30 protein-coding genes (1 of these 30 running past the window's edge) are annotated in these 57,671 nt (G+C 49.5%); 11 read left to right on the top strand and 19 right to left on the bottom strand.

Going from position 1 to position 57,671, the window contains the following annotated elements; translation table 11 throughout:
• The 6 genes from RYZ26_RS13285 to RYZ26_RS13260 all read right to left on the bottom strand — a co-directional run.
• Positions 1-156: the start of a glutaminase gene (locus RYZ26_RS13285; protein WP_317683710.1), read on the bottom strand. 759 nt of this gene lie to the left of the window's left edge; only the first 156 of its 915 coding nucleotides appear in the window; it begins with the start codon at positions 154-156; its stop codon lies off the left edge, out of view.
• A 110-nt stretch (positions 157-266) separates the two neighbouring features.
• On the bottom strand, positions 267-935 hold the full coding sequence (locus RYZ26_RS13280) for a c-type cytochrome (protein ID WP_317683709.1): 669 nt from the start codon (positions 933-935) through the stop codon (positions 267-269).
• Positions 936-995: 60 nt separating this feature from the next.
• Complete coding sequence (locus RYZ26_RS13275) at positions 996-3,614, bottom strand: bacteriohemerythrin (protein WP_317683708.1); 2,619 nt, start codon at positions 3,612-3,614, stop codon at positions 996-998.
• A gap of 62 nt (positions 3,615-3,676) precedes the next feature.
• On the bottom strand, positions 3,677-4,156 hold the full coding sequence (locus tag RYZ26_RS13270) for a YchJ family protein (protein ID WP_317683707.1): 480 nt from the start codon (positions 4,154-4,156) through the stop codon (positions 3,677-3,679).
• 126 nt (positions 4,157-4,282) lie between these two features.
• Positions 4,283-9,652, bottom strand: a complete 5,370-nt coding sequence (locus RYZ26_RS13265; RefSeq protein ID WP_465245936.1) for a cadherin-like domain-containing protein — start codon at positions 9,650-9,652, stop codon at positions 4,283-4,285.
• 360 nt (positions 9,653-10,012) lie between these two features.
• Entirely contained in the window at positions 10,013-16,354 is a 6,342-nt protein-coding gene (locus RYZ26_RS13260; protein ID WP_317683705.1) for a cadherin-like domain-containing protein, read from the bottom strand.
• Positions 16,355-16,751: 397 nt separating this feature from the next.
• On the opposite strand from RYZ26_RS13260, the gene RYZ26_RS13255 reads away from it, so the two are divergent.
• From RYZ26_RS13255 to RYZ26_RS13235, 5 genes are read left to right on the top strand one after another with little or no spacing between them, the layout of a single operon-like run.
• The gene (locus tag RYZ26_RS13255; RefSeq protein WP_317683704.1) at positions 16,752-18,500 is read left to right on the top strand and encodes a peptidase domain-containing ABC transporter; all 1,749 of its coding nucleotides are present in this window, start codon (positions 16,752-16,754) and stop codon (positions 18,498-18,500) included.
• Positions 18,497-20,683, top strand: coding sequence for a peptidase domain-containing ABC transporter (locus RYZ26_RS13250; protein ID WP_317683703.1), 2,187 nt, complete (start codon positions 18,497-18,499; stop codon positions 20,681-20,683). The genes RYZ26_RS13255 and RYZ26_RS13250 overlap by 4 nt, the downstream gene beginning before the upstream one ends.
• Complete coding sequence (locus tag RYZ26_RS13245) at positions 20,683-22,044, top strand: HlyD family type I secretion periplasmic adaptor subunit (protein ID WP_317683702.1); 1,362 nt, start codon at positions 20,683-20,685, stop codon at positions 22,042-22,044. Before RYZ26_RS13250 ends, RYZ26_RS13245 begins: the two co-directional genes overlap by 1 nt.
• A gap of 46 nt (positions 22,045-22,090) precedes the next feature.
• Positions 22,091-23,368: a DUF2336 domain-containing protein gene (locus RYZ26_RS13240; RefSeq protein WP_317683701.1), complete on the top strand. Its 1,278-nt coding sequence runs from the start codon at positions 22,091-22,093 to the stop codon at positions 23,366-23,368.
• 16 nt (positions 23,369-23,384) lie between these two features.
• Positions 23,385-23,723, top strand: coding sequence for a winged helix-turn-helix domain-containing protein (locus tag RYZ26_RS13235; protein WP_317683700.1), 339 nt, complete (start codon positions 23,385-23,387; stop codon positions 23,721-23,723).
• An 87-nt stretch (positions 23,724-23,810) separates the two neighbouring features.
• Here RYZ26_RS13235 and RYZ26_RS13230 read toward each other — a convergent pair whose 3' ends face one another.
• On the bottom strand, positions 23,811-24,629 hold the full coding sequence (locus tag RYZ26_RS13230; RefSeq protein ID WP_317683699.1) for an ABC transporter substrate-binding protein: 819 nt from the start codon (positions 24,627-24,629) through the stop codon (positions 23,811-23,813).
• A gap of 168 nt (positions 24,630-24,797) precedes the next feature.
• Between RYZ26_RS13230 and rnd the strand changes: the two genes are divergently transcribed.
• Positions 24,798-25,955, top strand: a complete 1,158-nt coding sequence (gene rnd / locus RYZ26_RS13225) for a ribonuclease D (RefSeq protein WP_317683698.1) — start codon at positions 24,798-24,800, stop codon at positions 25,953-25,955.
• Positions 25,956-26,082: 127 nt separating this feature from the next.
• Here the strand turns inward: rnd and RYZ26_RS13220 are convergent, their stop codons facing one another.
• Together RYZ26_RS13220 and RYZ26_RS13215 are read right to left on the bottom strand one after the other, a co-directional pair.
• Positions 26,083-27,576: a Ppx/GppA phosphatase family protein gene (locus RYZ26_RS13220; RefSeq protein WP_317683697.1), complete on the bottom strand. Its 1,494-nt coding sequence runs from the start codon at positions 27,574-27,576 to the stop codon at positions 26,083-26,085.
• 4 nt (positions 27,577-27,580) lie between these two features.
• Positions 27,581-29,734: an RNA degradosome polyphosphate kinase gene (locus RYZ26_RS13215; protein WP_317683696.1), complete on the bottom strand. Its 2,154-nt coding sequence runs from the start codon at positions 29,732-29,734 to the stop codon at positions 27,581-27,583.
• 160 nt (positions 29,735-29,894) lie between these two features.
• On the opposite strand from RYZ26_RS13215, the gene RYZ26_RS13210 reads away from it, so the two are divergent.
• A complete protein-coding gene (locus RYZ26_RS13210; protein WP_317683695.1) occupies positions 29,895-30,407 on the top strand; it encodes a SixA phosphatase family protein in 513 nt (170 codons plus the stop codon).
• Between the two features lie 21 nt (positions 30,408-30,428).
• Here the strand turns inward: RYZ26_RS13210 and RYZ26_RS13205 are convergent, their stop codons facing one another.
• The gene (locus RYZ26_RS13205) at positions 30,429-30,791 is read right to left on the bottom strand and encodes a hypothetical protein (protein ID WP_317683694.1); all 363 of its coding nucleotides are present in this window, start codon (positions 30,789-30,791) and stop codon (positions 30,429-30,431) included.
• A gap of 99 nt (positions 30,792-30,890) precedes the next feature.
• Between RYZ26_RS13205 and pyk the strand changes: the two genes are divergently transcribed.
• Together pyk and RYZ26_RS13195 are read left to right on the top strand one after the other, a co-directional pair.
• Entirely contained in the window at positions 30,891-32,306 is a 1,416-nt protein-coding gene (pyk, locus tag RYZ26_RS13200) for a pyruvate kinase (RefSeq protein WP_317683693.1), read from the top strand.
• Positions 32,307-32,310: 4 nt separating this feature from the next.
• Positions 32,311-33,186, top strand: coding sequence for an AEC family transporter (locus RYZ26_RS13195; protein ID WP_317683692.1), 876 nt, complete (start codon positions 32,311-32,313; stop codon positions 33,184-33,186).
• 9 nt (positions 33,187-33,195) lie between these two features.
• On the opposite strand, the gene RYZ26_RS13190 is transcribed toward RYZ26_RS13195, so the two are convergent.
• From RYZ26_RS13190 to RYZ26_RS13180, 3 genes are all read right to left on the bottom strand, one after another.
• Positions 33,196-36,666, bottom strand: coding sequence for an indolepyruvate ferredoxin oxidoreductase family protein (locus RYZ26_RS13190; protein WP_317683691.1), 3,471 nt, complete (start codon positions 36,664-36,666; stop codon positions 33,196-33,198).
• A gap of 268 nt (positions 36,667-36,934) precedes the next feature.
• Entirely contained in the window at positions 36,935-38,047 is a 1,113-nt protein-coding gene (locus RYZ26_RS13185; protein WP_317683690.1) for an HD-GYP domain-containing protein, read from the bottom strand.
• 118 nt (positions 38,048-38,165) lie between these two features.
• The gene (locus tag RYZ26_RS13180; RefSeq protein ID WP_317683689.1) at positions 38,166-39,938 is read right to left on the bottom strand and encodes an AMP-dependent synthetase/ligase; all 1,773 of its coding nucleotides are present in this window, start codon (positions 39,936-39,938) and stop codon (positions 38,166-38,168) included.
• An 89-nt stretch (positions 39,939-40,027) separates the two neighbouring features.
• Here RYZ26_RS13180 and RYZ26_RS13175 point away from each other — a divergent pair, with 89 nt between their 5' ends.
• The gene (locus tag RYZ26_RS13175; protein WP_317683688.1) at positions 40,028-41,803 is read left to right on the top strand and encodes a M3 family oligoendopeptidase; all 1,776 of its coding nucleotides are present in this window, start codon (positions 40,028-40,030) and stop codon (positions 41,801-41,803) included.
• On the opposite strand, the gene RYZ26_RS13170 is transcribed toward RYZ26_RS13175, so the two are convergent.
• Together RYZ26_RS13170 and RYZ26_RS13165 are read right to left on the bottom strand one after the other, a co-directional pair.
• Positions 41,800-43,713, bottom strand: a complete 1,914-nt coding sequence (locus RYZ26_RS13170; protein ID WP_317683687.1) for a sensor histidine kinase — start codon at positions 43,711-43,713, stop codon at positions 41,800-41,802. The two genes, RYZ26_RS13175 and RYZ26_RS13170, sit on opposite strands and share 4 nt — an antisense overlap.
• 6 nt (positions 43,714-43,719) lie before the next feature.
• Complete coding sequence (locus RYZ26_RS13165) at positions 43,720-44,607, bottom strand: substrate-binding domain-containing protein (protein ID WP_317683686.1); 888 nt, start codon at positions 44,605-44,607, stop codon at positions 43,720-43,722.
• A gap of 348 nt (positions 44,608-44,955) precedes the next feature.
• Here RYZ26_RS13165 and RYZ26_RS13160 point away from each other — a divergent pair, with 348 nt between their 5' ends.
• A complete protein-coding gene (locus RYZ26_RS13160; protein ID WP_317683685.1) occupies positions 44,956-47,175 on the top strand; it encodes a sensor domain-containing protein in 2,220 nt (739 codons plus the stop codon).
• Positions 47,176-47,186: 11 nt separating this feature from the next.
• Here RYZ26_RS13160 and RYZ26_RS13155 read toward each other — a convergent pair whose 3' ends face one another.
• The 4 genes from RYZ26_RS13155 to RYZ26_RS13140 all read right to left on the bottom strand — a co-directional run bounded on the left by RYZ26_RS13155 (position 47,187) and on the right by RYZ26_RS13140 (position 57,355).
• Positions 47,187-47,465, bottom strand: coding sequence for a DUF3572 domain-containing protein (locus RYZ26_RS13155; RefSeq protein ID WP_317683684.1), 279 nt, complete (start codon positions 47,463-47,465; stop codon positions 47,187-47,189).
• A 5-nt stretch (positions 47,466-47,470) separates the two neighbouring features.
• Positions 47,471-48,556 carry an HD domain-containing phosphohydrolase gene (locus tag RYZ26_RS13150; RefSeq protein WP_317683683.1) on the bottom strand — a complete coding sequence of 362 codons (1,086 nt, stop codon included), beginning with the start codon at positions 48,554-48,556 and terminating at the stop codon, positions 47,471-47,473.
• Positions 48,557-48,673: 117 nt separating this feature from the next.
• Positions 48,674-50,557: a PAS-domain containing protein gene (locus tag RYZ26_RS13145; protein ID WP_317683682.1), complete on the bottom strand. Its 1,884-nt coding sequence runs from the start codon at positions 50,555-50,557 to the stop codon at positions 48,674-48,676.
• A gap of 111 nt (positions 50,558-50,668) precedes the next feature.
• Positions 50,669-57,355: a cadherin-like domain-containing protein gene (locus RYZ26_RS13140; RefSeq protein ID WP_317683681.1), complete on the bottom strand. Its 6,687-nt coding sequence runs from the start codon at positions 57,353-57,355 to the stop codon at positions 50,669-50,671.
• Between the last annotated feature and the right edge of the window lie 316 nt (positions 57,356-57,671).

Here is a 57,671-nt window from a genome sequence, read left to right as displayed (position 1 = left end):
GACCTGAAATTCTTCGCCCTCTGCGGTGCGCACGACCATGGCAAAGCTGTCGCCCGGCACCTTGGCCAGGGCAGGGATGTAGTCAGCAACTTTGCCCTGTCCAAAAAGAGGGCGCACGTCCTGTTCAATCTGTTCGAGGATTTCTTGAAAATTCATGGTCTCTCAGGTCTTTTTATAATTGGTATGACCTCTTTAACAAGAGACTGTTCTATTTGCAATGTCAAAAGAAAAGGCCCCGATTTTCTTTTAAATCAGGGCCGATGTTTCTATTTCAGTGTTGCGAGGTAGGCGGCAACATCTTTTCGTGATTGTTCATCTTTTAATTTGTAGGTCATCTTGCTTTTGGCACTTGGATCACCTGTTTTCTCTTTCAAAAATGCAGATGGATTTGCGATATATTCAGCAATCAAGTCTTCAGTCCAGACGGTGGCGTAGGCCTGCATGGATTTGGAATATTTGTTAAAGCCCTCTGTCTGACCTGCTGTGCGGCCAATCACACCAAACAGGTTGGGGCCAACTTTATGTTTGGTGCCTGCTTTGACACTGTGGCAGGTGCGGCATTTCTTAAAGACTTTTTCGCCTTTAACCACATCGCCGCCAGCCATTGCTGTCTTGACCATATCGACAGCTTTTGTCATTTCCGCCATGGCTGGTTCTGCTGCTTTTTTGACGTCTTCAACAGCTGTTTCTGTTGCCTTTTGGGCTTCTTCTACAACAGGCTCAGAAGCTTTTGCTACTTCCTCAACAATCGGGGCGGCTTGTGATTTTACCGCTTTGGCCATGTCCTTGGCTTTATCAGTCAGCGATGTGGCGGCAGGTTCCGTTTTTTCAACGGCTTTAGGGGCCGGGGCTTCTGCTTTCTTTTCTTCTTCACCACAGGCTGCAAGTCCGATCAAAGCAGCACTTGCAACACAAATCGTCAGGATTTTTTTCATGTCGATAGAATTTCCATTTTAATGGTTTGATATGGTTGATTAACAACCATGTAGGGGGGATTATTTATCAGATTGGGTAATGTAGGATGCATATTTGCGATCTTCCAGCAGGATATGCAGCAAAATCCATCGTTTCAGGAAACGGATGATTTCATTGGCTTCTGCCTTGGAAAGCGGTTTGGCGCACTTTTCCTGCAGTTTTTCTACCTGTGCCACAAGCTGAGCATGTTTTTGCTTATGAGTATCTGATTCAGAATAATTAGCATTAGTGAAGATTTTTTCTTCTTTCTTGAAGTGAAAATGGGTGTAATCCGACAGGGACTGTGCCAGCGGGACCATTTCTTCTGCTGATTTTTGCTGATCGAGAGCATTGATCAGATCTGCCGTCTGAACCAACAGTTTTTTATGATCTTCATCAATGGTGTTTAACCCAACGCTATATTCTCTGCGCCAGGTAAGTAATGAATGATCCCAGTCATCTGAATTGGCAAGGGCGCGCATTTGGCGTGCAACATTTTCCAGCAATTTCCACTGCACAACCGGGACTTCCTTGATCGTGGCAATGGGAATTAACGCGATGGCGCAATGTTCGCTGAATGCCAGATTAAAGATACTTTCCATACCATAGACCGCATGATCTTCAAACAGGCTATCACCCGCTTCCAGCACCTGAAAAACTTCATCGCCCAGCTTTAAGGTGACAGTCCCCTGTTTGATCAGGCCGACATAGTCGCGCGTGGTTTCATAGTCGTGCAGAAGTTCTGTCTTAGTGGTGACATGCATACTGGCGGCAATGGCATTTTTGCGCCCATCAGAAATTGATCCGCCAAAAAGCCAGGATTTCTGCAGCAATTCGCGTTTTTCCGCCAACATGGAAATGGCCTGGAAACTGTCATTGCGTTTGACGAATTCTTTATACATCGCCATGGGCAGTTTTAGGGCTTTGACAAAGCTGACGGCGCGATAGGTTTCTGTTGACGCCATATCGCACAGCCCCTGCATATCGCCAACAAAACAGCCTGCTGACATGCGGTGCAGTGTGCTTGTCTTGGTATCCAGCATTTCTGCCGACCCGGTCAGCAGGAAGTAGGTATAATCAATCGGATCGCCATCTTTTAAGATGATTTCTTCCGGATTAAATTTTACCACCTCATGGTTCAGCAACAGGCGGAACTGATCCTGTGGTAAGTCCGGGAAGAAAGAGCGCATAAAGCTGAAGGCGCGGGCAAACAGATAATCATGATTACTGGGGATCAGTACATCTTCGGTCCCAAAGGGGGCGCCGCTGCCGATCTGTCGTTCCTGTTCATTTAATTGGCGTGATGTGTGTGCAAAGATGATTTTCCTGGATTTATCCTCAAAGAAATCTTTGGCCATGCCGTGGATCAACCCGCCGCCGTTATCGACTTTCTTGATATCGACTTCTTCCAGATAGGCTTCTTTGACCGCGTTACAATATTCGCGGCTGATGCCAGGGGACTGGTCATCATCGGTGACCATTCCTTCCATCACATCAAAAGCTGCAATATCGGCCAGATGGGCATAGGTCTTATATCCACCGCCCCATTGTGTGCGGAAAAACAGGATGGTGGTTTCCATGGGGTGGGGGGAAATCACCGGTTTGACTTCCAGGCCTTCCACATTGTTCCAGACATTGTCATCAAGGTTATGGACGTCGAAGAAATGGTTGAAACGGCTTTCATCCAGTGCCATCAGGGCACACAGCTTTTTAACCGTCGCCTGACGCACCAGCGGGGTGGCGTAAAATTTAATGCGATGATCAGATCGGATGAGGGAGGGAAGCCCGGCAAAATGGTCATCATGACAATGGGTCATGAAGATGCCGTCGATCTCGCTGATATCAATCCCCAGGGCATGAAGTGTGGTTTCAATATTGGGACCTACATCAATCAGATAGATATTTCCCTGAAAGGTAATGATACTGGCCATGCTGGGTCGTTCAATATCCCATCCATCGCCTTCACCGCTATGAACGATGGAGAAATATTCCCGTCCCACTTGATAACGTCCCAGGTGATAAGACGGCGTATATTGTTCGTTCAGACCCAGGTTCAGATCAACCGTGACCTGTTCCCCCATATAGTCGAATTCGAAGATATTGGTGGCGATACGTTTGACACTGACCCCGTTGCGGATCGGGGTGGCATCGCTGTCAATCACCAGACTGTCCAGCAACTCTTCTGAATTTGCGATTTTCCCGAAAGCAAATTTCAGCTTCAGGCGCATCAGTTCTTTGGCCTGTTCGGGACTTGCACCGGCTTCTATGATCTCTTCTTCATTTAAAAGACCATAATTACCACGATGGATATACTGTATTTGGGCAGCCAGTTGGTCCGGATGCCCCATCAGCAGGGGTTTTACGCCTGTATTGCCCGGATGTTCCGGCAGGATCATGCCCTGACGATAGAGCATCTGCAGGACCGGGAATTCACCCAGATTGGCGAAGCTTCCTTTTTGAACCGTCAGATCGGACAGAAGAATTGCGTTGGGGCCTGATTCATGAAAAACGGGGCTTGCTTCATTGGCAATAATGACCCCCCGTTTCATCATATGTTTGACCGCATCGGCCGGACAGCCACAAAGGATACGTAAATCAGCATCGGGGAATTCAAGCCAAAAGACGCCGTTAGCCAATTTTGACTTTTTAATCCGGCTCATGGTTCGTATCCCCTTTGCTCTTATATCTTTGTAGTTGCTACATAAGTATATAGTGACTTAGGCTATGCGCCACAGCATTTTTTGAATTTTTTGCCTGATCCGCAAGGACAGGGATCATTTCGTCCCGCCTTGAGGGTGACGACGCGCTGTTCCTGTTTCGGGTTCATGTCCCCATCCACATAATACCAGCGGCCATCTGTCTTTACAAAGCGACTGAGCTCATGGTGGATCTGGTGCTGACCATCCATTTTGAAATAGGCACGAAATTCAACAACACCTGTGTCGTCATTTTCCTGGCCTTTTTCTGTTTTGCCGATTTCCAGCTTTTTCCAGATGGCTGATTTGGCCCATTTTTCAGTCTCTGCGGCATCAAAGCCCTGGCGGCTTTCTGGTGTCAGTGTTTCTTCCAGATAGGCCATCTCGCCTTTTTCAAACGCGCTATAGCGGGAACGCATCAGTTTTTCGGCTGTCGGGGCAGCTTCCCCACGGTGAAACGGCTCACAACAAACGGTATATATTCCTGGCGGGAGCCACAGGGGCAAAGTGACATGTCTTCTTCCTTAAAATCTATAATAATTCTGACGGGTTGATCCCATTTGTCCGCTTTTATGTCAACAGACAAAAAAAGAGGGCGGATCAATCAGTGATCCGCCCGCAAGGCTTAGGGGTTACCATTCAAATCTGTCGATACTGTCGAAGTCGAGCTCACTGCCATCAGAGAAAGTGATCGTTCCTTCGGCATCTTCGGACAGTTCGATATATCCATCGGCCTGTTCTTCGATGGTGCCGCTTTCAAGTTCGATGGTCCAGTCATCTTCGTTGACGGCAGAACCGTCTTCGTTTTGCAGATAGACCGTATCCATCCAGCCTGCGCCATCGCCGCCGTCGACCACGTCATCACCGGACCCTTCACCGAAGTAGAACAGGTCATCACCAGCCCCGCCGTCCATGGTGTCGTTGCCTTCGCCACCGAAGAAGGTGTCATCGCCGTCGCCGCCTGTCAGGGTGTCATTGCCCCAACCGTCGCCGCCTCTAAGGACATCGTTGCCGTCGCCGCCTTCAAGCGTATCGTTGCCTGTGCCGCCATCAAGCGTGTCATCACCGGCACCACCCATCAGCACGTCGTTGTTACCGCCGCCATCCAGGTTATCGTTGCCTGTTCCGCCGTCCAGCGTATCGTTATTGACACCGCCATCCAGCGTATCGTTACCAGACCCGCCGTAAAGTTCGTCATTGCCGCTGTCACCTGTCAGGGTATCGTGACCGGAACCACCATGCAGTTCGTCATTGTTCACGCCACCATCCATGGTGTCATTGCCGGACCCGCCAACAAGGAAGTCATTGCCGGACCCGCCATCAATAACGTCATCACCGCCTTCGCCGTAAATCTCGTCATTGCCGGACCCGCCATCCAATGTGTCGTTTCCATCACCAGTGGCTGCATCGGTGCTGGCATCCAGATTGTCTCCACTGTCACCATACATGACGTCATTGCCGGACCCGCCATAGACGATGTCATCGTCTTCGCCGCCCAACATAAGGTCATCACCGTAGTTGTTGCCGCTATCGCCTAGAACATCGTTGCCGTCTTTACCGTTGTAGAGTTCATCGCCGCCAGTTTTGTAAGCTTTGCTGGCACCGTCGATGTCATCATTTTTGCTGCTGCCGGATGCTTTGGTGAAGGCCTTGCTGCCGCCCATATCGTCTTCGGCATCGGCTGCAATCCGGTAATCGTCGTTGTTGACACCTTCTTTTTCGGCATCATCAATTTCGACAACCTTGCCACCGGAACTATCGTCTCCTTTGCCTTTGCCACCGGAGCTATCGCCTTTTCCTTTGCCGCCAGAGCTATCGCCTTTTCCTTTGCCGCCAGAGCTGTCGCCTTTGCCCTTGCCACCGGAGCTATCGCCTTTTCCTTTACCACCAGAGCTGTCACCTTTGCCCTTGCCACCGGAGCTGTCACTCTTACCACCTGAGCTATCGCCAGAGCCTTCGGAAACAGCAGTTTCAACGACATTGTCAACGGTAATTGTGCCAGATGCTTCTGTTGTGGTTGTCCCGTCAGACACATCATAGGACAGATCAATGTCACCATAGAAATCCACATCTGGTGTGAAGGACCAGGTGCCGTCGCCATTATCCGTCAGTGTTCCACCTTCTGCTTCCAGATTTTCAACAGACAGGCTGTCCCCATCTGCATCACTGGCATTTTCAAGCAGTTGTGCTTCGGTTATGGTGATGGTTGTATCTTCATCCATCTCAAAGCTGGTGTCTTCGCTGACTGTCGCTGCTGCATTTTCTTCTTCAGGCATTGAAATTGAAACGGTAGCATTTGTTGTTTCACTTGTTCCATTTTCAGTCGATGTGATGGACGCATCAAGGTCAAAGTCCGCTGTGCCTTCTGGTACACGCAGAACAACATCACTCAAATCGCCTGTGGAAATATCAGCAGACCCATCAGTAACGGTGACTGCCTGGCCATCGACCAGCAGAATTGCGCCGTCTGGAATTTCCGACAGCGTGACATCAGAAAGCGTTTCAGAATTATCGCTGTCACCCTGTGAAGCACTCAGGTTGATTGGGAAGTCCTGATAGGTGGTGCCTTCACCCGCCTGTGTATATTCAATTTCCTCAATCATAAAGGTGCCGCTATCGCCATCTATGACGATCTGGTCAAAGCCCTGACCATTGCCGTCAATCTCAACGGTTTGACGGGCACTGGAACTGCTGCCACTGCCACTCAGGCTGCCGGAACCAACTTCCTGACCGTCTTTGTATAGGGTGTAATTCCCTGAATCACCCGACTGGAAGCTACCGAATGTGATGCTGCCGGAAGACATGTCATCATCAAAGGTGATGGTCAGCTGTTCATTGTTGTCAATCCCATAGCTGCCTCGGCTGCCTTCAACACCCAGACCGCCTCGAATTTCAGTCACATTGTTGGCGTTTTCAGAGCCATTGTCTGTACCTGTAATCGTTACGCCGTCGGTGTTATCGTAATTATTGACCGTAATGGTGCCGCTCTCGCCATCATCACCCGCAACTGTATAGCTGGTTGGCGTGCCAACGCTCAGGCTCAATGTCGCTTCATCCGCAACGCCGTCAACGGTGACCGAACCGCCAGCCTCTGTGGTGGTTGTGCCGTCTGAGACATCATAAGACAGATCAATACTGCCACTAAAATCGTCAGCCGGTTCAAACGTCCACGTGCCGTTGCCATTGTCAGTGAGAGTGCCGCCATCGGCCGACAGGTTCTGAACGGACAGGTCATCACCATCGACGTCAGAAGAGTTGGCTAAGAGCTGTTCTTCTGTGATTGTGATGGTGCCGTCTTCGTTCATGGAGAAGCTTGTATCACCGGATACTTCAGGACCGTCGTTCACGGCTGCAACAGTCACCGTGCCGCCAGCTTCCGTGGTGGTTGTGCCATCAGACACATCATAGGACAGATCAATGTCACCGTTGAAATCATCCGCAGGTTCAAACGTCCATGTGCCGTTGCCATTGTCTGTGAGGGTGCCGCCATCGGCCGACAGGATCTGCACAGACAGGTCATCGCCATCGACGTCAGAAGAGTTGGCTAAGAGCTGCTCTTCTGTGATTGTGATGGTGCCGTCTTCGTTCATAGAGAAGCTTGTGTCACCGGATACTTCAGGACCGTCGTTCACGGCTGCAACAGTCACCGTGCCGCCAGCTTCCGTGGTGGTTGTGCCGTCAGACACGTCATAGGACAGATCAATGTCACCGTTGAAATCATCCGCAGGTTCAAACGTCCATGTGCCGTTGCCATTGTCTGTGAGGGTGCCGCCATCGGCCGACAGGTTCTGCACAGACAGGTCATCGCCATCGACGTCAGAAGAGTTGGCTAAGAGNNNNGACAGATCAATGTCACCGTTGAAATCATCCGCAGGTTCAAACGTCCATGTGCCGTTGCCATTGTCTGTGAGGGTGCCGCCATCGGCCGACAGGTTCTGCACAGACAGGTCATCGCCATCGACGTCAGAAGAGTTGGCTAAGAGTTGCTCTTCTGTAATGGTGATGGTGCCGTCTTCATTCATGGTGAAGCTTGTGTCACCGGAGACTTCAGGACCATCATTGATTGCATTCACAGTAACTGTGCCGCCAGCCTCTGTGGTGGTTGTGCCATCAGAAACGTCATAGGACAGATCAATGTCACCGTTGAAGTCATCAGCAGGTTCGAACGTCCAGGTGCCGTTGCCATTGTCAGTGAGGGTACCACCGTCTGCAGACAGGTTCTGAACGGACAGATCGTCGCCATCTACATCAGATGCGTTCGCCAGAAGCTGTTCTTCTGTAATGGTGATGGTGCCGTCTTCGTTCATGGAGAAGCTTGTGTCACCGGAGACTTCAGGACCGTCGTTGACTGCATTCACAGTAACGGTACCGCCTGCTTCAGTGGTGGTTGTGCCATCAGACACATCATAGGACAGATCAATGTCACCGTTGAAGTCATCGGCAGGTTCGAACGTCCAAGTGCCGTTGCCGTTATCAGTGAGGGTTCCGCCATCGGCCGACAGGTTCTGAACGGACAGGTCATCACCATCGACGTCAGAAGAGTTGGCTAAGAGCTGCTCTTCTGTGATTGTGATGGTGCCGTCTTCGTTCATGGAGAAGCTTGTATCACCGGAGACGTTGGCTGCATCGTTCACAGCGGCGACATCAATGGTGCCAGCGGCGTCTGTTTCCACCGTGCCATCAGAGACATCGTAAGAAAGGTTGACTTCACCGTTGAAGTTTTCGTCTGGGGTGAAGGTCCATGTGCCGTTGCCATTGTCGGTCAGGGTGCCATCATCGACGGACAGATTGGCAATGGACAGGTTGTCGCCATCGACGTCACTGGCGTTGGCCAGCAGGTCTGCTTCGGAGAACGTAATGGTGCCGTCTTCGCTGACGTCAAATTCAACTTCGCCGTCAACAACAGCGGCATCGTTGACTTCTTCAACTTCAATTGTACCTGTGGCTGCGGTTGTCGTTGTGCCGTCTGAGACATCATAGGTCAGATTGACATCGCCGTTGAAGTTCTCATCCGGTGTGAAAGTCCAGGTGCCATCGCCATTGTCCGTGAGGCTACCGGAATCTGCAGCAAGGTTTTGAACGGACAGATCATCGCCTTCAACATCGCTTGCATTGGCCAGAAGGTCTTCTTGGGTGAGGACGATGGAATTGTCTTCGGTTCCGTCAAAAGAAGTTGGACCGGATACTTCAGCTGCATCATTTACGGCTTCTACTGTGATGGTGCCGCCTGTTGAAACCGTTGCGGTACCGTCAGATACGTCATAGGACAGATCAATATCACCGTTGAAGTTTTCATCCGGTTCGAACGTCCATGTTCCATCATTATTATCTGTGAGGGTACCACCGTTGACAGTGAGGTTGCTGACCGACAGTTCATCACCATCCGCATCAGAGGAATTGGCCAGCAGCTGTTCTTCAGTGATAGTGATCGTGCCATCTTCATTCAAGCTGAAGTCGGTTTCTTCACTGACGATGGGGGCGGCATTGGCAGCTGTGTCGCCATCATCTTCGCTTACTTCTTCGTCAAGTGTCGCGGTTTGAGTGGTTTCGTCTGACTGGGTTTCAATCGTTTCCGGTGTCTCAATAACAGGAACAATATCGATTTGAATTTGGAAAGACGTGATTTCGGTGGGATCAATGGCAATGATCACTTCTTCCGGGTTTTCAGTTGGGAAAGAACGCGATCCTTCTGGCAGGTTAGGGATGGTGGGTTCTGTGCCATCCTGTACAAAGTCGGCAAGGTTAACACGCAAAAGGGCGATCTGCCCGTTGTCCGCAGCTGTTTGTAAATCTTCGTCGGATACAGTCAGTTGCAGACGGCTGAGTTCAACAGTTTCATCATTGAACTGAACACCTTGACCAAGTGCAGCACCTTCAGCTTGTGCGGCTTTGTTCTTGTCACTGGCAATATGGGTGGACTGAAGCGTGAGGTCACTTTCCTGTTCAATGTCAAAATCATTGATCACAAAGATCTGATCGGAAAGTCCTTCTTCGTTGCCCATATTATCGAGATCGAACATCTCAATACTGCTTTTGGTGCCTTGTTCATTTGCCATGTTAATATCCACCGTATAAATCTACGACTTTGTCGCCCTGCCACAGGAAGTCGAAACTGATTAAAATTTGTCCTAATTTAGCACGATTGAAGGCGTTAAACCGCAGATTTCAAAAGGGTTTGCAAATAGGATTATTTAATATTTTCTATTTTCATTAAAATAAGAAAAGTATTACGGATATATACGTAATTGAGGTGGTTTGTGCATGAGAGATGTCTAAGGCAAAAACGAATCGGATTAGATGCGAAAAACGGCGCAAATACAGAACTCTACGCCGTTTTTCACAAGTTGACTAATGCTATCGTATTACCATTCGAATCGTTCTACACCGTCGAAGGTCAGTTCGCTGCCGTCGGCAAATGTGATGGTGCCTTCTGCATCGTTGGATAATTCCATGTAACCTTCGGCCTGTTCTTCGATAGAACCGGATGATAATTCGATCGTCCAGTCGTCTTCGCTTACTGCTGTACCATCTTCGTTGATCAGTTCAACTGTATCCATCCAGCCTTCACCGCCATCAACAATGTCATTGCCGGACCCTTCACCGAAGTGGAAGATATCATTGCCTTCGCCGCCATCCAGTCGATCGTTGCCTGCCCCACCGATGATGAGGTCATCACCGTCGGTCCCGGTGATCCGGTCATTGCCCGCGCCGCCGTCAATTGCTGCGACATCGGTGAGGGTGGTTTCAGAGAAATCCATGATCTGGCTGGAAGCATCACCAGAGACGTTGCCGCCGTTGGCATCAATTTCTTCAATGGAGTTTGAAGTGCGGAAATGGCCGTCGATATTAACGCCGGAGCCATCTTCGGAAATAACCTTGTCCGTGCCTTCGCCACCAAAGAAATCGTCAACACCGTCTCCTTCATTTACAAGGAAGGTGTCATTGCCTGCCCCACCATAAAGGTCGTCATTGCCTGTGCCGCCGACAATGGTGTCATCCCCGTCGGTACCTGTGATGCGGTCATTGCCTGCGCCACCATCGATAGATGTCACATCGGTGAGGGTGGTTTCAGAAAAGTCCAGGATTTGACTGGAAGCATCGCCGCTGACGGAATTGCCGCCCGCGTCAATTTCTTCTATGGAATTGGTGGTTCTGAAATGACCATCGATATTGATGCTGGAGCCATCGGTGGAAACGACTTTATCTGTTCCGTCACCGCCGAAGAAGTCATCGACACCGTCGCCGTCTTTCACCAGGAAGGTGTCGTTGCCGTCCCCGCCATAAAGATCATCATTGCCTGTGCCGCCGATGATGGTATCATCAGATGCAGAGCCGTAAATGCGATCGTTGCCTGCCCCGCCATCAATAGAGTCAACGTCTGTCAGGGTTGTATTGGTGAAGTCCATAATCTGGCTGGACGCATCACCGCTGATGCCCCCGCCGTTGGCATCAATTTCTTCAATGGAGTTCTGTTCGCGGATATGCCCGTCGATTGTGACGCCGGACCCGTCAGTGGAGACAACTTTATCAACGCCTTCGCCACCGAAGAAATCATCAGCGCCATCCCCTTCTTTAACCAGGAAGGTGTCGTTGCCTGCATTGCCATAAAGATCATCGTTACCTGTTCCGCCGACAATGGTGTCATCAGCCGTTGAGCCTGTGATGCGGTCATTGCCTGCGCCACCGTCAATGGATGTCACATCTGTCAAAGTGGTTTCAGAGAAATCCATAACCTGACTTGAGGCATCCCCGCGAACGGAATTACCGCCTGCGTCAATTTCTTCGATAGAGTTTGTGGCCTGGAAGTGACCATCAATATCAACGCCATGACCGTCTTCGGAGATGACTTTATCAGTGCCTTCGCCACCGAAGAAGTCATTGACGCCGTCGCCTTCGTTGATCAGGAAGGTGTCGTCACCGCCACCGCCATAAAGGTCGTCGTTGCCAGTGCCACCAACGATGATGTCATCGCCGTCTGAGCCATAAATTCGGTCATTACCTGCGCCACCATCAATAGAGTCGACATCTGTCAGGGTGGTGTTGGTGAAGTCCATAATCTGGCTAGAGGCATCACCACGAACCGCCCCGCCATTGGCATCGATTTCTTCAATTGAATTTTGTTCACGGATATGGCCGTCGATTGTGACGCCGGATCCATCGGTGGAAACTACTTTGTCAGTGCCGTCGCCACCGAAGAAGTCATCTGCACCATCACCTTCTTTTACCAGGAAGGTGTCGTTACCTGCATTACCATAAAGGTCATCATTGCCTGTGCCACCGACGATGGTATCATCGCTGGCTGCACCGTAAATGCGATCGTTACCCGCACCACCATCGATGGAATCGACATCCGTCAAGGTGGTGTTGGTGAAATCAAGGATTTGACTGGAAGCATCGCCATTGATCGCGCCGCCATTGGCGTCCATTTCTTCAATGGAATTCTGTTCGCGCATATGGCCATCGATGGTGATGCCGGAGCCGTCTTCGGAGACAACTTTATCTGTGCCTTCGCCGCCAAAGAAATCATCTGCGCCGTCACCGTCATTCACCACAAAGGTATCATCGCCAGCCCCGCCGAACAGATCGTCATTCCCGGTGCCGCCTGCGATGGTGTCATCTGCTGCTGAACCTGTGATGCGGTCATTACCCGCACCGCCGTCGATGGAGTCGACATCTGTCAGAGTTGTTTCAGAGAAATCCAGTACCTGACTGGACGCATCCCCGCGCACAGAGCCGCCATTGGCGTCAATTTCTTCAATAGAATTTGATGTCTGGAAGTGCGCATCAATGGTCACGCCAGAGCCATCTTCAGAGATAACTTTGTCAGTACCTTCGCCGCCATAGAAATCATCTGCGCCGTCGCCTTCATTGACCAGGAAGGTATCATCACCCGCATCGCCATAAAGGTTATCGTTACCTGTGCCACCGATGATGGTGTCAGCACCATCACCACCACGTACATTGTCGTTGCCTTCGTTGGCGATGATCATGTCGTCATCGGCCGTGCCGCGCAAAGTTTCACTGCGTGATGTGCCTGTGATGGTGTTGATCTGTTCCGGTTCAACGTTGATCACGCCACTTGCCGCCACAGTTTCTGTGCCATCGCTGACGTCATAGGAAATATTGACATTGCCTTCATAGCCATCCACCGGATCATAGGTCCATGTGCCATCGCCATTGTCAGTCAGGGTACCGCCGTCTGCCGACAGGTTGGAAATGGTCAGGGTATCGCCATCCACGTCAGATGCATTTTCAAGAAGCTGTGCTTCTGTGATCACGATGGTCTGGTCATTGTTCACGCTAAAGCTTGTCGCTTCGGAAACAACGGGGCCTTCGTTGGTACCGTTGACGGTGATGTTGATCTTTTCAGTACCAGTCACACCGGATTGATTTTCAACCACATTGATGTTGAAGGTTTCAATCGCGCTGTCACCTTCGCCAAGGGCGAGAACGTCAGGATCACTTTCGTTCAAGTCATATGTATAGCTGCCATCGGGTTGGATGGTCAGGGTACCGTAGTCGCCTTCAATCACCGTAGTGCCGTCAACTTCAGCCCCGCTTTGCTGGGGAAATTGTGGGTTGCCATGACCAACTGTTGCATCATTGCCATTGCCGGATTTATCAGTCAGCGGCGCGTTGCCTTCAAAATCATAATGGGCAACCAGACCGTCGGTGACTACTTCGCCGTTGTTGACCGCTGCGACCTCATCCGCGCTTAAAGCATGATCATGCAATTGGACGTTATCCATTTCCCCGCTGAATTCATAGCCATTACCACGGCCCCAGCCGCCAAGGTTGAATTCTTCGGTAATGTCAGCCCGGCTGTTGTTGGGGGAATTGCGAACCTGACTCAGGTCCTGTTCAACCCCATCAATATAAAGCTTGTTGGAATGAACATCGCCATCGGTGAAGACGGCTGTGATTGTATGCCAACCATCGGACAGATCTGAGGTATCTGAGATACCAAAGATATCGCCGTTACCTGTGTTAAAGCCGAAGTTGCCATTGTAGAACCAAAGGTCGTAGGTATCAAAGCCACCCGGCATAACCGAGTTCGTTCCATCCCAGTTGATGTCAAAGGACACAGTGACCTGATCACCAGTTGAGGCGCTATCAACAATAGACGTGGTGGTGACTTGTGAAGAACCATCCATATCAAGTGTTTTTTCCATGCCTGCACCGATGATCGTAAAGCTGCTGCCGTCGTCTACGTCGCTGTCATTGGCAAGGACGTTGCCCGAGAGGATAGTGCCGTCATTATCGGCATCAATGGTATGGCTTTCATCAACCAGAACCGGGGCGTCGTCGGTGCCTGTTACGGTAATTGTTGCCGTTGCTGTGCTTTCTGCCCCTTCGTCATCGGTGATGGTGTAGGTGAAGGAAACTTCCTGTGTTTCCCCACGTGCCAGGCTATCCATACTGTCAGATGGGTTATAGGTGATGGTGCCATTTTCGCTTAGGGAAACGGTACCAAGGTCCGCATCATCAATGACAATATCCGTCAGGGTGAAGCTGTCGCCTTCGATGTCGCTGTCATTTGCCAAGAGCGCAGACTGGTCAAAGGAAATGCCGCCATCAGCTGATGTTGTGGTGATTTCACGGCTGACTTCAACCGTTTGTACACTACCGCGCACAACGGACAGGTCATTGCCGTTGCCGGATTGGTCGGTAACGGCGCTGTCACCTTCAAAGTCGTAATGGGCGACAAGGCCGTTTTCGACCACGCCACCAGTAGCCACTTCACTGACTTCATCTGTTGTCAGGCCGTGGTCGTGCAGTTGGACATTATCGATCTCGCCTTTAAATTCATAACCATTGCCACGACCCCAGCCACCGATGTTGAATTCTTCAGAAATATCCGCACGACCATTGTTGGGGGAATTGCGAACCTGTGACAGGTCCTGTTCCACGCCATCAATATAAAGCTTGTTGGAATGGACATCACCGTCGGTAAAGACAGCCGTAATGGTGTGCCATTCACCCGAAAGATCAGATGTATCTGCAATCCCGAAGATGTCACCATTCCCGGTGTTGAATCCGAATTTGCCGTCATAGAACCAAAGGTCATAGGTATCAAAGCCGCCTGGCATAACCGAATTGCTGCCATCCCATTTCATATCGAAAGAAACGGTGACCTGATCCCCTGTGGACGGATCATCAACAATGGATGTCGCATTCAGTTTCGTTGCCCCATTCATGGAAAGGGCGGTGGAAGTCACTTCCTGAATTTGGTCATCCACGGCTGTTGGACCATCATTGACAGCCGCCACATTGATGGAACCAGATGTTGCAATTGTGTCGGTGCCGTCAGACACATTATAGGAAAGATCAATGGTGCCGCTAAATTCTTCAGTTGGTTCAAACGTCCAGGTGCCATCATTGTTATCAGTCAGCGTGCCGCCATTTGCGGTGAGGCCAGAAACGGACAGATCATCACCATCTACATCTGTTGTATTGGCGAGCAGCTGTTCTTCGGTGATGGTCAACGTGCCATCTTCATTCATATTAAAGCTGGTGGAACCGGAAACTTCCAGTGTGTCATTGACCGCATCGACGGTGATAGTACCGCCTGCGGATGTTGTGGCTGTGCCATCCGAGATATCGTAAGTCAGATCAATGCTGCCGTTAAAGTCGGCTGCAGGTTCATACGTCCAGGTCCCATTTTCATTTTCTGTGATGGTGCCGCCATTGGCCGCGACATTGGAAACAGTAAGGTCGTCGCCTTCAACATCAGATGCATTTGCCAGCAGTTGTTCAGGCGTCAGCGTAATGGTGCCGTCTTCATCCATGGTGAAGTTTGTGTCACCGGATACTTCGGCAGCGTCATTTACGGCTGCGACTTCGATATTGGCTTTGGCTTCAACGGTGTCAAAACCGTCGCTGACAGTGTAAGTAAGTTCTACATCGCCATTGAAGTTTTCATCCGGTGTGAAGGTCCATGTGCCATCGTTATTGTCAACAAGGACCCCGTCATTCACGACAAGGTCTGACACTGCCAGAGCATGACCATCTGCATCAGAGGCATTTGCCAGTAGATCGTCTTCTGTGATGGTGAAGGTACCGTCTTCGTTCATGCTGAAAGCGAGTTCGCCATCAATTTCAGGGCCAGTGTTCTGGAAGACTTCTTCGATGACCTCTTCGCTGGTGACTTCAACGGTTTCTTCTTCGGCTTCTTCTTCCTGCACGGGTGCTTCAGCAGGAACCACATCTACAAAAATCTGGAAATCAACGATTTGGGTTGGGTCTACAAGGATGACCAGTTGCTCAGCTTCTTCAGGTGAGACGATAACCGTGCCATCATCCTGAATTTTACCATGTGAGATTTTGGTGCCGTCAGGAAGATCGCGCAAAACGAGTTTGTCTTGGCCTTGCGTTGCGGCAACTCCCAGATCGAAGGAAATTGCAGCGAGTTTATCCGAGTCGGCAGCATCAGCAAGGGCATCTTCGTCAACACTGACACTGTAACGTTGAAAGTCGTCAATGTTCTTCTCTTCCGTCAGACCGCCGGATCGCACGTACTGTGTCTCACGACTGTGACGCACATCTTCACTACCCATATGGGCGTTTTGAAGTGCCATATCGGTTTCATTTTCAACATCGACTTTGTTGATGACAACTGTTTGTTCAGAAAGGGTTTGCTCCCCACTTTCTGAATGAAGGTCAAACATTTCAATGCTGCTTTTTGTGCCTTGTCCGGTCGCCATGGCTAACTCCAACCTTGGGTTTTTTAACGTTACTTCAGTTTATATTTATGGGAATTACGTAATGTTTCGTAGTTCTCTCGGTCTTTTTTTCTCACAACAATTTTACTTGAGATGAGCTGTTCAATTACTTAGAAAATAGCATGAATTTATAGGGGGTGAGGAAGCAGAAAGACGGCTGTTGGTGAATAGGATTAATTCAAAAATCTTATTTTCAGTTTCGCATGAAAAGTATTAGGGGAATGTACGTAATTACTAGGGGATACCCCGTATTCAAACACCTGAATCTGTTACCAAATTTTTAACCAAATTCACCTAGAGTCAGGATGCTGAAGTACTGCGCGTGTATGTTCGGATTCTGTGATTCGAGCTGTTTTTGAGAGAAGAAAAGATCGTCGATATGGCCAGTGATAATAAGCCGATCAAGTTTATCCGACCGATTAGTCGAGTCGTTTTTAGCCGCATGGATGTGGTTCTTGCCTCCTTTGCGCTGAACGTTCTGACATTGGCGTTGCCGTTGGTGGTTTTGCAGGTTTATGACCGGATTATTCCTAGCCAATCGACCGATACATTTACCTTTATGGTCTTGGGCCTTGTAACCGTTGTGTTGTTGGATGGCGGTTTGCGATATTTACGCACCTATGTGACGACTTGGGCTGGGACGCGTTTCGAACATGCGGCATCCGTTCGTGCCTGTGATGCTTTTTTGGGTGCAGAAGTTCAGGACTTTGAAACAACACCGCCGGGTGTGCAGATGGAACGTTATTCCGCCATCGAAGCCTTACGTGAACATCAGTCCGGCCAGGGACTGGTCAGCTATACCGAACTTCCTTTTGCCTTCTTGTTTGTCGGTTTGATTTTTGTAATCGGTGGTCCGTTGGTTTATGCGCCAATAGCAGTTTGTGTCATCGCTGCCTTGTTTGCGATCTGGCTGGGGATCAGCCTGGATCGTATTATCCGCGAGAGAAACGAACTTGATGACAACCGATATAATTTTATCTTTCAGGTCCTGAATGGCATTCACTCTGTTAAAGGATTGGGTATGGAAGCCCTGATGTGCCGTCACTATCAGCATCTGCACGCGCCTGTTTCCCATGTGATGGAACGTCTGGTTTTTTATTCATCCCTCGGTCAATCGGTCGGGGCGATCTTAAGTAACTTCGCCATGATTTCCGTTGCTCTGATGGGCAGTATCTTCGTGATCAATGGGGATTTGACAGGTGGTTCCCTGATGGCTTGTACGCTTTTGGGTGGGCGAGCCATTCAGCCGCTGATCCGTATGATCGGGGTCTGGGTGCAATATCGTTCCTTGAAACTGTCAAACGAACGTCTGAATGCGCTGGGCGGTATCCGTCAGGAAAATAACTCACCTGAGAATATAGAAAAAACACCGGAGATCACGGGTGATATCCGGTTCGAACAGGCAACCATTTATCAAAGCAATACGGGCTTTCCAATCTTTAAAGATCTGGACCTGCATATTAAATCGGGCGAAATCATTGCCATTCTGGGGCAGGTCGGCGGCGGTAAGTCTGCCCTGCTTGAAACCATTGCAGGCTTTATTCCGGTGACCGAAGGGTCCATGAAATTTGATGGCGTGGATTCAAACGATATCAGTTATCGAAAACTGCGTCGCCAAATGGGTTATGTGCGTCAGAATGCGCCGCTGTTTCGTGGAACCTTGCGCGAAAACCTGACCAAGTTCAGGAACCGTGACCATCTGCCTGCTGCCCTTGAAGTAGCTGATAGACTGGGTTTGAGCGAAATTATCGCAGCTATGCCAAAGGGGCTGGAAACGGCCGTAGGGGAATCAGCTTCGGAAGGTCTTTCCGGTTCGGTTCAGCAGATGGTGAGCTTGACACTGACCTTTGCCGATAAGCCAAAAATTCTGTTGTTGGATGAAGCCAATACCGCCCTTGACGGTGATGCGGACAGACGTCTGCGGGAATATCTGGAAACCCTGAAAGGGGAGGCCACTGTGCTGATGATTACGGAACGTCCGTCGCTGATCAATATCGCTGATCGGGTTCTGGACGCATCCCACGGGGTTGTTAAACAAATTGAATGGGAAGGTTTTGGTCCTGCAAAACCCAAAGCACCGGAACCAGACGCAAAAAAAGATAATACCGAGGGGGCAAAAGCTTCATGAATGACGTCGTTCTCCATCAGCCGCCACCCAAAAACCTGGCCCGACTGTGGCGCAAAGCTGCCTTTAACAGGACGGGAGCTGAAGAACTGGACCCGATTTTGTCAGCCTTGCTGACACTGCTGGAACAAATGGGCTGGAAGGGGTCTGCCCACCGTATTATCGATGCGATCCCTTACGAAGCAGAAGACCTGACTATCCATGATTTCCGCGATATCATGTCACGTCTTGGTTTTAGAACGGTACGGGTGAATACACCGAAGAACAAACTGTCACCGCGTCTGTGCCCTTGTATTTTTCAGACACGGGGCAAAAAGGTTTACATCGCGGTTGAACAGGACGGCGAGATCATGGCGATTGATCCGGTTTCTGGTGGAACCATGCCGATGGAGAGCATTCGTGCACGTGGTACCTTCTTTGTGATCGAACGGATTGACCGTGATGCCAACGAAGAAGGTGACCGATCCGCCATGTGGTTTCGGAACCTGTTCCTACAGTTCAAACCGTTGATCATGAAGTCCTTTGCCATCAGCTTTTTTATTAACTTGATGGCTCTTACGATTCCGCTTGCGATCATGATGATTTATGATCAGGTGATTGCGAAAGAATCAAAAGAAACACTCTATTATGTAGCAAGTGGTGTTGCGATTGCGCTGGCCTTTGAATTGATCCTCAGGATCGTGAGGTCAAAGGAGCAAGCTTATATCGGGGCCAGGTTTGACTATCTTGTCGGTACCAAAGTGTTTGAACAGATTTTGCATCTGTCCCCCATCTTTACGGAACGCGCGCCCGTAGGTGGGCAGGTGTCGCGTATCCGTAGCTTTGAATCATTGCGCGAAATTTTTTCCGGCACGCTGGCGAATACCATCCTTGATCTGCCGTTTGTACTGCTGTTTATCGCGGTGATTGGGTTTATCGCTGGGCCTATGGTGGTTGTACCTTTGGTACTGGCTGCGATCTATGCCATTTTGGGTGCGGTGATCATGCCGGAAATCCGCGCACGTTCGCAGGCCGCAGGTGAGGTGCGCACCAAACGTTATGGCTTTTTGGTGGAAATGCTCTGGCAATTGCGTCAGGTGAAACAGCGCTGTTCTGAAGAACGATGGAAAGAACGTTTCCGCGCTTTGTCCGGTGATGCGGCCTGGGAAAACCTGCAAGTCTCGCGCCTTCAGGGGAATGTTCAGAATATCGCCCAGACCTTGATGATGGCTGCAGGTGTTGCGACCTTGGTCTTTGGTGTTTATGGCGTGATGAATGGAACGATCAGTCTGGGGGCCTTGGTTGCCACCATGATGTTGGTCTGGCGCATTTTGTCGCCGTTACAGGCCCTGTTTAACGTCTCCAACCGCATTGAGCAGATGCAGAATGGCATCCGCCAGTTAAAAAGCATCCTGCGTTTCGCGCCGGAACAGGATCCGGGCGATGCCCCGCAGACAGTTGTGGATTACAAAGGCGCCATTGAATTTAACCGGGTCAGTATGCGTTATAAGGCGGACGCCAACCCGGCCATGCTGGGGGTGAGCTTTAAGGTGAAGCCCGGTGAAATGCTGGCAATTACGGGAAATTCCGGTTCGGGTAAAACCACGCTAGCAAAACTGATCCTGGGGCTTTATCGCCCACAGGCGGGTGCGGTAACACTGGATCACATTGATATCCGCCAGTTACGCCCGATCACATTGCGCCAAACCCTTGCTTATGTGCCGCAAAGTAACCATGTATTTCCTGGAACCCTTTATGAAAACCTGACCCTGGCTGACCCGACCGCGTCTTTTGCGCAGGTCCGTAAAGCATGCCGTCAGGCAGGTATTCTGGAAACGATTGAGGCTTTGCCAGACGGGTTTGAAACCGAATTTAAAGAAGGTCTGCAAACTCAGGTTCCGCAAAGTTTCCTGCGTAAAATCGCGCTGGGTCGTGCGTTCCTGCGCAAAGCCCCTGTGATGATTTTGGATGAACCGGCCGGTTCCATGGATGAAAAAGATGAAGCCACCTTTATCGAGGCGCTGGAACGTGCGCGTGGCACGCAAACGATTATTATGATTACCCAACGCCCCAGCCATATGCGGCTGTGTGATCGCCTGATGGTGTTGAAAGAAGGGCAGATCGATATGTTGGGCAAACCGAATGAGGTATTGGACAAAATGTTCGCAAAACCCAAGCCGAAACCAAAACCTGAGGGGACAAGCTGATGAGCACGTCAGACGATATCGAAAACGAAGTTCTGTCACGCAAGCGGACCATGCCGCGTGAACAGCTGAAACTTTTGTCCCACGAAGCCATGTTGGAAGAAGCAGGGCCATCGCGTGCAGCCTCCAGTCTGATTATTCTGATCATGGGCTTGTTGGTCGCAGCCGTTGTCTGGTCGCATTTCGTTGAAATCAAAACCTCTGCCACCACCGAAGGCACGGTTATCCCATCTGGTGACAAGCGGGTTGTGCAACATCTTGAAGGCGGGATTGTTAAAGCAATTTTGGTTCGTGCGGGTGACTATGTTGAAAAAGACCAGCCGCTGTTGCAGTTTGAACCAACCCTTCGTACAGCTGAATTAAATCAGATCAAAGCCCGTGAAGCGGCACTGTCTATTAAGCAACGCCGCCTGCGTGCTTTTATTGATGGGACTGAACCCGATTATTCTGGCTTTATGAAGGATTATCCGGAACTGGTTGAAGAAAGTAAGTTTAACCTGAAAGGGATCTTGGCGCGGATTGAAGGTGAGAAAACGGTTCTTCGCTCCCAGATCGATCAGCAGAAGAAATCAGTGGAAAACTATGACCGTCAGGCCCAAAGTTTGGCAAAACAGTCCAAGCTTCTGGCGCAACAAGTGACCATGCGGAAAAAGCTGTTTAAGTCTGGGCATGGATCACGCGTGACCTTGATTAATGCGGAACTGGAACTGGCGAAGAACAAAGGTTCGATCACAGAAGCTGAAGTTTCCAAAGAACAGGCGCTGGCCAGTATTGAAGAAACCGAAAACCAAATCCTGGAAGTGGATGTTCAGGAACGCGGTAAAGCGTTGGATGAACTGGATAATGTTAGTGGTCAACTGGCCGAGGTGCGCGAAAATATCGCTCGCCTGGAAGATAAAGTAACACGCCTTGAATTGCGTGCCCCTGTAAGCGGTGTGGTGCATGGCCTGGAAATCAATACACCAGGCGCGGTTGTAGAACCTGCCCAGATCGTGATGGAAATTATCCCGGCTGATGAACAGGTGATCATTGAAAATAAGATTCAGCCCAGTGATATCGGCCATATTGCTGTGGGGCAACCGACAAAGGTGACGATTACAGGTTTTGATGCCCGTCGTTATGGGACTGTTGAGGGAGAATTGATCAAATTTTCCGCTACAACATTTACCGATGAGGAAGGAAATCCATTTTTTAGAGGTCATATTCGCTTAAAGGAAGACTTTCTCCTCGCAAATGGTGTAGAACATAGAATTGTGCCCGGCATGACAGTGCAGGCAGCGATTATTACGGGGGAACAAACACTGTTGGAATATCTGACGCGTCCGGTTTACGTATCTTTACTGAATGCGTTTAGGGAAAGATAAGTGTATGTATTGGATGAAGAAATACTCAGCTGCGGAGAGAGTGTAAGTGTTAGGCTGGTTAAAAGGCAAACGGGATACCAAACCGTCATATGAAGAGGCCAAGCAAATCGCGATGAGCGATGATGTAGAGGCCCGCAAGGATTTGGCTGCCCTGACAGATCTTGAGCCGGAACTGCTCTATTTCTTTGCCACCGATAAGAACAAGGAAGTCCGCGAAGTTGTGGCACAGAATAAGCAGGCCCCGCTTCAGGCCAAGGTGATTTTGACCAAGGATGAAGACGAAGCAGTGCGTAAAAAACTGGCGTCACGTATTGGTGAGCTAACGCCTGCGTTGGATGATGATGCAACCTCTAAAGCCAGTGAAATGGTGATTGAGGTGATGCAGGGGCTTGCCAATGATCAGTTGGCAGATATCCGTGCGATTCTGTCTGAAGAAATCAAGACCATGGATAATATTCCGCAGGATACGGCATCGAAGCTGGCGCGCGATATGGACGCGACAGTTTCTTCGCCTATGCTGGAATTCTCTCCCATGCTGGATGATGACGAACTGATCGAGATTATTTCGGAAAGTATTCAGGATGACGCACTGACGGCGATTGCGAAACGTCAGGGACTGGGGGAAAAGGTTTCCACAGCCGTTGCGGAAACGGAAAGCAATCAGGCGGTACAGGCCCTTTTGGAAAACCAATCGGCCAACATCAATGATAACACCCTGACTTTCATCTCGGAAAAAGCGAAAGATCATAAGAACTGGCACGGGCCTTTGGTCAACCGTGATACTCTGCCGGAACAGGCGATCAATAACGTTGCCAATTATGTCAGTACGGCGCTTGTGAACCAGATGATTTCCAAGCATAATCTGCCAAATGATGTGGTTAAACAGTTGCGTCGCACGGTCTTTAACCGCCTGAATAAGGTCCGCAGCCGCTTTGCAGAACAATATGCCGACAGCCGTGTGTTGCTGGCAGAAGAAAATGATGACATCCGCCGTCAGATCGAAAACTCCCTGACCGAGGTTGGTTTTGTAGATATCCGTTCTGTTGCGGATGGGGAGACGGCCCTGCGGGTCTTTGAAGCGGAACGCACGCCTGTGAAGCTGATGATCTGTTCAGACAGTCTGGATGATATGGATGGTCAGGAAATTCTGGAAGAAGTGCGCGATCTTGATGAAGACCTGCCGTTCATGCTGATGTCTGCCAAGAACGATGAAGATTCTATTCTGGAAGCCAAGGAATATGGGATCAGTGAATATGTGCTGAAACCATATAGCGAGGCTGATCTTCTCAAGCGGATCGAAAACATTTACCGAAAAATTAAATAACAAAGGTATGAGACGGATGGAAACGAAACTACGCATCCGTATTGCTTTTCCAAAAGGTCATATCGGCCCGGGCAAAATCGCCTTGCTGGAACAAATCGAAAAAGTCGGTTCGATCAGCGGGGCGGCCAAGGAAATGGGCATGACCTATCGCCGCGCTTGGCATCTGCTGGAAACCGTGCAGTCCGTTCTAAGCGAAGATGTGGTGGAAACGTCTATCGGCGGTAAACGTGGTGGCGGGGCACGACTGACCCCGGTGGGTAAAGAGTTGATCGCGCTGTACCGTGAAGCCGAAGAAGGCGCGACCAAAGGGGCAGAACCACTTCTAAAGAAAATGGATAACCTACTTGAGGAATAAAAAAAGGGGCGACCTGGTCAACGGGCCGCCCTTTAGTTTTATCTGCAAGTGAAAGCGCTAGAAATCACTCACAGTTTGAGTTTGGGGTTATTGTGCGTTTGGTGTGAAGAGACGTTCATTCTGCACACGGAAATCACCGATTAGTTTCTGACCTTTCAGGGATACCAGCCATTTGACGAATTTTGTGGCTTCCATTTCCTTGATATGCGGGAACTTGTCTTTGCTGACAGCGATTACGCCATATGGATTGAACAGGGCCTTGTCACCTTCGCACAGAACTTCCAGAGACTGTTTGTTTTTAAAGGCAATCCAGGTGCCGCGATCACTTAAGGAATAGGCGTTCATGCCAGCTGCGATGTTCAGCGTTGCGCCCATGCCAGAACCCGTTGCACGGTACCATTTGCCGCTCAAACCTTCTTTGGCAAGGCCTGCCGCTTTCCACAAAGATAGTTCACGTTTGTTGGTGCCGCTGTCATCCCCGCGTGAGGCAAAAGACTGACCCGCATCTTTAATCATGGAAAGGGCTTTGACAGGGGAGCTGCAGCCTTTGATCTTGGCCGGGTCTTCTTTTGGGCCGACGATGACGAAATCGTTATACATCACATCAAAGCGTTTTTTGCCAAATCCGTCGGCAACGAATTTTTCTTCGGATGGGCGGTGGTGAACAAACAGCACGTCCGCATCGCCTTTGCGTGCCAGACGGATGGCCTGACCTGTACCAACAGCCACAACGCGGACTTCAATGCCGGTTTCTTCGGTGAATTTTGGCAGCAGGAATTCAAACAGGCCGGAATTGGCCGTTGATGTTGTGGAGGCCACCGTAATAAAGGTGGAAGACGCATGTGCAAATGTCGCGGCCATAATGACAACGCAGACAGTTGAAAGGAAAACACTTAAACGTTTCATGTGTTGTTGGGTCCCTAGAGGTGTTTTAAAATTACGTTATGTTCTTGATGTCATAACGATGAGCAGTATGTCCTTAATGACATAACGAATCAATATGGAATTCGTACAACCTTAGTCGTAGGGTAACTTTCGGTTTTCATTTCAATGTGAAGCGTGTATGACAAAGTGATGGAATTGATTACAGATACAGAAACGCTCACCGCGTTTTGCGACCGTTTGTCGACGGAAAGCTTCGTCACGGTTGATACGGAATTTTTGCGTGAAAAAACATACTGGCCGAAACTGTGTCTCGTGCAGTTGGGTGGGACGGACGAAGCCCTCTGTGTGGATGTGCTGGCCCCAGGCATTGACCTTGCGCCTTTGTATGATCTGATGGCGAATGAAAATGTCCTGAAAGTCTTCCATGCTGCACGCCAGGATGTAGAAATTTTCGTGAAACTGACCGGAAAAACGCCTGTTCCGATGTTTGATACACAAGTCGCCGCAATGGTCTGCGGTTTTGGGGAATCTGTCGGTTACGAAACGCTGGTCAATAACATCTGTAAGAAGACGCTGGATAAAGGGTCACGTTTTACCGACTGGTCCAAACGTCCATTGACAGAGCGTCAGATCACCTATGCACTGGGGGATGTGACACACCTGCGCGTGATCTATGAACGTTTGAAAGACAAGTTGGAAAAGAATGATCGTGCGTTTTGGCTGGATGAAGAGATGACGGCGCTAACAAGTGCCAGCACTTATATCGTTGATCCGCAGATGTCCTGGAAACGTTTGAAGGCGCGCACCAAAAGTTCAAAAGTGCTGGCTGTCTTGCGCGAAGTAGCCGCCTGGCGCGAAGAAGAAGCCCAACGCAAGGATATGCCACGCAACCGCGTGATCCGTGATGATGCGATTATCGAGATTGCACATCATACTCCCAAAGACGCCCATGCGCTTGAACGGGTGCGCGGGATGAATAAATCTTTGGCGCAAGGCCGTTACGGCACAGAAATTCTGGCTGCCATCAAACGTGCTTTGGCGATGGATCCGTCTGAATACCCACAGCCTCCTGCCAAGAAAGACCTGCCTAAAGGTCTGGGCCCGGTGATGGATTTGCTGAAAGTTCTGTTGAAGTTCAATTGCGAACATAATGATGTTGCCCAGAAATTGGTCGCCAACGCATCTGATCTGGAACAATTGGCCGCTTATGGGGGACAAGCCGATGTGCCGTGCCTGAAAGGCTGGCGTCGTGACCTGTTTGGTAATGATGCGATCAAGCTGAAAGAAGGCAAGCTTGCTTTGGCCGTTACGGGTAAGAACATCAAGGTTATTGATTTGGCTGATTAATCGATAACCTCAAATATGTCATCCCGACCCTTGTGCCGGGACAATCCGTTGTGGCATGCCCGAAAGGTAATTAATTGCCTCTGGCCGGTTGTCCCGGAATAAATCCGGGATGACAAAGTTTATAGTATCACCCATGCTCCAACCGACTGCTCAAGCCCAGATGTTTAGCAACGGTCTGGACGCGCTTTGCAACGGCTTCGCCTAGGAAGATATCTTCATTTTCTGGCAAAGACAGGATCAGTTCACCGCCACGGATTTCGAGGTGGGTTTGATCTAGCAGGTGCGGGGCACCGCTTGCAAGTGTGTGGGCGAGGCGTAGCGCAGCACCGACTGTTTTTGTCCAGACGGCATCTTCATCATTTAAGAAGGTCTGCAACGGCTTGGCAATCCGGGCCTTGAAGTCGCCTTTATAGCGGCTATAGACACAAGCGCCCATCAAAGCGCGATCATGGTGTGACAGGCCAGCAACAGGCAGGCGCAGAACACGCAGGAAGCCGTGATCTGCGCGGTAATCCGGATGTTCTGCCCAGGCGATGTCATGCAGCAAACAAGCCGCGTGACGCAGGTTATTATGTTCTTCGCTATCATTGGCAAAGATCGGTTCCATCCAGTGATAGACTTCTTCACCTTGTTGTCCAAAACGACCTTCGCGTTCCACCAGATTGATGCAGCTGCTGATCAGCGGGTCCTGGCTTTTCAGTTCTTCATCCAGCGACAGGAAGAACTGGCCTTCACGCATGGAATAGCCGGAAAAGACAAGTTCGGATGGCTGAACGATCTCCAGCACTTCCTGGAGCAAAGCAATGGCAGAAGGCAAGGTTTCCAGACGTTTTTTGGAAACGTCGGGGACTGAGAAAAGCTTATCCTGATCCAGTTTAGCAGCCTCATCTAAAAGACGGGTTACGTCACTATGGCTCAGTGTATAATTATCAATGACATGCAGTGGATAGTCGGTCTGATGCATGAGCAGCCGCGCAACAGCACGTAACGATCCGCCGACGGCATAAAATGGACGGCCCTTCATGTCTGATAGCCATTTTAATGGTGTTAATTTATTGCGGATGAATTTTCGCATGTCAGGGATGGACGTCCGGTCTCCATCACTGATCCGAAGGTGCCCAAGGGGCGTTGTGTCATGTTTGTCGAATACGCCATGATCCAGACCAACCAGATCAAAGCTTGCGCCACCCATGTCGCCCAGCAGGCCATCGGCATGGGGTAGGCCGCTTAAGATACCGAAGGCTGCCAGCTTTGCTTCTTCTTCACCACTAAGCACGCGCACGTCAGCACCAAAACGTTTTTTGATTTCTGCCACAAAGGCAGGGCCATCGCTTGCTTCACGCACGGCCGCCGTTGCCAGCAGATTGACGTTATCAACCCCCATGACCTCAATCAGCTTCATAAAGCGATTGAGGGTCTCATAGGCCAGTTCGACCCCTTGCGGGTTCAAAAGGCCTGTATCATCAATTCCCAGACCAAGGCGGCATTGTACCTTTTCGTTAAAAACGGGCAGGGGGATACGGGCGGGACCATGAAACACCACAAGGCGCACGGTATTGGACCCGATGTCGACGATTGCGGTCAAGCGGCCCTTTTGATCGGACTTAAGCGTATAATCCATAGACTTAGTCTAACATCAACTTCTTTAGACTTCTGCCTTTTTTCTTCAGGGCTGATCCACGACCAGACAGGCTTGGGTTGGTCATGAAGTAGTTGTGACACGAGAACCCGGTTTCATCAGCTTCAACGCGATCAAACGATCCATCGGCTTTTAGGACCCAGCTTTGGGCTTCGTCCTTCAGGTTCGCCAGCATGATCTGATCCAGAATTTGACGGTGAACGGTTTCTGTCTCAATCGGGATCAGGGTTTCTACACGGCGATCCAGGTTACGCGGCATCCAGTCCGCAGAAGAAATGTAAATCTTTGCTTTCGGGTTCGGCAGCTTGCCACCGTTGCCAAAACAGACGATGCGGGAATGTTCAAGGAAACGACCAACCACGCTCTTCACCCGGATGTTTTCAGAAAGACCCGGCACACCTGGGCGCAGGCAGCAAATGCCACGGATCACCAAGTCAACCTGTACGCCGGCTTGGGAGGCTTCATAAAGCGCATCGATGATTTTTGGGTCCACGACCGAATTCATCTTCGCCCAGACAGCCGCTGGCTTTTTGGCCTTGGCGTTTTTGATCTCATTATTAATGCCGTCAATAATGGTGTCGCGCAAGGTCAGTGGCGAATATTCCATTTTTTCCATTTTTTCAGGTTCGGCATAGCCCGTCATATAGTTGAATAGCTTGGTCGCATCTCGACAAATACCGGGATCACACGAGAAGAAAGACAGGTCAGTATAAATCTTGGCCGTAATCGGGTGATAGTTGCCAGTGCCCAAGTGAACGTATGAGCGCAGTTTTTCACCTTCGCGGCGCACCACAAGGTTAATTTTGGCGTGTGTCTTTTTATCAACGAAGCCATAGACCACTTGGGCGCCGGCACGTTCCAGATCACGTGCCCAGCGAATGTTGGCTTCTTCGTCAAAGCGCGCTTTCAGTTCCACCATTGCTGTGACAGATTTTCCCGCTTCGGCCGCTTCCATCAGGGCCTTAATGATGGGGGAATTGTTGGAGGTGCGATAAAGCGTCTGTTTGATTGCAACTACATTTGGATCACGCGCAGCCTGCAAGACAAACTGCACAACTGCATCAAAGCTTTCGTAAGGATGATGAACCACAAAGTCTTTTTTGCGAATGGCGGCAAAACAATCGCCGCCAAAGTCACGGATACGCTCCGGGAAGCGCACGTTATAGGGCTTGAATTGTAGATCAGGGCGTTCATCCGCGATCAGTTCTTTCGTATCTGCCAGACCCAGCAGTCCGTCCAGAACGAAGCAGTCTTCCATATCCACGTTGAGCTCATCGATTACCAGATCACGCAGGTCTTCTGACATTTCAGAATCAATTGACAAACGAATGACAGACCCTCGACGACGGCGTTTCAGTGCGCTTTCGAAGGTGCGTACCAGATCTTCGGCTTCTTCGTCGATTTCCATCTCGCTGTCACGGATGACTTTAAACAGACCGGAAGAAATCACTTTATAGTTCGGGAATAGACGGTCCAGGAACAAGTCAATCACTTGTTCCATTGGCATGAAGCGGATGGTCTTGCCATAGTCCGGCAGGCGGATAAAGCGCGGCAGCATCTGCGGCAGCGGTACCATGGCTTTCAGCGGTTGCTGATCAATCGTGGATTCAAGGGAGAACATCATCGCAAGCCCCAGGTTCGGAATGAACGGGAAGGGGTGCGCCGGGTCAATTGCCAGTGGCGTTAGCGATGGGAAAATCTGTTGAATGAAATGTTCTTCCAGCCAGGTGATGTCGCGTTTGGGCACATCCTGGCTTTTCAAAACCTTGATGCCCTCTTTCAGCAACAAGGCGCGCAGCTTGCGATATTGTTCCTGCTGACCCATTACCAGTTTGTTGGCGGCCTCATGAATTTGATCCAGCTGTTGTGCCGGGTTGAGGCCATCATAGCTGAGCGTTTTTACACCGGCATGAACCTGACCGTTCAGACCTGCAACGCGCACCATGTAAAATTCATCCAGGTTGGCCGCAGAGATCGAAAGGAAGCGCAGGCGTTCCAGGAGCGGGTGATGTTCATTATCGGCTTCTTCCAATACACGTGTATTGAACGACAGCCAGGAAATTTCACGGTTAATAAATCGATCCGGGGAGTCCATGGATATGGTGCTTGGGAGTGCTTGTTTTTGTGTTTGTGCATTCATGTGATGATGCCCCCTTTGAATCAGAAATCAGCGCCGCAAACAGGATATGTTCGGTTTATATAGGTCTCGAATATATGCGGTGTAATCTAAAAAGATGAAACTTTTATGATAGTGGCTTACTGTATAGCAAATTATTGCAGTAAATTGCAAAGGTAACCTTATGAAAAATCTTCTGTTATTGCGCCACGCCAAATCCAGTTGGGCTAACCCTGAATTGATTGATTTTGACCGTCCGCTCAATGGTCGGGGTAATCAGGCGGCAGAAAAAATGGCTGTCTATTTAAGCGAAAATGTCAACCTGCCTGACTGTATCTTTTGTTCTACCGCACAGCGCACGCGTGAAACATTGGGGTACCTCTTGAAAGTCTATCCCCATCCCATCAGGGTTGAATTGACACGTGATCTCTATATGGCATCACACGTGACTATGATGGGGCTGGTGCAGGCAGTGGAGGCAGATGTGGAAACGCTTATGCTGATTGCACATAACCCGGGGATAGAAGATTTTGCAGCGGCCCTTTCCAAGCCAGCAGAAAGTGAGGCGATGCAGGATATGCTTTATAAATATCCGACTGCGGCTTGCGCGCATTTACAGTTTGATGTCAAAGACTGGGCGGACGTATCGATCAGAAGTGGGGAGTTGAAAGGCTTTGTGAAGCCACGGGATTTGTAAGTGATGACAAGAGAAGGGGGGTCACTTCTTTCCCATAAACGCCCTTAACGCCGTCAAATAAAGCTTCGCCCGTGTCTCATCATCCAAATCTTCCAGTATTTTTGCCTGCTGTTTTCGTACCCGTTGCGCCGATTCAATTAACGCCCGGCGTTCCGGTGTCATTTTCTTGGCGGCTTCTGCTTTGACCTGGGCGAGTAGTTCTTCATTTTGGGAAAGCAGGTCATCCATCTTCTGACCACTGCCTTCCAGCTTGGAAATGGCGTCATCAAGTGCCAAGCCCGACTCGCTTCGATAGTCGGTCTGTTTTTTCTTAGGGCGGCGTTTTTTTTCAGGTTCTTTGCCCAAGGCTTTGCCCAGCAGGCGTTTTTGTAAGGACTCAAACATTTAAATTCTGTGTGACAACTCTGTGAAGATTGGTGATTTTTGTTAGTGTAGCATGAAAATATTGTGGAAATCTAAACACATCTCGCTATGCTTGAGTTTATGAAAAGATCACGTAATGCAAAAATTATCGCAACGCTCGGCCCGGCCAGTTCCACCCGCGTGCGTATCGAACAGTTGTTTAAGGCTGGCGCTGACGTCTTCCGCCTGAACTTCTCCCATGGCAGCCATGAAGATCATAAGGATCGCTATGATGCAATCCGTGATGTGGAGAAAGAACAGGGACGACCAATCGGTATCATGATGGACCTGCAGGGACCCAAATTACGATTAGGGACCTTTAAGGATGGATCTGCTTTGTTGGGCATGGGGCGTCGTTTTCGTCTCGACTTGACAGACGAACCAGGTGATGTGACGCGTGCGCCATTGCCGCACCCTGAAATTTTCGAAGTTCTGGAACCGGGCATGATGCTTTTGCTGGATGACGGCAAGATGCGTCTTAAGGTTCTGGAATGCGGTAATGATTTTGCTGAAACCGAAGTGATGGTGGATGGCACATTAAGTGATCGCAAAGGCGTTAACGTTCCAGATGCCGTTCTGCCTCTATCAGCGCTGACTGAAAAAGACATGACGGATCTGAAGTTTGGCCTGTCCATTGGTGTGGACTGGGTTGCCTTGTCGTTTGTGCAGAAAGCGGATGATATCCGTGAAGCGCGCAAGATCATCGGCAAGAAAGCTTCAATCATTGCCAAACTGGAAAAACCTTCTGCCATTGAAGACCTGGAAGAAATCGTTTCGTTGGCTGATGCTGTTATGGTTGCACGTGGGGACCTTGGGGTGGAATTACCGCCTGAGGACGTGCCAATTCTGCAAAAACGTATCATTACAACGGCCCGACAGCAGGGGAAACCTGTGATCGTGGCAACACAAATGCTTGATTCTATGGTCAGCGCGCCCGCACCAACACGTGCGGAAGCATCAGATGTGGCAACAGCCGTCTATGACGGATCCGACGCGGTGATGCTGTCTGCAGAAACAGCAGCGGGTGATTACCCGGTTGAAACGGTTGAAATTATGGACCGTATCATCCAGCGTGTGGAAGGTGACCCATTGTGTAAACGTACCCGTGAAGCAGACCGTATTATTCCGGAAGAAACCGATAATGATGCGATCAGTGCCGCGGCACGTCAGGTTGCCCAAACCATTAAGGCCAAAGCAATTGTGACATATACGACGACCGGCTCTACATCGTATCGTGTGGCCCGTGAAAGACCGGAAACAATGATTTTGAGCTTAACGCCCAAAGTCGAAACAGCTCGTAAACTTGCCTTGTGCTGGGGCGTCCATTCTTCTGTTACGCCGGATGCGGCGGATTTTAGCGAAATGGTCAAAGGTGCAAGAAAAGTTGCCAAAGCTGAGAAAATTGCAGGGCGCGGGGAAAGCCTTGTTGTCACCGCAGGGGTACCGTTTGGTACGCCGGGGGCCACAAACATCCTCCGTATTGCAAGTCTCAGTTAGGTTTATGTTTACAGAAATATTTTCTATCCTCGCACCTGTATTTGTGTGTGTTGCCATCGGTTATGGCTGGTCCAAAAGTGGTCGGCCGTTTGACACACCGATGGTGACTGCCATCGTGACCTATTTCAGCACGCCATGCTTGGTGTTTTATGCACTCGCCAATGTGGAACTGGATATGTCGACGCTTAGTGACATGGGGCTGGCGGCTGTTTTGGCCAATGTCGCTTTTGTCATTATTTCATCGATCATTCTGGCGGTTTTAAAACTGCCACAACGTGCGTTCCTGCAGGTTCTGTCCTGGCCCAATGTGGGTAATATCGGTTTGCCGCTCTGTCTGCTGGCGTTCGGTAATGAAGGCCTTGCGCTCGCCATCACTTTCTTCACCATCTATGTCGTCTTGCAGATGACGGTAGGGGTGGCCTTTATCTCCGGCACATTTTCGGTTCAAAGTTTTTTGAAAATGCCGATCATTCCTGCAACACTTCTGGCCTCCATGTTTCTATTCACTGATCTGGAAGTACCGGGTTGGGTATTTAACACCACGAAACTGATCGGGGATATGACCATCCCGCTGATGCTGTTTACGTTGGGCGTGTCGCTCGCAAGTTTGCAGGTCGGCAGTTTGAAAACAGCCATCGGCTTATCGGTCGTGCGCTTGGCGATGGGGTTTGCCGTCGGGGTCGGCCTGGTTGAGATTATGGGGCTAACCGGGGCACCTGCTGGTGTTGTGATCCTGCAATGTGCCTTGCCTAGTGCGGTCTTTTGTTATCTCTTTGCCCAGCTCCATGACCAGCGACCGCAGGAAGTCGCTGGGGTTGTTATCGCATCAACATTCATGGGGTTTGCGGTTCTTCCTGCGTTGCTTTGGTACGTGCTTTAAATTCAAGCCTTATTCGGCGGCGAGGTCCTGTACCTCGCCGTTTTTGAATTTGGCCAGAAGCTCTGTTTCTTTTGCCTTCACTTCTTTAACGGCTTCTTCCTTGATGTGACCAAAACCACGAATTTCGCGCGGCAGGTCAGCGATTTCAACAGCAAGGCCAAGATTTTCCGCATGAAGGTTCTGACAGATTTCTTCCAGAACGCCCATATATTCAGAAATCAAGGCCCGTTCCATTTTGCGTTCGGCGGTCTTGCCGAAGATATCGAACTTGCCGCCACGCAGGTGCTTGAATTTTGCGACAAACTTGAAGGCACCCAGCATCCAGGCCCCATATTCTTTCTTTAAAAGGTGACCCGTCTTGGCATCTTTTTCTGACAAAAGGGGTGGGGCGAGATGGAAGGAAAGCTTGTAGCCATCTTCAAACTGCGCGTCCAATTTCTCTTTGAAGGCAGGATCGCTATAAAGGCGGGCAACTTCATATTCATCTTTGTAAGACATCAGTTTTGCCAGCACGTGGGCGACAGACTTTGTCAGTTCTTGCGAGCCTGTGCCCAGCTCTTTTTCCGCTTTATAGACACGGTCCACCATGGACTTATAACGGTTGGCGTAAGCCGTATCCTGATAATCTGTCAGGTGCTTGACACGGTGATTGATCAGTTCTTCCAGATCTGTCTGGATGAATTGTGGTTTTTCATCTTCCAGCAAGGCTGTCAGTTTATCCATATCATGTGCGGCCCAGCGACCCAGATTGAAGGCACGTTTGTTGAAGTCAATCGCTACGCCGTTCAGTTCAATGGCTTTCAACAGTGCATCTTCAGAAAGCGGGATCATGCCCATCTGATAAGCATATCCGACCACAAACAGGTTGGACCCGATTGAATCGCCCAGCAGTTTGGTTGCCAGATGGCTTGCATCAAAGAACCAGCTGTCGCCTTCGGCCACAGATTCTGCGATGGTGTTTTTCATGCTGTTCAGCGGGAAGGCAGCGTCGCGGTTGCAGGCGAAATCAGGGGTCATGACCTTATGGTCATTGATAATCGCTTTTGATTTGCCCGCTTTCAGTTTGGCAAGACCGTCAAAGCTTGCGGACGTCACAAGATCGCAGCCGAGCATCAGGTCGGCTTCACCCGCCGGGATTTTAACTGCATGGATATCTTCCGGTGCATCGGCCAGACGCACATGGGAAATCACAGACCCGTTTTTCTGCGCTAGACCCGTCATATCCAGAACGGAGACACCTTTCTTTTCGATGTGGGCTGCCATACCGATCAGGGCACCAATGGTGACAACACCTGTGCCACCAATCCCGGTGACCACGATGGAATATGTATCGGCTGTGGATGGCAGGGTAGGGGCCGGGAGCTTGCTGACATCAAACTGATCCAGTTGACTGCTGCCTTCTTTCTTCTTCAGTTTCGCGCCATGTACAGAGACAAAGCTTGGACAGAAGCCTTTGACGCAAGAGAAATCAAGGTTACAGGATGATTGGTCGATCTGACGTTTACGCCCCAAATAAGTCTCTTTCGGGGTGATGGACACACAGTTGGATTTTACCCCACAGTCACCACAGCCTTCACAGACGGCATCATTGATGAACAGGCGATGGCCCGGTGTCTCGGCTTTTCCACGTTTGCGCATGCGGCGCATTTCGGTGGCACAGTGCTGATCGTAAATCAGAACGGAAACACCTTTCCAGTTGCGCAGGTCACGCTGGACTTCATCCAGTTCATCACGATGGTTGAAGGTAACGATAGAGGCAAAGTCGGAACGACTGCCGTATTTGTTCGGATCATCTGCGACAATGGCGATACGCTTGACGCCTTCACCTTCCAGCTGCCTGGTTAGCCCCTGAACGGAAAGCGGGCCGTCAAATGGCTGGCCCCCTGTCATGGCGACAGCGGCATTGAACAGGATTTTATAGGTGATATTGACGTCTGCGCCCAAAGACTGACGTATGGCGAGAATCCCGGAATGGTAATAGGTCCCGTCGCCCAGATTGGCAAAGACATGTTCTTCATTGGTAAAGTGGCTTTGACCCACCCACGGCACACCTTCGCCGCCCATCTGGGTAAAGGTTTGTGTCACATCCGGGCGCACCCAAGTGGCCATATAGTGACAGCCGATGCCGGCCAGTGCGCGTGATCCTTCCGGCACGCGCGTCGATGTATTGTGCGGACAGCCGGAACAGAAGGTGGGGGTACGGTGCGTGGTGCGACGTGGTTTTGCCAGTTCAATTTCTTTTTGATCCAGCCAGGCCAGGCGTTCTTCGATAGCGTCATCCGTATAATATTTCTGAACGCGTGCAGCGATCACACGGGCGATGCGCGCAGGCGACAATTCGTTCGCACTTGGCAAAATCCAGTCAGACTGTTCGTCGAATTTGCCGACAACGCGGGGGCGATCTTTTTCATCCCAGTTGTAAAGCTGTTCTTTCAACTGGTTTTCAATGACGGCGCGTTTTTCTTCAACGACCAGAATTTCATCCAGACCTTTGGTGAATTCTTTAATACCGTGAGGTTCTAGCGGCCAGGGCATGGCGACTTTATAAAGGCGGATGCCAAGTTGGCTTGCGCGTTCTTCATCAATACCGAGGTCTTCCAGAGCCTGAAGGACATCTTGGTATGATTTACCGGAGGTGACAATCCCAAGGCGGGCCTTGTCGCTGTCGATCATGACTTTGTCTAATTTGTTGGCGCGGGCAAAGGCGAGGGCTGCGTAAAGTTTGTATTTCTGCAGGCGGTATTCTTGTTCCAGCGGCTTGTCCGGCCAGCGGATGTGAACGCCATCTTCAGGGAAGTCGAATTCAGGATAGACGGTCTGGACGCGGTTCGGGTCTACATAGACAGAAGCGGACGCATCAACTGTTTCAGAAATCGTCTTCATCCCGACCCAGCAGCCGGAAAAACGCGACATTTCCCAACCAAGGACGCCGTAATCAAGAAATTCCTGAACGTTGGATGGGTTCAGCACAGGGATTTGCGCATCCATAAAGGCATATTCGGACTGACACGGCACGGTGGAGGATTTACAGTTATGGTCGTCACCTGCCAAAGCAAGGACGCCCCCGTTTTTGGAAGTGCCTGCATAGTTTGCGTGTTTCAGCACATCACCGGAGCGGTCCACACCGGGGGTCTTTGCATACCACATGCCAAAGACGCCATCATATTTTGCACCTTCAAACAGATCAACCTGTTGCGAGCCCCAGACGGCGGTTGCGCCGAGTTCTTCGTTGATGCCGGGTTCGAATTTTACATGTTGTTCCGCGATGAATTTTTTTGCGCTCCAAAGTTCCCGGTCCAGGTTCCCAAGGGGGGAGCCACGATAGCCGGAGATAAAACAGGCCGTGTTCAATCCGTTTTGCAGATCACGTTGTCGTTGCAGCATGGGCAGGCGCACCAGGGCCTGTGTCCCGGTCATATAGACCTGACCGCATTCGAGGGCGTATTTATCTGATAGTGTGACGTCGCGCATGATGTTCATCTTGGTCTCTCATCCCTGTGTTTTAGCGATATGCCAGTAACTTTACTTATATGTAAGTATGAGGGGATGAATTACGAGGTTTCAAGTAGGTAAGTGATGCTGACCTAAAATTCGCAAGAAACGGATATGGTTTCCAATGAAATCAAAGAATTGTTTCAGAAGTCGTTCGGATAATGAACAAAAATTACGCCTTCGCGCATGCAAAAATGACCGTTGCATGTGCGAAAAATGGTGGGGTGACGAACAGAATCAGTTTTAAGGACTGTTTTCAGCCCATAAAATCTTCGCCAAATTCCTGCTGAATGGCTTCGATTTCGATCATATGGCTGGCGAGCGATTCAACGCATTCTTTGTCCAGACGCACGCCTGCTTCGATTTGCAGGGTTTTCATGGCGCGATCATTTGACCAGCCGTCTTTGTACGGGCGTTTGCTGGTCAGGGCATCGAATATATCGGCGACCGCGACAATGCGCGATTCAAGCGGGATTTCGCCGCCTTTTAATCCATGGGGATAGCCTGTCCCATCCAGAGCTTCATGATGATACATGACGATATTGCGTAACATGTCAAAGAAGTTCAGGGCGCTAAGGCCAAACTGTTCTGCCATAACCGAAATGATATCCCCGCCTTTGACCACGTGGGATTTCATCAGCTCATATTCTTCCATAGTCAGTTTGCCGGGTTTTAACAGGATGTCATCCGGCACAGCAACCTTGCCCACATCGTGAAGCGGAGCAAACTGGAAGATATATTCGATCCAGTCTTCTTCGTGATTATATTTGGGCGCGAGGTCGCGGGCGATGAGGCGGGCATATCTGGACATACGTTCCAGATGATTACCTGTTTCTTCATCACGCTGGCGGCTGAATTCCCGGGCAGTCTTGACGGCACCTTTAAAGGTTCTGAGTGTCTGAAGTTCATTGATGATCAACAGGGACACCACGCCTGCATAAGCTTTAAGTGAAGCCAATCGCCCATCAGAGAAATAGCCTTTCTCCGCTGAATTGAAAAACAGGAAGCCATAAAGCTGGCCATTAAACCGGATGGGAACCGTCATGCTGGCAAGATAGCCATGTTCAATCAGATTTGCGGTATGTGGGGTTGACTGCGAAAAGACGCTCAGGTCATCAATGATGCGTGGCTGGGCGTCTTCGGCGATTTCCTGTAAGGATTTCGCTTGTGCCAAGGGAGCTTCGTAAAAACTGATGGGAGAGGAGCCGTCGGTGCTATGGGCAAAGGTTTTCAATTTGTCGGTTTCGCGGTCATAAACAGCAACCGCAATACGGCATAGGGCCGGGTGAGTGATGCGGATTTCCTCGTGGATTTGGCACAAGCGTTCACCAATGGATATCTGATCTTTATTGAGCACCTTTTGCAGCATCTATCCCTCGTTCAATGCCAGTACATTTCATTATTGTGACAAGTATACGACTTAGGGGCGAAAAAGCGATTGTCTAAATGTAGTGGGACTATGGGATGAAGTATTAGATTTTGAAGTTTTACGTATAGAGCGCGCTTAAGCGGTCTCCATAGTGGATTTTGATCACATGGCGGCGGATTTTAAGGGTCGGTGTCATTTGCTCGTTCTCAATGGTGAAGGCCTCGCTTGTCAGGATGAATTTGCGCACCTTTTCGATATTGGACAAATGTTGGTTTACCCGAGACACGGCACCGGAAATTTCTTTGATGAACCCTTCTTCTTTGATGATGACAGACAGGTCCTGTTCCACATCATTTGCCTTGGCCCATTCAAAGGCAAATTCTTCGTCCGGTACAATCAAAGCTACAAGATGCGGGCGTTGATCGCCGTAGGTCATCGATTGTGCAATCTCTTTTTCCAGAGACAGGAAGCCTTCAATCCGTTGTGGGGAGATATTATCTCCACCGGAATTAACGATGATATCTTTTTTGCGATCTGTGATCTGTAGATAGCCGTCGTCATCCAGAAAACCGATGTCACCCGTATGAAGCCAGCCGTCCTTGATTGTTTCCTGCGTGGCCTTGTCATTGCGCCAGTAGCCGCGCATGAGCAAGCTGCCACGCACCAGAATCTCTCCATCTGCTGCAATTTTGAGCTCGGTATCTTCCAGCACTGGGCCAACGGTATGCATCTTGATTTGTTTGGGCGTATTTACACTGATGACAGGCCCTGTTTCGGTCTGCCCATAGCCCTGGAAAATCTGGATGCCGATACCCTGAAAGAACAGGCCGACTTCAACGTTTAAGGGGGCACCACCGGAAACCATGGCTTTCAGACGTCCGCCAAACCGTTGACGTACCTTGTTGCGCACCAGCCGTTCCAATGCAAAATTCTGGATATGGCCCATCAAGCCGATAGGTTTGCCTAAATGTTTGTTGATGCCCAGTTCCACGGTTTTATGAAACATGCTGGCTTTCTTGCCGCCTGCCTGTTCAACACCTCGCAGTATTTTGGCGCGCATCATTTCGTAAAGACGGGGCACGGCAGTCATGACAGTGGGGGAACATTCCGCCATATTGTTGACCAGCTTGTCCGCACTTTCCGCATAGTAAATCTGTGCACCCAAGGAGATCGGCCACATCAAGCCGGCAGTATGTTCATAAGAATGCGACAATGGCAGGAAGGACAGGAAGGTTTCATTGTCCAGCCCGATGTCTTTTAACAGTGTCGTCGCCCCCTGGCAGTTATGCATGATGGCACGATGCGGCAGCATGACGCCTTTGGGGGTGCCACCTGTGCCGGAGGTATAGATGATACAGGCGGTATCTTCTCTGGTCAGGGTGGCTGCTTTTTCAACGATTTTGCGATCCTGATCTGCGCCTTCTTTCAACATGTCGGCCCACAAATAAATTGGGTGGGACAGTTCCTGTTTTAAATCGACATCTTCAATGGAAATCACAAATTCTATGTCGCTGGCTTCATGTGTTGCGGGCAGCAGGTTCCCGGCCAGGCGTTGTGTGGAAACAATAGCTGCCTTGGCTTGGGAATTATTCAGGATATGTTTGTGATCGTTTAAGGTATTGGTTGTGTAAGTCGGCACCGTAATAGCACCTGCGGCCATGATGGCGAGATCGGCAATGGCCCATTCCGTTCTGTTTTCAGAAACCAGAACCACCCGGTCACCCTTCTGAATACCTTTGCCAATCAAGCTTTGGGCAAGTGCGATGACGGCAGATGCGCATTCTTTCCAGGTGGTGGGTTGATATGTCCCGTCAACCTTTTGCCACAAAAACGGCTTATCTCCCAGGCGTTCGGCCTGATTGAAAAACAAGGTGACGAGGTTGTCAGTCATGGCATTTCCTTTTTTGCGCGGTTGACATCTGATCGTGGCGGGACAATTCTACCTTCAACTGATTTTAATCTTTAAAGTGAAAAGAAAAAATGACAACAGAAAATGCTGCTGAATTGCCCACCTGGGACCTCTCTCACCTCTATAGCGCGCCTGATAGTGCTGAATTAAAAGCCGATCTGGAAAAAGGCAAAGAGCTTGCCCAGAAATTTGCGGATACCTATCAGGGCAAGCTGGGTGAAATCGATGGCGCTGGTTTTGGTCAGGCACTGGCTGATTTTGAAACCTTGGAAGACCTGCTGGGTCGGGTCGTCAGTTACGCGCAATTGCTTTATGCAGGCGACAATACGGATGCAGATATTGCGCAGTTCTATCAGAATATGCAGGAAGAAATTACCAATCTGTCCAGCCTGATCCTGTTCTTTACACTTGAGATCAATAACCTTGAAGATGACGCGCTGGAAGCCTTGTTGATTGATCCAGCGGCCGGGAAATATCGTTCCTGGGTCATGGATGTGCGGGTGCATCGCCCTTATCAGTTAAGCGAAGAGATGGAACGTTTGCTGGTGGAAAAATCTGTCAGCGGCAAGCGCGCCTGGAATCGTCTGTTTGACGAAACTATGGCCGGGTTGCGTTTTCCATTTCAGGGTGAAGAGTTGACCAATTCAGAAATTCTGGACAAGCTGTCGTCCAAGGATGGGGATGTACGTCGCGAAGCGGCCAAGTCGTTTGGTAAAGTGCTGGGCGACAACATTCGCCTGTTTTCCTTGATTACCAATACATTGGCAAAAGACAAGGCAACAGAAGATCAATGGCGCGGGCTGGAACGTCCGATTTCGGCACGTAATTTGTCCAACCTTGTGGAAGATGAAGTTGTGGATGCGCTGATCTCTTCTGTGAAAGACTCATATGGTGATCTGGCGCACCGTTACTATGGCCTCAAGGCCAAGTGGTTTGGTGTGGGTCAGATGAATTACTGGGACCGCAACGCCCCTTTGCCTGAAGATGTGGATCGTAAGATCCCGTGGGATGAAGCACAGGAAACGGTGTTGAAAGCTTATGGCGCCTTTGATCCGGAAATGGCAAAAATCGGTCAGCGTTTCTTTGATGAACGCTGGGTGGATGCCCCACCACGTGCAGGCAAAGATAGCGGGGCCTTTGCGCACCCGGTAACCCCGTCCGCGCACCCTTATATCCTGCTGAACTATCATGGCAAGGTACGTGATGTGATGACCTTGGCGCATGAATTGGGCCACGGGGTACATCAGGTTTTGGCATCTGATCAGGGGGCCTTGATGGCAGATACACCCTTGACCTTGGCAGAAACGGCGTCAGTCTTTGGGGAAATGCTGACGTTCCGGTCTATGTTGGATCAGGAAAAAGATGAAAAAGTACGTCGCATCATGCTGGCGGGCAAGGTTGAGGATATGCTCAACACCGTCGTGCGCCAGATTGCCTTCTGTGACTTTGAACGTCGCGTGCATGATGAACGCAAAAATGGGGAGCTGACATCGGACCGTCTGGGTGAGATCTGGATGGAAGTTCAGACCGAGAGCCTGGGGCCAGCGTTCAAGTATGACGATGAGTATAAGCATTACTGGGCCTATATCCCGCACTTCATCCATACGCCGTTTTATGTTTATGCCTATGCCTTTGGTGACTGTCTGGTGAATTCACTCTATGACGTATTCCAAAGCGGGCACGAAGGCTTCCAGGCGAAGTACCTGGACATGCTGGCAGCAGGTGGCACCAAACGTCACAAAGAACTGCTGGCACCCTTTGGTCTGGATGCATCTGATCCGGATTTCTGGAAGCGTGGCCTCAATGTGATCTCAGGCTTTATTGATGAGCTGGAAGACGTGCTTTAACGCATCGGTGCTTTATGGCAGACGGAAGAATGGGGGATCAGAATGGTAATTCTGGTCCCTGTTCCTTTTTGACTGTCCATGCGAATAGCAAATCCGTGAAGCTGCGCCAATGAATTAACCAGCGGCAGGCCAAGGCCCGTGCCTTCATGACGCCGTGTCATATGGCTTTCCACCTGACCAAAGACCTGTGTGGCTTTCTGGATTTCTTCTTGCGTCATGCCGATGCCGGTATCTTCGATTTCCAGTAGCAATGCGCCTTCGTCGGTTTCAATTGCGCGCAAATGAACAAGGCCGCCTTCTTCGGTGAATTTTATGGCGTTTGACAAAAGATTGATGACGATTTGCTTCATGCGCATTTCATCGGCCAGAATGGCTGGCAACTGGTCGTTGGCATCGTTCTGTAGTTTGATGCCACCGGATGCGGCCCGTTCTTTGACCAGATTGAAACAGGCATGGCACAATTCATGAAGGTTTACTTCTTCAATATGCAGATCCATCTTGCCCGCTTCGATCCGTGACACATCCAGAACATCATTGATGACTTCCAGCAGGTGAATGCCGGAAAGATGGATGTTTTCGATATATTCAAAGTATTTTTCATGTGCTTTGACGGGGCCAAAAATATTTAGTTTGATGGCTTCTGAAAAACCGATGATGGCATTTAGCGGCGTGCGCAGTTCATGGGACATATTGGCAAGGAATTCGGATTTGGATCGGCTGGCCAGTTCTGCGGTATCTTTTGCTCCTCGCAATTCCTGCTGATGTTTGATCAGGACGATATGGGTCTGATAGATGATGAAAAAGGCCGCGCTGATACTGACCAAAGCCACAACAATAAGCACGATCTCGCTGGTTTTCAGGGTGCCGGACAGTTCCGTTCGAATTTTACGAATATTTTGATCGACCGAATTTACCGCATTTTGTGACAGGATGGAGATCATATCAGCGAGTGCGCGTTGTTCCTCCAGGTGGTGCGCGATATCATGTTTCGTTTCCAATTCACGCTGTTTGATGGCAAAGAGGCTTTGATCATCAAAGCGCAGGGCTGAAAATTTATCGCTAAGGTCAATCAAATTGCGGGTCAGGATCGGGTTGCGTTCGGCAAGCGGGCCTTTCTGGTGTTCTGCCACCGCCTGTTGGAATTCATCTAAAGATCGATCAAACTGATTTCTAAGCGGGGTCAGCATTTGTAGATCCGTTGTCTGGGCTGCGGATGTCAGCTGTGCGATCATCAGGGCCCCCTCGGCCTGAATGCCGCGGGCGTAGGAGGTATGGTTGATGGCCTGATCGACCAGGTCAGTTATTTCTTGCTTGGTGTCCTGCGTGTGGTCTGCATGATGACGACCATCTAGATGAGCGCCAATATGCAGGGCGGTGCGCTTGCCTTTCAAGCGGGTAAGGGAAGTAACGCCATAAAGGATGGGCTCATGGATGTCTGTCAGTTCATTTTGCAGTACATGAATGATCTGAGTGGCACGTTCTTTCTGTTTTTCCAGTTCCAGGCGCAGGCTGGTCAGAGTGCCTATTTTCTGGGTGAGCTTCCAGATTTGCTCGCTGTTTTTAAGAAAGGTCTCAAAGTCACTTAAGGCGTTTTGAGAATTCAAAAGATTAAGTGACGACAGCATGTTGGTATGGTGTTTGCGCAGCCGTTCGATTTCATCCTGAATTTGCTTTTCTGATGTCGATAGGGCGATTTTGGGCGCCCCGGCAGCAATCAGGGCGGCGCGTTCGGAAAGGCCAAGGGTGGCCGACAGGGTTGGCAGGGTCTGGCTGTTGTGATGATCAACCGAACTGGCAAAACGATCAAATGAAATCAGGGCAACAGCGGTAGAAATCAGAATCAGGACAACGACACTGAAAAAAGCGATCAGCAGTCGTTTTCTGATTATGTTTTCTTCACCTACATTCATGCGCGATTACTTTACCAAGCCATGTTTTTTTAGAATGTCTTTTGCGTTGTTTTCATCGATCCTTTGGGTGGGTAAGGTCAGGCGTTTGACGATTTTACTGCCGTTTAGAAAACTAAGTGCTTGCTGGATGCCATCAGCGCCCGGTGTTTTATAAAGGAAGGTTGCATCGAGAATGCCGTCATCGACCCATCGCACACCTTCTTCCGGGATGCCGTCAATGCCAATAAATATGCTTTCATTTTCTCGCCTCAAATCCTTGGCCGCAAGATATGCACCAAAGGCCATGGGGTCGTTATGGGCATAAACCAGGTCAATTTTTTTGTATTTGGCAAAGGCGTCTGAGGCAATGGAATAGGCGATATCCTGTTTCCAGTCTCCATCCTGGGGTTCGTTTAACAGGGTAATGCCTTTTTCCTTGGAAACAACTTCCCAGAAACCGTTGTGACGATCATGAGCAGGCGTGGATTTCATTCCGCCCCAAATCTCAACAATCGTGCCTTTGGCCTTGCCGGGGCCGCCCAGCTGTTCAATCGCATATTTACCTGCCGCGCGACCAATCAGCAGATTGTCCCCACCAATATATTGGGTGTAAAGATCGTTTGAAATATCACGATCCAGGACGAAAACCGGAATACCTGACTTGTGGGCTTTATTAACCACTGCGGTTAAGCCTTTTGCTTCCTTCGGGGAGACCAGAAGTGCATCAACCTTACGTTCAATCAGTTCTTCAATATCGGCTATCTGTTTGCTGACACTGTCCTGTGCATTTCGCACGATAAGTGTGATGTTGCTGTGCTTTTGTGCTTCTGCGCGTGTTTCCTTGTTAAACAGCAACCGCCAGGGTTCTGTTGTTGTAGCTTGTGAAAAACCGATCACATATTTGGTTTCAGCCATCAAAGAGCTTGCCGAAAAAAGGCAGAGGCAAAATACAAAGAAGTAAGAAATGAAGCGTTTTGCGTCTGATCTGACCACCCTATTCCTCCTTTTTATCATTTTGTTATTCTTATTAGATAGGAAAGGGTTAGCGGCTGTCAAAGGATTAAAACTATTTCAATGTGTGTATAAGGTTATTGAAATGCAAGTTTTGTGTACTAATTTTATAAATAGGTAGGTGTTCGCAACTTAAGATTAAGATTATTCGTTTTTCATCGCATAAAATGGAATGAGTACTTGTTCTTTAACCGATGATCTTCCATGATTGAAAAAAACTAAAAACATATCTTCTGGCCTAGGGACTCAAGAATGCCATTAGAGAAATTCAAATCACTGCTTTCAAGCCGTGGGAACACACTGCTTTCCCAAATTATTGAAAGCACGCCGGTACCAACATTTGTGATTGATTCAGAGCACTGTATCATCCATTGGAATTCTGCGTGCGAACAGGTAACGGGCGTACCTTCTGAAGAGATGGTTGGTACAAAAAGACCCTGGCATCCCTTTTACAAGGAAGAACGCCCAACCATGGCGGACCTGGTTCTGGAAGGGCGCATCGAAGAAGTGAAGGCTTTTTATAAGGGCAAATATAAACGATCCAGCATTCTTGAAAATGTTTGGGAAGCTGAAGACTTTTTTCCACATTTTCCCGATGGAGGGAAATACTTGTCATTTAGTGCAGGTGTCTTAAAAGATGACGATGGGATGGTGATCGGTGCAGTGGAAACCTTGCGCGATATCACCAAGCAAAAACAATATGAACAGTCTTTGCGTGATAAAGAACAGCTGCTAAGCGGGGTCATCGAAGGATGCCCGGTGCCGATGTTTGTGATTGATGAAGATCACTATGTCACCCATTGGAACAAAGCCTGTGAAGCGATCATCGGGACGGCAGCAGAAGAGATTGTAGGCACCAAAGATCAATGGAAAGCATTTTACGATGAACCCCGGCCTGTCTTGGCTGATATCATGTTGGATAATCGCGCATCTGAACTGAGTGAGTTTTATAACGGTATCTGGGCAGCATCGCCCCTGATTGAAAATGGCTGTGAGGCAACGGACTTTTTTCCAAACTTCAGATCCGGGGAAAAATGGCTCTATTTCACGGCTGCCCCGATTATGAATGAGGAAGGCCAAGCCGTTGGCGCGGTGGAGACATTGCAGGATGTCAGCAATCAGAAAAAGTATGAAGCCAAACTGGAGTTTCAGGCAAACCACGATGCTTTAACAGGCCTTGCTAACCGTAACCTTCTGTCAGATCGTCTGAAACAGGCGATTGCACATGCTGAACGAGACAAACGGCTTTTATCCATCCTGTTTATTGATCTGGACAATTTCAAGACGGTTAATGATACGCTGGGGCACAATGTGGGTGATCAGTTGATCGTGGAAACGGCCAAGAAAATTTCCAATGCGGTGCGAAGTGGCGATACGGTTGCGCGCCTGGGCGGGGATGAATTTGTGGTATTACTGTTTGCCCCTGAAAATGAAGACCATGTGATTGATATTGTGCAGCGGATTTCAAAGGAAGTTGCTACCAGTTTCCGCCACGAAAGTCAGGATTTGCATGTGAGCTGTAGCATCGGCGTTGCCATGTATCCGCAGGACGGCCAAGATGTGGAAACCCTGATGATGAATGCTGATACGGCCATGTACCGGGTGAAGGGCCGTGAGAAAGGTGGCTTCCGCTTCTTCACGCAAGACCTGAATGAACGGGCCGTTCAGCGTCTGCAAATCGAAAATGATCTTCATAAAGCGATTGAAGATGATCAGTTTGAGCTGGTTTATCAGCCGATTTATAATTTGCAGACAGGCGAAATAATCGCGGCAGAAGCCTTGTTGCGTTGGAACCATCCGGAACATGGGCTGATCCCTCCCACCGACTTTATCCATATTGCAGAAGAAACCGGAAAAATCGTTGAAATTGGTGACTGGGTTTTGCAAACAGCGGCGGAAGAGGCGCTTTATTGGTTTAACACCATGGGTAAATCCCTGCGTATTTCCGTCAACGTGTCAGCGCGACAATTCAGAAACCATGAAATCCATAAAACCTTGAAACGGGTCTATGACACCATTGGTCGTCCCGGATTTAATATTGAACTGGAACTGACCGAGAACCTGGTCATGCATGACCCGGACAAGGCCAAGTCGGGGCTGGAAGAATTACGCGACCTTGGTGCGCATTTGGCAATGGATGATTTTGGTACGGGCTATTCAAGCCTTGCGTACTTGCGCCGCTTCCCTTTTGATATGATCAAAATCGATAAGGCCTTTGTCGATGATCTTGGTAAAGACCGCGAAGCCGAAGCGATTGTACGTGCTATGCTGGATTTAGGGCGTGCCCTTGGATTGCGTATGCTGGCAGAAGGGGTGGAGCATGAAGTACAGCGCCGCTTCCTGGTTGATGAAGGCTGTGATGAAGTGCAGGGATTCTTATTTTCCAAACCCAAATCTGTCGAAGATTTCAGACAGATGCTGCATGATGAAGAACATCAACCCGTGCCGGAATTTGCAGGCCTGGGGATTTAACGCGATAGGACTTATCCGTCCCAGAGGTTCTCCCCACCGGGAAGGGCGCGTCTTGCCTGAATGACGATTTCCGGCGGCAGGCCTATGTGGTCACAGAAAGCCAGCAGACCGCCTTCGTCCCCTAAAAGGAAGTCAAGTACCCCTGCTAAAAAGGACGGGTCGGTCATATTTTCTTTCAGGTCATCAAGGCCCATGCCGCTTTGCGCCATAAGTGCATTCAGCGATTGTTCATGGGCACCGATAAAGGTGATGGCCTGTATCGCGATGATTTCAGCTTGTTCCGACTTCATGGGAATTAGCTGGCCACATCTTCGATTTGATCCTGATGTTCAGCGCGAATGTCCAGAATTTTGGGCAGACATTCAATAAACAGGGGGACCAGGTTTGGGTCAAAGTGAGAGCCTGCATTTTCTTTCAGGAAGTTGATGGCTTCATCAATCGTCCAGGCTTTTTTGTAGGGGCGCCAAGACGTCAACGCATCAAACACATCACAGATCGCCGCAATACGGCCTTCAATGGGGATATCTTCCCCCTTTAGACCTTTGGGATAGCCAGAGCCATCCCATTTTTCATGGTGGCTGATGGCGATGGTGCGGGCAAGCTGCACCATTTCAGACTCGTTATCCGCCAGAATTTCTGCACCCAATTGGGCATGGGTCTGCATAATTTCCCATTCGTCCGGGGTCAGTTTACCGGGTTTCAGCAGGATATGATCGGGGATACCGATTTTACCCACATCATGCATGGGACTTGCGTAAAGGATCAGTTCAGCCTGGCGTTCTGAAATCCCGGCAGCGCGTGCAAGCACCTGACAGGATTTGGACATGCGGATTACATGTTCGCCTGTTTCATTGTCGCGATATTCACCCGCACGGCCCAGACAGCGGATGATATCCAGTTGGGATTTGCGCAATTCAGCTGTTGCTTCATTGACCTTTTCTTCCAGCGTGTGACTGTAGTCTTTCTGCTGTTTGTAAAGGTGTCTGATTTCAAGGGAATTGTGGATACGCTGCAGAACTTCGGCATGCTGGAACGGCTTGGTCACAAAGTCACGTGCACCCAGATCCAGGGAACGCAGACGCGTTTCCATATCGGTTTGCGCAGTCAGAACAAGAACGGGCAGATAGTCGGCTTCATCATGTATTTCTTTTAATTGTTCCATGACTTCAAAGCCGTTCAGGCGCGGCATCTGGATGTCGAGAAGGATCAGGTCATATTCATTTTCCTGATGCAGTCCCTTCACCTGGGTCGGATCGGTGGTGCTTGCAACATTTTCATAGTCTTCCTGTTGCAGCAATGCTTCGAGCAGCAAAACATTAGAAGGATTGTCATCAACGACTAATATTTTTGATTCTTTTAGTATTTTTATTTCAACAGCCATTGCCGACTCTCCCTGGCGCCGAGATTTTATTCATCGTTAGCTTGTTTTAGCATATTCCTGCCACCTTTGACAAAAATCTTTCGTATTAATTGTAATGCATTGTGAAGATATTGCGCCCTAGTGATCATCCATGGGAATGAGGGGACTGTCATTTTCTGCTTTGGGAAATTCAATCCAGAAAGAACTGCCTTCATTGACCTTGGTGAAAAAGCCAATCTTTCCGCCCATCAGGTCACATAAATGCTTGCATAGTGTCAGGCCTAGCCCGGTCCCTTCAATACCTTCGCTATGGGCTGTAAGTCTGTTAAAGGGAGCGAAAATATCATTATGTTCAGTTTCTGCGATGCCTCGCCCGGTATCGCTTACGATAAGGCGGATGGTGCTTTCAGTGGGTTCTTCACAGGAAAGGGTTACGGTGCCTTCTGGCTTGTTATATTTTATGGCGTTGCTCAGCAAATGAACCACGATCTGCTGAAACCGTGCCTGATCAGCAATGATGATGGGTGCATGCCCGGCATGGGGTGATTTTATGATGTTCACATTCTTTTTATCCGCCATGACCTGGACTTGTTGAACGCAGACATCAATGATATCGCACATATTAAGCGCCTGTTTGGACAGGCTGACCTGCCCATTTTCAATGGCTGAAATATCAATAGCTTCGTTGATCAGCTTTAAGAGATGTTCACCCGCACTGAACATATGTTCGATAAACTTCAGCTGCTGGTCATTGAGATTATTTTCCGGGTTCTTATTCAGGATTTGCGCAAATCCCAAAATGGCATTTAAGGGGGTGCGCAGCTCATGGCTCATTACCGACAGGAAATTGGATTTTGCCCGACTGCTGTTTTCGATATCTTTCATGGCCTGGCGCAGCACGTCTTCGGTTGCGACCCGTTCGGAAATATCATCAAAGACAATGATTTTTCTTTCATGGCCTTCACTGTTGCTGATGCGAGAGACGTTGAATTTCACCGGGAAGGCGGCTTTTGACTTTGTATGCATCTGGGTTTCGCCGCTGTTTCGATCACTATGTAAAAGATCGGCAATGTCACTGTCTGGCATCAGCAAGTTTGCCAGCGGCTGGTCTTTTAGTTCTTCAGGTTCATACCCCAGCAATTTTGCAGCTGCAGGATTGATGAACTGAATTTTGTTGGCATCATCAATTTCCAGTATGCCAGCCCCAGCCGCAGACAGGATCAATTCATTTCTCTCGCTCAGCTTTTGGATCGTTTCTTCAGCTTTGCTGATGGTTGTCAGGTCATTCACCCAACTGAAAATCCGATCCTTTCCTTTGAGATTGATGATCTTTGACGTGATCAGGGTAGGGAAGGTCTCCCCATTCTTCTTCTTTCCCATAAAACGAAAAGATGATGGGGTGTCATTATTTTGCAGGACATCCAGAAATGTGATGCGGTCATTTAAATTCGCATAAAAATCCAGCGTGGAAATACTGCCTTCGTCGCTGCGATCGTAGCCAAAAATATCCAACATGCGCGCATTGATAAAACGCACCGTGCCGTCCAATTCGACCAGCATGGCCCCAACCGGGCTGAGTTCCAGATAGGTGCGAAACTGTTCTTCGATATCGACCAGTGTGGTTTGATCGGACGGGGTGTGGGTCACATCTGAATATTGGGTGATGAACCCACCGTCGGGCAGAGGGGTGCCTTTGACAGAAATGACAGTGCCATCGGGGCGGCTGCGCACAAATTGGTGGGGGCGTATATGTTTGACCTGATCCATGCGTTCCTGAAACTGCTGTTCTTTATCGCCGGGGCCATATTCCCCGTGATCAATATTATAGCGCAGCAGGTCAGCAAAACTCATCCCGGTCTCAAGGAAATCGTCGGGATAGTCAAGCAAGGTCTGAAATTTCTTATTGAACAGGATCAGATTCAGCTCACCATCAAAAACACTCAAGCCCTGATCCAGGTGGTCAAGTGCCTGAATGATCAGATCAACTTCCAGTGTCGTCTTTGACTTTGTGATCTTTTGCAACTGTCTCACCCGCGAGCGATTTTATCCCCAAGACCAAGAGCTTAATATTCTTTAGGCTATTGAGCAAGTTAGACAAGTTAAAAAAAGAAACTTAAGGTTAAGGAAATAACCTTAGAATCCTGTCACCGCCACTGTCGAGGTCACCTGAACCGAAGCCGTCGTGTCATTCTGGCTATAGTTATAGGTGGTGTAGCCTGTTTCCTGATCTGTGGAACCTTGCGACCAGCCAGAACTATCTGCAAAGGTTAGTGTATCACTGCCATTGCCGTTGATGGTGGTGACAGACCCGCTGTTAATCTGGGTTGCACCGATGGTGATGCTGTTGGCAGACGTATCGGTTGCCAGATCAATAATTTCAACAGAGGTCAGCGTGATGTTTGCTGTCACGAAGTTCGGATCAAATCCGGCTTCCAGCTGCAAGGTATCGGTGCCTGTGCCGCCATCAATTGTGACATTACCGGATTGAATGGCAATCACGTCATCATTACCACTGGAGGCAAAGGTGTAATCTGGCACATTGACCGTCTGTGTGGTGATCGCCGTATCATTGCCGTCTGTGGAGGTAATAGACGCTGTGAGGTCGAAATTGTCCTGTGTGTCAGTGACACGGATTTTCACATTATCCAGATTATCATTGGCAAGGGTGGCTGATCCGCTGGAAACGCTGACAGCGGAATTGTCAACATAAAGGGTCGCTGTGTCTGGAATGCCGGAAAGCGTAATGCTGGACAGCGTTTCTGACCCGTCAGTATCTGTTTCTGCATGGCTTAGATAGATCGGAATATCCACATAAGCCGTTGTCGTTGATGGCTTATCAAAGGAAAGAGAGTTGATAAGGAAGTCATCGCCCTGTGCATCCGGTTTGAAGACGATCTGGTCAAACTGGCTGCCGTTTGAAGGGGCAAGGGTTATGGCCGTATCAATGGCGTCGGTGACCCCATCTCTGGTTCCGGACCCAACAGATGATCCATTTAGGAAGAATTCGTAAGAAGCCGTTTCTGAACTTGAAAGCCAGGCAAAAGCCACGCTGACGGAAGAAACATTGGTGTCAAAGTCAACATAAAGAGTTTCTGCAAAACTTTGATAACCGATCTCGGTATGGTTTCCCGATTGATCACCTGTCACCCCAAAGCCACTTACAGTGCCGTCATCTGAGGCGTATGTAGCAATATCATCTGCATTTGGTGTGTGATTGGATTGAGCTTTACCTGTGATCGTATAACCATTACCAGTTGCGGTGACATTGTCTTTTGTAATGGTGACGGTTGATGCATCGCCATTGACCGTTATTTCTGTCCCTGTGCCCAGGCTCATGTTCAAGGTTGGGGCGTCGGCATCTGCGGTGACGGTCAGGTTCACGGTTGCGGTCTGGGTTTCCCCATCTTCATCAGTGACGGTGTAAGAGAAACTGTCTGATCCCGCATAATCGCTTGCCGCCGTATAGGTCACCGTATTGTCGTTATTGATGGTGACCGACCCGTGTGATGGGGTGGAGGTTGCCGTAACTGTGCCGCCATCAATGATCGTATCATTGGATAGAACCGAGATGGTGGTAGACCCATCTTCGGTCAAAGTCACGGTGTCGTTGGTAAGTGTGTTGTCGATATCGGCAAAAGTGATGGTGGCGGTTTGATTGACCGAATTTGTTCCGTCACTAACCGTGAAGGTAATGGTTTCGGCCCCTTCTTCTGATGATGTGATGGTCCAGCGTTTCGCACCGCTTTCTGGATCATTTGTGGTTTGCGTGATGGTCAGGTTGCTGCCACCTGTCACCGCCGTGACTGTCAGGGCGTCACTTTCGATATCCGAGCTGTTCGCCAGCAGCGTGGTTTCTGTCAACGTATAGCTGCTGGCCTCTGTGCCATTTGACAAGCTTACGGTATTGACGGTTGGGGCATCATTCACGGCATTGACGGTGATGGTTGCTGTCGTGCTGTCGCTCAGGCTGCCATCACTTACGTCATAAGAAAAAGTGACCGCACTGTCGTCATTGGCCGCAGGGGTATAAACCCAGCTGACGCCATCTTCATTTTGAACCAGGGAACCATTCCCACTTTGAATAGTAAAGTTGGCTATGCTCAAACTGTCGTTATCGACATCAGATGAACTGCCCAGTAATTGGGTGGTCGTGATGGTCAGGGGGGTATCTTCATTGGTGCTCAGAGAAACCTGATCACCCGCTACCGGGGCGTCATTTACTGCCGTAACAGTCAGGTTCACGGTTGCTGATTGTGTTTCCCCATCTTCGTCAGTAACCGTATAGGTGAAACTGTCTGACCCGTTATAGTTTGCCGTTGGTGAATAGGTGATCGTGTTGTCGTTATTGAGCGTAACCGACCCATTTGATGGTGTGGAAATGGCACTGACGGTCGCCCCGTCAATGATCGTATCATTGGCAAGAACGGAAATGGTGCTGGAGCCGTCTTCACTTAAGGTCACACTGTCATTGGCTAGCGTGTTATCCGCATCGACGAAATTGATGGTCGCGGTTTGAATAACATCAACAGTGCCGTCACTGACGGTAAAGGTGATGGTTTGTTCACCTGCTGCAGTGGATGTGAGGGTCCATGTGCCTGCCTCGGTATTTTCAGTTGCTGTGATATTGGTCCCGGTAATGGCGGTGACATTCAGGGTATCATTGTCGAGGTCTGAACTGTTGGCCAACAGTGCACTTTCCTGCAGGGTATAGCTTATATTCTCAGTGCCGTTTTCAAGTGTGACGGTGTTGACCGTTGGGGCGCGGTTGATGTTGGAAACGGGTTGGTCATTCTCAACAGCAGTTTTTGCACTTTCAGCAAAAGAGGTCGCATTTTGCTGAGTTTGTGAGGTAACTGCAAACAGGTCATCACCTGTCTTGCCTTGCGAAATCGCGGTGTCAATATCCGCGTTTGACGTACTGATCTGGGAGGCGGTTGCCGCTGCATTGGTGCTGACTTTTGATGTATCAATCGTAACACCACTGTCAGAAAGCTTGCTGGCGGTGGAATTGATTACTGCCGTCAGATCGTTTGAATCGCTGAGGTCAAAGGTGATATTGCCGTCATTGGCTGCTTCTGTAATTTTCTCGGCAATGACGGTAAAAATGTGACTGGCAGCGGTACTACCGCCCAAGTTGCTAGATGCTCCCTCAAGAACCGCACCTGCTTGAATGATGATGTTTTGAATTTGTACACCCACAGCTGCCAGTTTTGAATAAATTGCTGTGTTTTCTCCAGTATTAGCTAATGCGATGGGGTCATCGCTCAATAAGCTAATACTGTTACCAAGCCCGAACTGGGTCTTCAATTGTGCTTCACTCACCCCATTTACCATGAGGGTGGTCAGGGGGGAAATGATGCTTGTTCCATCTCCTTTTGGAGCCTGTAAAGCTCCATAAAAGGCCGCTCCTGTAGAGGCATCAGTCCCGCCAACAACAGAAATAACATAGTCGGTTTCTGTGGTAGAGATGGTGAAATCACCATCTGAATCCGTCATCACAATGCTTGCAATTTCATTGGCATCCAGCACACCGTCTTTATCAAGATCAATAAATACATTTGCGTTTTGCAGGTATCCATCAAGGGCTTTACCTGAATAGTTATCAACAGGTGGGGGCGGGGGTGTTTCGTCACCTGTCTCTGAAACGGTGATTTGAACGGTGGCGGTTTGAGTCGCGCCGTCTGTTTCTGTGATCGTATAGGTGAAGCTGTCATTCCCTGTGAAATCATCACTTGGGTCATAAGTCACAGTGTTATCATCATTAAGCGTGACTGTTCCGTTTGAGGGGGTGCTGAGGGTTAGGGTCTTGTTTGTATCTATTGTGTCATTGGCAAGAATATTAATGTCTACTGTCGAATTGTTGGCAACACTGTGATCTGAATCATTTTGGAGTGTGTTGTCCGCAACAGCCGTAAATCGAGCAACAGCAGAGGTCGATATCGTCTGTGTCTGCGGCCCGTCATCTGTTGAATATGTAGCTTCAAGATCATATGTGAAGGTTACATTCGAGCTGTTGTTTTCAACAGGGGTATAAGTCCAGCCGGTATCGGTTTCTGTCAGCGTACCGCCATTTTTGGAAGTCGGGTTTAATACATTAATCGTACTGCTTTCTGGGAAGGTATTGTTTGCAATGAGCTGGGCTTTGGTGATTGTTAAAATCTGATCCTCTGTCCCTTGTAAGGAAACGGGCTTCAGGCTGGCGGTCCCATCACCGTTAATATCGCCAATTTTTGCATCAGAAAGTTTTGAATCGAGTGTGTCGACGTAAGAAGATTTCAAACCATCCAGACTGGTGCTGTCAAACGTACTGATTTGATTGAATTCTTGAGAGGCCGCTTCGGCCACAACAGCGACTTGTGCCAACTGAGTGAGTAAAGCCCCACCATCACTATTGCTGTCAATTGCATCAATAAGGTTTGAAATTGTTTCGTTAGAAGCTTGGATGATTTGGGCCGTTTGTTCTGCCACAGCGTTAACGTTGGTAATTAATGTGGGGCTGAAGATCGTATTTCCGCCGCTATCTTCCAGTGCAGCAGCATCCTTAATTGCTTTTTCCAATGTCGCTGCTGAATCTAAAGGAAGTTTCTCTGTAGCGGAAAGACCTTTGATCGATTGAGCAAGGGAGTCAAACAGAGCAGCAGAAGTTGTACTTTGCTCTAATGTTACGCCATCGCCTGCCGCAGCTTCAAATACATTTGCGGCCTGCATGATGGTGTTTTGTATTTGCACCCCTACTGCGGTGACTTTTGTCAGCGCCTGGATATAGTCGGCATGGTCAGCTGTGGGAATGTTGTCCGGCAAAGTTCCGTTTGAACCCGCTACAGGATCATGTTGGGTTAAATCAAGCAGGGCTGGATTATCAAAGTTGAGTGCGGTGGCAAGCTTTGCCTGGGCGGCCGCGACATCTAAAGCCGGGTCTGCGTCCATCAAGGCAACAAGCATGGTGGTCAATGGTGTGATAACAGTGGAACCTGCAGGCGCTTGCAGGACACCATAAAATGGCTTGTCTGTAGCGATGTCAGTGCCACCCGTCAGAGAAATTACATAGTCTTCTGCCGTTGTCGAAAGCACAAAGGTGCCGAAACTGGAAGGGTTATCTTCTGTGCCTGTGGTGGTGTATGTCGCACCTGCTACATTTTCGTTATCATCCAGAACGCCGTTTTTATTCAGGTCAATAAAGACGGTTGCACCTTTAATATATCCATCAACCGCTGTACCATTTAGGGTGACAGTGACGGCAGTGTCATTATTATTTTGCGACGTCGTGGTGGTGGTGTCTTCTTCATCACCGTCGCCATCACCATCGGCGTTTGCAACTAATGTCGTATCGTTATTGTCTGACGTCTCATCTGTAAATCCTGTAAATGTGGTGTCGGTACCGTCGTCATCATCCGCGCTGTTGGGAATGACTTCCACATTCGAATAATCGGTATTATCTGCAAGCTTTTTGGCTTTGGTGTCTTGATCCTGATTGGTACCGTACCCTGCATATTCCTGTGCTTTTTGCAGGGCGTTGAAAGAGTCTTCTTCTGCTTTTTTCGCTGCTTCATAGGCCAGGCGTTCGGCTTCTATGGCGCGTTGGGCTTCTTCCAGGGCTTGGAGGGCAAGTTGTTCAGCCAGTTCGGCTTCTTGTTGTTCCAGTGCGGCTTGTTTCTGCGCTTCAAGGGCGGCTTCCAGCAGGGCTTGGTCTTCTGCCGCCTGTGCCAGCAAAGCTTCGGCTTCCTGTTGGGCGAGCAGGGCTTGCTCTTTAGCTTGTTCTGCGTCTAATTCTGCCTGATTGGCATCTTCCTGTGCTGCCTGCGCTTCTTCGGCAGCCTGTTCGGCGGCTTCCTGCAGGGCTTGTTCCATTTCGCGTGCATCAACGGCTTCTTCAACCAGGTTGCGTGGCAAGTTGCGTTGCGCATCGCGGGTCATGGTTTCTATTTGGTTTGTGGTGAAACTTTGCTCTGTGGGGCGACTTGATGTCGTCGGGTTCCAGCTCCAGCCGATATTGGCTTCATTGGTGGTGCCAATGATGCCGCCCGCATTGTCATAGATAACAATTTCACCCGCCTGTTCGCCATCCAGCGTGGTTTCCAGCAGGTTGACGGCGCGGAATTCACCTTCTTTGTATTCGACAAATACTTTCGTTCCACGGATCCCGATGGTGGCGACCGGGGTCGTGATGTTGACCGCATCCGGATTGATCTTGGCGATTTGCCCACTGACAAAACTGGCGGTGCCTTCCACAAGGGAGATCACCGCGCTGCCTTCCTGATTGCCGGGGTCATAGACCAGTTCATCCAGAACCAGCTGACCTTCTTCACCTAATGAAAAGACCGAGGTATCAGCAAGGGTAATCCCGATGCCGGATCCGGTTTCTGTTTCCAGAATATCACCCTGATATACCTTGTCGCCTACATTGAGGAATTCCGTTGTGCCGTCCACATGGGTGACGCTGACCGCACCTTCCACATTATCGACGGTGCCGATGGGCTCGCCAATGCCGTCCGGGATGGCATCAGCCGGGGCAGGCAGGTCAAGGCCCGGGATTTCCACCTGGGCAAATTGATCTTGTGCTGCGACATCGCGCGCATTTTCAAACAGGGTGCCGTTGATAAAATCGCCATTGGGGGTGGTGAGGTCGGCTAGTGTTTCCGTTGCAAAATATCCGGGCGCAACAAAAACTGATCCATCCTCTGTCTCGATCAACAAATCAGAACCATCACGAACGAAATTAGCCGAGTGAAGCGATAGGCCCTCGGGTAAAGTAATTTGACCGGCATCGCTGTCCAATGCGCGGTATTGAAGTGGCTCATCACCACCTGGTGTATTCAGCATAGACAACCCTCACAATTGTCTATGTCATAATCCTCTGCCTGAAAGCATGAAGCTTTGGTTTATTATCCCTCAAGTCACCCATAAAAATCAGATGTGCTTGCTTCGTTAATTTAACGACCTTCAACAGTGCATTTTGACATAGGAACGCCCTCACATGGCGTAGTGTCAAGTATACGGGAAATTACCTAATTTTACGAGTTTATTAGTCGAGTATCGTACTTGGGTATCTAGGTCCTGTTGACAAAGTGGATTTACAAATTGCGTAGAATGTGATTCAAGACTTCTTTTTATGAGGAGAAGTCTATGCGTAATTTGA

It is taken from the genome of Terasakiella sediminum (assembly GCF_033100395.1).
Classification (GTDB): Bacteria; Pseudomonadota; Alphaproteobacteria; order Rhodospirillales; family Terasakiellaceae; genus Terasakiella.
This window is presented reverse-complemented; position numbering and strand designations above follow the sequence as displayed.

What these genes read in the sequence shown, in the direction of transcription:
- RYZ26_RS13280 (WP_317683709.1), bottom strand. Translation starts at nt 935, where the DNA reads ATGAAAAAAATCCTGACGATTTGTGTTGCAAGTGCTGCTTTGATCGGA.
- RYZ26_RS13275 (WP_317683708.1), bottom strand. Translation starts at nt 3,614, where the DNA reads ATGAGCCGGATTAAAAAGTCAAAATTGGCTAACGGCGTCTTTTGGCTT.
- RYZ26_RS13260 (WP_317683705.1), bottom strand. Translation starts at nt 16,354, where the DNA reads ATGGCGACCGGACAAGGCACAAAAAGCAGCATTGAAATGTTTGACCTT.
- RYZ26_RS13255 (WP_317683704.1), top strand. Translation starts at nt 16,752, where the DNA reads ATGGCCAGTGATAATAAGCCGATCAAGTTTATCCGACCGATTAGTCGA.
- RYZ26_RS13250 (WP_317683703.1), top strand. Translation starts at nt 18,497, where the DNA reads ATGAATGACGTCGTTCTCCATCAGCCGCCACCCAAAAACCTGGCCCGA.
- RYZ26_RS13245 (WP_317683702.1), top strand. Translation starts at nt 20,683, where the DNA reads ATGAGCACGTCAGACGATATCGAAAACGAAGTTCTGTCACGCAAGCGG.
- RYZ26_RS13235 (WP_317683700.1), top strand. Translation starts at nt 23,385, where the DNA reads ATGGAAACGAAACTACGCATCCGTATTGCTTTTCCAAAAGGTCATATC.
- RYZ26_RS13230 (WP_317683699.1), bottom strand. Translation starts at nt 24,629, where the DNA reads ATGAAACGTTTAAGTGTTTTCCTTTCAACTGTCTGCGTTGTCATTATG.
- rnd (WP_317683698.1), top strand. Translation starts at nt 24,798, where the DNA reads ATGGAATTGATTACAGATACAGAAACGCTCACCGCGTTTTGCGACCGT.
- RYZ26_RS13220 (WP_317683697.1), bottom strand. Translation starts at nt 27,576, where the DNA reads ATGGATTATACGCTTAAGTCCGATCAAAAGGGCCGCTTGACCGCAATC.
- RYZ26_RS13215 (WP_317683696.1), bottom strand. Translation starts at nt 29,734, where the DNA reads ATGAATGCACAAACACAAAAACAAGCACTCCCAAGCACCATATCCATG.
- RYZ26_RS13210 (WP_317683695.1), top strand. Translation starts at nt 29,895, where the DNA reads ATGAAAAATCTTCTGTTATTGCGCCACGCCAAATCCAGTTGGGCTAAC.
- RYZ26_RS13205 (WP_317683694.1), bottom strand. Translation starts at nt 30,791, where the DNA reads ATGTTTGAGTCCTTACAAAAACGCCTGCTGGGCAAAGCCTTGGGCAAA.
- pyk (WP_317683693.1), top strand. Translation starts at nt 30,891, where the DNA reads ATGAAAAGATCACGTAATGCAAAAATTATCGCAACGCTCGGCCCGGCC.
- RYZ26_RS13195 (WP_317683692.1), top strand. Translation starts at nt 32,311, where the DNA reads ATGTTTACAGAAATATTTTCTATCCTCGCACCTGTATTTGTGTGTGTT.
- RYZ26_RS13190 (WP_317683691.1), bottom strand. Translation starts at nt 36,666, where the DNA reads ATGAACATCATGCGCGACGTCACACTATCAGATAAATACGCCCTCGAA.
- RYZ26_RS13185 (WP_317683690.1), bottom strand. Translation starts at nt 38,047, where the DNA reads ATGCTGCAAAAGGTGCTCAATAAAGATCAGATATCCATTGGTGAACGC.
- RYZ26_RS13180 (WP_317683689.1), bottom strand. Translation starts at nt 39,938, where the DNA reads ATGACTGACAACCTCGTCACCTTGTTTTTCAATCAGGCCGAACGCCTG.
- RYZ26_RS13175 (WP_317683688.1), top strand. Translation starts at nt 40,028, where the DNA reads ATGACAACAGAAAATGCTGCTGAATTGCCCACCTGGGACCTCTCTCAC.
- RYZ26_RS13170 (WP_317683687.1), bottom strand. Translation starts at nt 43,713, where the DNA reads ATGAATGTAGGTGAAGAAAACATAATCAGAAAACGACTGCTGATCGCT.
- RYZ26_RS13165 (WP_317683686.1), bottom strand. Translation starts at nt 44,607, where the DNA reads ATGGCTGAAACCAAATATGTGATCGGTTTTTCACAAGCTACAACAACA.
- RYZ26_RS13160 (WP_317683685.1), top strand. Translation starts at nt 44,956, where the DNA reads ATGCCATTAGAGAAATTCAAATCACTGCTTTCAAGCCGTGGGAACACA.
- RYZ26_RS13155 (WP_317683684.1), bottom strand. Translation starts at nt 47,465, where the DNA reads ATGAAGTCGGAACAAGCTGAAATCATCGCGATACAGGCCATCACCTTT.
- RYZ26_RS13150 (WP_317683683.1), bottom strand. Translation starts at nt 48,556, where the DNA reads ATGGCTGTTGAAATAAAAATACTAAAAGAATCAAAAATATTAGTCGTT.
- RYZ26_RS13140 (WP_317683681.1), bottom strand. Translation starts at nt 57,355, where the DNA reads ATGCTGAATACACCAGGTGGTGATGAGCCACTTCAATACCGCGCATTG.